56 protein-coding genes (1 of these 56 running past the window's edge) are annotated in these 57671 nt (G+C 31.1%); 11 read left to right on the top strand and 45 right to left on the bottom strand.

Annotated features, from left to right (window positions below):
- A protein-coding gene (locus WNY78_RS06480; protein ID WP_342872382.1) for a hypothetical protein crosses the window boundary here: on the bottom strand, nt 1-556 show its 5' end (the start). It extends 3611 nt beyond the left edge of the window; 556 of the gene's 4167 nt are visible here — the first part of the coding sequence; it begins with the start codon at nt 554-556; the stop codon falls past the left edge of the window.
- Nucleotides 557-913: 357 nt separating this feature from the next.
- Here WNY78_RS06480 and WNY78_RS06475 point away from each other — a divergent pair, with 357 nt between their 5' ends.
- The 4 genes from WNY78_RS06475 (at nt 914) to WNY78_RS06460 (ending at nt 4026) form a co-directional block, all read left to right on the top strand.
- Nucleotides 914-1282 carry a hypothetical protein gene (locus WNY78_RS06475; protein WP_342872381.1) on the top strand — a complete coding sequence of 123 codons (369 nt, stop codon included), beginning with the start codon at nt 914-916 and terminating at the stop codon, nt 1280-1282.
- 2 nt (nt 1283-1284) lie between these two features.
- Nucleotides 1285-1815, top strand: a complete 531-nt coding sequence (locus WNY78_RS06470; RefSeq protein WP_342872380.1) for a helix-turn-helix transcriptional regulator — start codon at nt 1285-1287, stop codon at nt 1813-1815.
- A gap of 3 nt (nt 1816-1818) precedes the next feature.
- A complete protein-coding gene (locus WNY78_RS06465) occupies nt 1819-3462 on the top strand; it encodes an AAA family ATPase (RefSeq protein ID WP_342872379.1) in 1644 nt (547 codons plus the stop codon).
- A gap of 372 nt (nt 3463-3834) precedes the next feature.
- Complete coding sequence (locus tag WNY78_RS06460) at nt 3835-4026, top strand: hypothetical protein (RefSeq protein WP_342872378.1); 192 nt, start codon at nt 3835-3837, stop codon at nt 4024-4026.
- A gap of 397 nt (nt 4027-4423) precedes the next feature.
- On the opposite strand, the gene WNY78_RS06455 is transcribed toward WNY78_RS06460, so the two are convergent.
- From WNY78_RS06455 to WNY78_RS06435, 5 genes are all read right to left on the bottom strand, one after another.
- A complete protein-coding gene (locus WNY78_RS06455; protein WP_342872377.1) occupies nt 4424-5032 on the bottom strand; it encodes a hypothetical protein in 609 nt (202 codons plus the stop codon).
- Nucleotides 5033-5159: 127 nt separating this feature from the next.
- The gene (locus tag WNY78_RS06450; RefSeq protein WP_342872376.1) at nt 5160-6350 is read right to left on the bottom strand and encodes an acyl-CoA dehydrogenase family protein; all 1191 of its coding nucleotides are present in this window, start codon (nt 6348-6350) and stop codon (nt 5160-5162) included.
- A gap of 233 nt (nt 6351-6583) precedes the next feature.
- On the bottom strand, nt 6584-6784 hold the full coding sequence (locus tag WNY78_RS06445; protein WP_342872375.1) for a CsbD family protein: 201 nt from the start codon (nt 6782-6784) through the stop codon (nt 6584-6586).
- Between the two features lie 371 nt (nt 6785-7155).
- On the bottom strand, nt 7156-7911 hold the full coding sequence (locus tag WNY78_RS06440) for a DUF5995 family protein (RefSeq protein ID WP_342872374.1): 756 nt from the start codon (nt 7909-7911) through the stop codon (nt 7156-7158).
- An 81-nt stretch (nt 7912-7992) separates the two neighbouring features.
- Nucleotides 7993-9129 carry an endonuclease/exonuclease/phosphatase family protein gene (locus tag WNY78_RS06435; RefSeq protein WP_342872373.1) on the bottom strand — a complete coding sequence of 379 codons (1137 nt, stop codon included), beginning with the start codon at nt 9127-9129 and terminating at the stop codon, nt 7993-7995.
- A 313-nt stretch (nt 9130-9442) separates the two neighbouring features.
- On the opposite strand from WNY78_RS06435, the gene WNY78_RS06430 reads away from it, so the two are divergent.
- A complete protein-coding gene (locus tag WNY78_RS06430) occupies nt 9443-10084 on the top strand; it encodes a thiamine phosphate synthase (protein WP_342872372.1) in 642 nt (213 codons plus the stop codon).
- A 269-nt stretch (nt 10085-10353) separates the two neighbouring features.
- Here the strand turns inward: WNY78_RS06430 and WNY78_RS06425 are convergent, their stop codons facing one another.
- From WNY78_RS06425 to WNY78_RS06355, 15 genes are all read right to left on the bottom strand, one after another.
- Nucleotides 10354-11208 (bottom strand): SDR family oxidoreductase, encoded by an 855-nt coding sequence (locus tag WNY78_RS06425; RefSeq protein ID WP_342872371.1) that lies wholly within the window; start codon nt 11206-11208, stop codon nt 10354-10356.
- An 11-nt stretch (nt 11209-11219) separates the two neighbouring features.
- On the bottom strand, nt 11220-11849 hold the full coding sequence (locus tag WNY78_RS06420; RefSeq protein WP_342872370.1) for a ferric reductase-like transmembrane domain-containing protein: 630 nt from the start codon (nt 11847-11849) through the stop codon (nt 11220-11222).
- 1 nt (nt 11850) lies between these two features.
- On the bottom strand, nt 11851-12048 hold the full coding sequence (locus tag WNY78_RS06415) for a hypothetical protein (RefSeq protein ID WP_342872369.1): 198 nt from the start codon (nt 12046-12048) through the stop codon (nt 11851-11853).
- A 4-nt stretch (nt 12049-12052) separates the two neighbouring features.
- Nucleotides 12053-12682, bottom strand: a complete 630-nt coding sequence (locus WNY78_RS06410; RefSeq protein WP_342872368.1) for a class I SAM-dependent methyltransferase — start codon at nt 12680-12682, stop codon at nt 12053-12055.
- A gap of 96 nt (nt 12683-12778) precedes the next feature.
- Nucleotides 12779-13741 carry an MBL fold metallo-hydrolase gene (locus WNY78_RS06405; RefSeq protein WP_342872367.1) on the bottom strand — a complete coding sequence of 321 codons (963 nt, stop codon included), beginning with the start codon at nt 13739-13741 and terminating at the stop codon, nt 12779-12781.
- Between the two features lie 104 nt (nt 13742-13845).
- Complete coding sequence (locus WNY78_RS06400) at nt 13846-14730, bottom strand: AraC family transcriptional regulator (RefSeq protein WP_342872366.1); 885 nt, start codon at nt 14728-14730, stop codon at nt 13846-13848.
- A 7-nt stretch (nt 14731-14737) separates the two neighbouring features.
- Nucleotides 14738-16627 (bottom strand): monovalent cation:proton antiporter-2 (CPA2) family protein, encoded by a 1890-nt coding sequence (locus WNY78_RS06395; RefSeq protein ID WP_342872365.1) that lies wholly within the window; start codon nt 16625-16627, stop codon nt 14738-14740.
- A gap of 3 nt (nt 16628-16630) precedes the next feature.
- The gene (locus WNY78_RS06390; protein ID WP_342872364.1) at nt 16631-17227 is read right to left on the bottom strand and encodes an NAD(P)H-dependent oxidoreductase; all 597 of its coding nucleotides are present in this window, start codon (nt 17225-17227) and stop codon (nt 16631-16633) included.
- An 85-nt stretch (nt 17228-17312) separates the two neighbouring features.
- Nucleotides 17313-17933 carry a MarC family protein gene (locus WNY78_RS06385; protein WP_342872363.1) on the bottom strand — a complete coding sequence of 207 codons (621 nt, stop codon included), beginning with the start codon at nt 17931-17933 and terminating at the stop codon, nt 17313-17315.
- Nucleotides 17934-18098: 165 nt separating this feature from the next.
- On the bottom strand, nt 18099-18911 hold the full coding sequence (locus WNY78_RS06380) for an SDR family NAD(P)-dependent oxidoreductase (RefSeq protein ID WP_342872362.1): 813 nt from the start codon (nt 18909-18911) through the stop codon (nt 18099-18101).
- A gap of 86 nt (nt 18912-18997) precedes the next feature.
- A complete protein-coding gene (locus WNY78_RS06375; protein ID WP_342872361.1) occupies nt 18998-19966 on the bottom strand; it encodes an LLM class oxidoreductase in 969 nt (322 codons plus the stop codon).
- Nucleotides 19967-20056: 90 nt separating this feature from the next.
- On the bottom strand, nt 20057-21163 hold the full coding sequence (locus WNY78_RS06370; protein ID WP_342872360.1) for an L-dopachrome tautomerase-related protein: 1107 nt from the start codon (nt 21161-21163) through the stop codon (nt 20057-20059).
- A 1-nt stretch (nt 21164) separates the two neighbouring features.
- Nucleotides 21165-21638 (bottom strand): cupin domain-containing protein, encoded by a 474-nt coding sequence (locus tag WNY78_RS06365; protein ID WP_342872359.1) that lies wholly within the window; start codon nt 21636-21638, stop codon nt 21165-21167.
- A 10-nt stretch (nt 21639-21648) separates the two neighbouring features.
- Nucleotides 21649-22656, bottom strand: coding sequence for a zinc-binding alcohol dehydrogenase family protein (locus WNY78_RS06360; RefSeq protein WP_342872358.1), 1008 nt, complete (start codon nt 22654-22656; stop codon nt 21649-21651).
- 150 nt (nt 22657-22806) lie between these two features.
- Nucleotides 22807-23481, bottom strand: coding sequence for an NAD(P)H-dependent oxidoreductase (locus tag WNY78_RS06355; RefSeq protein WP_342872357.1), 675 nt, complete (start codon nt 23479-23481; stop codon nt 22807-22809).
- A 243-nt stretch (nt 23482-23724) separates the two neighbouring features.
- Between WNY78_RS06355 and WNY78_RS06350 the strand changes: the two genes are divergently transcribed.
- Nucleotides 23725-24069, top strand: coding sequence for a helix-turn-helix domain-containing protein (locus tag WNY78_RS06350; RefSeq protein ID WP_342872831.1), 345 nt, complete (start codon nt 23725-23727; stop codon nt 24067-24069).
- Nucleotides 24070-24119: 50 nt separating this feature from the next.
- Here WNY78_RS06350 and WNY78_RS06345 read toward each other — a convergent pair whose 3' ends face one another.
- From WNY78_RS06345 to WNY78_RS06310, 8 genes are all read right to left on the bottom strand, one after another.
- Nucleotides 24120-24572 (bottom strand): hypothetical protein, encoded by a 453-nt coding sequence (locus tag WNY78_RS06345; RefSeq protein ID WP_342872356.1) that lies wholly within the window; start codon nt 24570-24572, stop codon nt 24120-24122.
- Between the two features lie 60 nt (nt 24573-24632).
- The gene (locus WNY78_RS06340; RefSeq protein ID WP_342872355.1) at nt 24633-25193 is read right to left on the bottom strand and encodes a hypothetical protein; all 561 of its coding nucleotides are present in this window, start codon (nt 25191-25193) and stop codon (nt 24633-24635) included.
- A 34-nt stretch (nt 25194-25227) separates the two neighbouring features.
- On the bottom strand, nt 25228-25569 hold the full coding sequence (locus WNY78_RS06335; RefSeq protein ID WP_342872354.1) for a hypothetical protein: 342 nt from the start codon (nt 25567-25569) through the stop codon (nt 25228-25230).
- A 71-nt stretch (nt 25570-25640) separates the two neighbouring features.
- The gene (locus WNY78_RS06330; protein WP_342872353.1) at nt 25641-26048 is read right to left on the bottom strand and encodes a GNAT family N-acetyltransferase; all 408 of its coding nucleotides are present in this window, start codon (nt 26046-26048) and stop codon (nt 25641-25643) included.
- 129 nt (nt 26049-26177) lie between these two features.
- Entirely contained in the window at nt 26178-26819 is a 642-nt protein-coding gene (locus tag WNY78_RS06325; RefSeq protein ID WP_342872352.1) for a hypothetical protein, read from the bottom strand.
- Nucleotides 26820-26869: 50 nt separating this feature from the next.
- Nucleotides 26870-27256, bottom strand: a complete 387-nt coding sequence (locus WNY78_RS06320) for a hypothetical protein (RefSeq protein WP_342872351.1) — start codon at nt 27254-27256, stop codon at nt 26870-26872.
- Between the two features lie 95 nt (nt 27257-27351).
- Nucleotides 27352-29880, bottom strand: coding sequence for a tail fiber domain-containing protein (locus WNY78_RS06315; protein ID WP_342872350.1), 2529 nt, complete (start codon nt 29878-29880; stop codon nt 27352-27354).
- Between the two features lie 140 nt (nt 29881-30020).
- On the bottom strand, nt 30021-31508 hold the full coding sequence (locus WNY78_RS06310; protein WP_342872349.1) for a leucine-rich repeat domain-containing protein: 1488 nt from the start codon (nt 31506-31508) through the stop codon (nt 30021-30023).
- Between the two features lie 326 nt (nt 31509-31834).
- Here WNY78_RS06310 and WNY78_RS06305 point away from each other — a divergent pair, with 326 nt between their 5' ends.
- A complete protein-coding gene (locus WNY78_RS06305) occupies nt 31835-34333 on the top strand; it encodes a LytTR family transcriptional regulator DNA-binding domain-containing protein (RefSeq protein ID WP_342872348.1) in 2499 nt (832 codons plus the stop codon).
- 35 nt (nt 34334-34368) lie between these two features.
- Here the strand turns inward: WNY78_RS06305 and WNY78_RS06300 are convergent, their stop codons facing one another.
- The 9 genes from WNY78_RS06300 to WNY78_RS06260 all read right to left on the bottom strand — a co-directional run bounded on the left by WNY78_RS06300 (nt 34369) and on the right by WNY78_RS06260 (nt 45896).
- A complete protein-coding gene (locus WNY78_RS06300; protein WP_342872347.1) occupies nt 34369-34938 on the bottom strand; it encodes a hypothetical protein in 570 nt (189 codons plus the stop codon).
- A gap of 28 nt (nt 34939-34966) precedes the next feature.
- The gene (locus WNY78_RS06295) at nt 34967-35182 is read right to left on the bottom strand and encodes a hypothetical protein (protein ID WP_342872346.1); all 216 of its coding nucleotides are present in this window, start codon (nt 35180-35182) and stop codon (nt 34967-34969) included.
- Nucleotides 35183-35346: 164 nt separating this feature from the next.
- Nucleotides 35347-36084: a LytTR family DNA-binding domain-containing protein gene (locus WNY78_RS06290; RefSeq protein WP_342872345.1), complete on the bottom strand. Its 738-nt coding sequence runs from the start codon at nt 36082-36084 to the stop codon at nt 35347-35349.
- Entirely contained in the window at nt 36084-38300 is a 2217-nt protein-coding gene (locus WNY78_RS06285; RefSeq protein ID WP_342872344.1) for a tetratricopeptide repeat protein, read from the bottom strand. The genes WNY78_RS06290 and WNY78_RS06285 overlap by 1 nt, the downstream gene beginning before the upstream one ends.
- A 116-nt stretch (nt 38301-38416) precedes the next feature.
- Complete coding sequence (locus WNY78_RS06280) at nt 38417-40192, bottom strand: leucine-rich repeat domain-containing protein (protein WP_342872343.1); 1776 nt, start codon at nt 40190-40192, stop codon at nt 38417-38419.
- 214 nt (nt 40193-40406) lie between these two features.
- Nucleotides 40407-40856 (bottom strand): KTSC domain-containing protein, encoded by a 450-nt coding sequence (locus WNY78_RS06275; protein ID WP_321226310.1) that lies wholly within the window; start codon nt 40854-40856, stop codon nt 40407-40409.
- A gap of 82 nt (nt 40857-40938) precedes the next feature.
- On the bottom strand, nt 40939-42474 hold the full coding sequence (locus WNY78_RS06270) for an SDR family oxidoreductase (RefSeq protein WP_342872342.1): 1536 nt from the start codon (nt 42472-42474) through the stop codon (nt 40939-40941).
- 182 nt (nt 42475-42656) lie between these two features.
- Nucleotides 42657-45152: an FtsX-like permease family protein gene (locus WNY78_RS06265; protein ID WP_342872830.1), complete on the bottom strand. Its 2496-nt coding sequence runs from the start codon at nt 45150-45152 to the stop codon at nt 42657-42659.
- A 48-nt stretch (nt 45153-45200) separates the two neighbouring features.
- Nucleotides 45201-45896: an ABC transporter ATP-binding protein gene (locus WNY78_RS06260; protein WP_342872341.1), complete on the bottom strand. Its 696-nt coding sequence runs from the start codon at nt 45894-45896 to the stop codon at nt 45201-45203.
- 20 nt (nt 45897-45916) lie between these two features.
- Here WNY78_RS06260 and WNY78_RS06255 point away from each other — a divergent pair, with 20 nt between their 5' ends.
- Nucleotides 45917-46690: an arylesterase gene (locus WNY78_RS06255; protein WP_342872340.1), complete on the top strand. Its 774-nt coding sequence runs from the start codon at nt 45917-45919 to the stop codon at nt 46688-46690.
- A gap of 32 nt (nt 46691-46722) precedes the next feature.
- Here the strand turns inward: WNY78_RS06255 and WNY78_RS06250 are convergent, their stop codons facing one another.
- The 3 genes from WNY78_RS06250 to WNY78_RS06240 form a co-directional block, all read right to left on the bottom strand.
- Nucleotides 46723-48036 carry a DEAD/DEAH box helicase gene (locus tag WNY78_RS06250; protein ID WP_342872339.1) on the bottom strand — a complete coding sequence of 438 codons (1314 nt, stop codon included), beginning with the start codon at nt 48034-48036 and terminating at the stop codon, nt 46723-46725.
- 3 nt (nt 48037-48039) lie between these two features.
- On the bottom strand, nt 48040-49380 hold the full coding sequence (locus WNY78_RS06245; protein ID WP_342872338.1) for a DEAD/DEAH box helicase: 1341 nt from the start codon (nt 49378-49380) through the stop codon (nt 48040-48042).
- Nucleotides 49381-49610: 230 nt separating this feature from the next.
- Nucleotides 49611-49868 (bottom strand): cold shock domain-containing protein, encoded by a 258-nt coding sequence (locus tag WNY78_RS06240; RefSeq protein WP_342872337.1) that lies wholly within the window; start codon nt 49866-49868, stop codon nt 49611-49613.
- A 290-nt stretch (nt 49869-50158) separates the two neighbouring features.
- Between WNY78_RS06240 and WNY78_RS06235 the strand changes: the two genes are divergently transcribed.
- Nucleotides 50159-51517 (top strand): exonuclease domain-containing protein, encoded by a 1359-nt coding sequence (locus WNY78_RS06235; RefSeq protein WP_342872336.1) that lies wholly within the window; start codon nt 50159-50161, stop codon nt 51515-51517.
- Between the two features lie 436 nt (nt 51518-51953).
- Here the strand turns inward: WNY78_RS06235 and WNY78_RS06230 are convergent, their stop codons facing one another.
- Nucleotides 51954-53717, bottom strand: a complete 1764-nt coding sequence (locus WNY78_RS06230) for a tetratricopeptide repeat protein (RefSeq protein WP_342872335.1) — start codon at nt 53715-53717, stop codon at nt 51954-51956.
- A gap of 167 nt (nt 53718-53884) precedes the next feature.
- Between WNY78_RS06230 and WNY78_RS06225 the strand changes: the two genes are divergently transcribed.
- Nucleotides 53885-54454: a Crp/Fnr family transcriptional regulator gene (locus tag WNY78_RS06225; RefSeq protein WP_342872334.1), complete on the top strand. Its 570-nt coding sequence runs from the start codon at nt 53885-53887 to the stop codon at nt 54452-54454.
- Nucleotides 54455-54510: 56 nt separating this feature from the next.
- Complete coding sequence (locus tag WNY78_RS06220; RefSeq protein ID WP_342872333.1) at nt 54511-55251, top strand: acyl-CoA desaturase; 741 nt, start codon at nt 54511-54513, stop codon at nt 55249-55251.
- Between the two features lie 155 nt (nt 55252-55406).
- Here WNY78_RS06220 and WNY78_RS06215 read toward each other — a convergent pair whose 3' ends face one another.
- The 3 genes from WNY78_RS06215 to WNY78_RS06205 form a co-directional block, all read right to left on the bottom strand.
- Nucleotides 55407-56006, bottom strand: a complete 600-nt coding sequence (locus WNY78_RS06215; protein ID WP_342872332.1) for a fasciclin domain-containing protein — start codon at nt 56004-56006, stop codon at nt 55407-55409.
- Between the two features lie 221 nt (nt 56007-56227).
- Nucleotides 56228-56734 carry a peroxiredoxin-like family protein gene (locus WNY78_RS06210; protein ID WP_342872331.1) on the bottom strand — a complete coding sequence of 169 codons (507 nt, stop codon included), beginning with the start codon at nt 56732-56734 and terminating at the stop codon, nt 56228-56230.
- Between the two features lie 45 nt (nt 56735-56779).
- Nucleotides 56780-57409 carry an SDR family oxidoreductase gene (locus tag WNY78_RS06205; protein WP_342872330.1) on the bottom strand — a complete coding sequence of 210 codons (630 nt, stop codon included), beginning with the start codon at nt 57407-57409 and terminating at the stop codon, nt 56780-56782.
- Nucleotides 57410-57671: the final 262 nt, after the last annotated feature.

The raw sequence follows: 57671 nt of genomic DNA, 5'->3' as shown, positions 1-57671 counted from the left end.
CTCTATCTATTTCTTTTAATACGACTTTCTTAAATGGTGCATTTGAAAAGATTATATTTTTAAATTTTTCAATAATTTTTTCTTCATCTATTTCAATTTTGGGCTCTTCTCCATATAATTCTTTATAAAAATGATTGTTTAATGCAAACAATTCTTTTATACCATTTGATATATCTAGTAATTGACACTCAAAATCAAATTTTGTATTTAGAGTTTGTCTAGTTTTCTCAGGATTATCTTTGTTTTTGAAGATTGATTTTGAATTAATAGCTATGAACAAGTCATTCGAATTATTCAAAGGATAATTTGTTTCAAGTTCTATGGCTTTTTGAAATATGTGACCCATAGCAATACCACTAGAATAATTTTTACATTCTATAAAGATATTATGCAATATGAAATTTTTTGATATCTGAATTTGAACATCAAATCCATCTTGTGTTCCAGAAGTTTGTATCCTATCCTTAGTTATTTTTAGGTCAATTTTATTAAATAACCATAAAAAGAAATCTTTAGTTAATATTTCGAAATGTGTACCTAATTTTTGACTATCCAATTCTAATTGTTTTAAACATAAATATATGTAAATTTATTATTATAAAATGAAAGTGAAAAACCGTATGAAATTTGAGAAAAGCATAAATGAATGCACAAATTCTGTATTTTTTTTCTTCTCTTTATGTTTCTCTACTCAGTTAATTGGACATTCTTTTTACGAAGCGACGATCGGAACGAAGTGGAATGTTGGCGGAATGAGATAATTTGTTTGAAAATTATAATAAAACAAGGATTTATTTGTTTATGTTATAACACATCTATATATTTGTGTTATGCATAACACAACTAAATAATTGTTTTGATCCCTGACTTTAATACAGACGGACTATTACCTAAAGGCATTCATTGGTCTACAATGACTGAAATAAAATCTACTTTTGGGTTTAGTGAAAAAAGAAAAGCCTTAATTAATGGTCTTTTAGAAGCTCTCAAGAGTTTTAAAAACGCAGGATGCAAGACAATTTATATAGACGGAAGTTTTGTTACATCAAAATTAGAGCCAGGTGATATCGATGCATGCTGGGATATAAAAGGCGTTGATCCTACAAAACTTGATCCAGTTTTATTGATTTTCTCAAACCAAAGACGACAACAAAAGCTGAAATATGGGTGTGAATTTTTTCCAAGTAATGAGATAGCGGAACCACCTAATGTGATTTTTTTGGATTTCTTCCAAAAAAATAGAAATAATCTACCAAAAGGAATAATAGGAATCAGACTATAAAGATGATAAAAAACGAAAAACAGTACAGAATAAGCAAGGGAAAGTTAAAGAAGTTTAATGAAGCTCTTGATTTGATTAAAAAAGCTGATAACAATGGAATTCATCCACTTTTAATTAAGGCTCAAATTGATTCAATTGATAGTCAAATTGAAGAATTTAAGCATGACATTTCTGAATATGAAAATTTAAAAACAGGAAAAGTAACACGGTTTATTACTAGTATAGGTGATTTAAGTAAAGGCATCATTAATAGTAGAATAGCAAGAGGTTATAATCATGAAGAATTAGGACGTAAACTGGGAGTAAGTGCACAACAAATACAAAAATATGAAGCTGAGAATTACCTTAACACTAGTCTTAAAAAATTGATTGAAGTAATTTCTATACTTGATGTTGATGCTGAAACTGAATTTAACTTAGAAGAGAAGAGCATACATCCTGAAGTTCATTTTTTAATACCTGATGGTTATAATGCTGAATTAATTCAAAATAAAATTACAAATAGAGGTACAACAGTTGAAATTTGTATATAAGTTATGAAAACAATAACATTCTATTCTTATAAAGGAGGAGTTGGAAGATCTTTGACTTTAGCAAATATAGCAATGAGACTTGCTGATTTAGGTAAAAAAGTATGCCTAATTGATTTTGATTTGGAAGCTCCTGGGTTACATTTAAAGTTTAAGGATTATCTGAATTCTAAAAACATAAAAAAAGGCTTGGTTGAATATATCTCAGAATTTCAAAAAAATGGATTTCTTCCTGATGATTTTAAAGATTATTTGGTTGATATTAATTATGATGGACGTCTTGACGGGCTTATAAAGTTTTTTCCAGCTGGTAATGTGAATAACGATAATTATTGGAAAGACTTATCTTCTATTAATTGGAAAGATCTATTTTATAACAATAAAAGTCATGGTGTAGAATTGCTTTTAAATTTAAAAGAAGTAATAAATAGAGATGAAAAGCCTGATTTTTTATTAATTGATTCTAGAACTGGTATTACTGATATTTCAGGTATTGCAATGACTTTACTAGCAGATACAGTTGTTACTTTAGCAGCCAATAATAGCGAAAATATTAATGGAATATCTAAAATTATTAAAAGTTTAAAGAATGAAAAAAATAATTTGACAGGTGTTTTACCAGAGGTTCATTTCGTGTTAACAAGAATCCCTTATTATACTAATCCAGAGGACAAGCATAAAGAAGCGATAATTATAAAAAAAACATTGAATATTATAAATAGAGATGAGGAATTAATAAGTAAAGTTTTTGTTATTCATTCAGACCGGGAATTGGAAGAGGAAGAAAAATTTAAAATAAATAATATATCAGGTAAAAGTAAAAGAAACGATATTGTACCAATAGAAGAAGATTATCTAACTCTTTTTGAAGAATTAACAAAAAATAGTTTGGATGGAAATGAAGTATCTAAGTTTAATGATTTACGAGAGTGTGAGTTACTAATAGAACAAGCTTTAAGCGTAAGAGATAAAGCGATAAAAATAAATTTACTTAAAAAAGCAATTAAATTAAATAAAAAAGCTGATGAAGCTTATTCATTATTGGCATCAATTTATGATGATTTGGAAGAATATAAAACTGCTCTTTTCAATATAAATAAAGCATTAACGATAGATAAGACAAATCTACATAGTAAATACATAAAGGCCTATATTTTAGATAATATGGATGATAGGGATGATGAAGTATTAATGTTATTAAATGAAATAATAGATAAAGATAGTGAGCATTGGCAAGCAATATTTTTAAAAGGTAATATTTATTATAGAAAAAACCATTTTAAAAAAGCGCTCAAATATAAGCTTCAATTAGTTGATTTAGACCCTAATTATCATGTAGGATATAATGAAGTTGCTAATGTTTATAGAGTAATGGGTGAGTATGATAAAGCGTTTGAATATGTTTACAAAAATCTAGAATTAAATCCAAAAAGCAAATATGGAACTGGAACTTTAGGTGAAATTTATGCTGAACTTGGAAATGATAGAGAGTTTTATAAGAACTTGCAACTTTCTTTTGTTTTTGGAATGAAACCTAAAGCTTTTCAAAGAATAATTTCTACAGAAAAGATTTACAGAAAATATTTTAATGACAAAAAATTTCTTGAATTATTAAATAGTTATAGAATTAAAGTTGAATTTCCTAAATAATAGTTTTTGACCTCATAAAATTTTGGATAAAACAATAGGAGAGAGGAACGTTCATATTTTAGGCTATACAAATGCAATTATCCTTTTGGATACATCACTTAAAAAAATAATTAGCTTTTAAGTGTATTTAACTAAAAATGTCTACTAGACATTTTCTTAACGTCAAATAGTCTAAAATATAGTGTAACGAAACGTAATTGTTTCCAAAATTATATACTATTAGAGATATTGATTGAGTATCAATATTGAGAATACCTAACTTGATTTTTTTGTTTAGCTCACGCGTTAATATTTTTTTAAGTGTTCGTGAATCTTCGATGTCTTTTTTTATCAAGAAAAAAAGATATCTTTAGCATAAATAAACAAAGATGCATGAAATACAAAAGCATATATGATAAAGCTGAAGATTCTAGTTGGATAGTTGCAGAACCAGGAGGTTATAGAAGACTATATATTAATCCAAGTCAAATTTCTATTGTGAAAAACTGGAGTTTAGAAGATTCTATTAAATTAATTCCAAATAAAAACCCAAAACCATTTCATGTTGAAATAAAGTTCCAATAATAACGAGATTAGAATAAGTGCTATCTAAACGTAAAATAGCTGTTACATAATTACTCATGCATTTCTATTTTATATATAAGTATTCGTGAATCTCATAAATTCGATTTGCCTATCGATATGAACCTAAAGGCGTCATATCTGCAACTATGTAAAATAGAACGAAAATGTTCTATTCGCTATTTTACTCAAAACAATACATTTGTACTATAATTTATATTATGTAAAATAGAATTATTTGAGTTGAAACCAGCATTCCCTCTTTAGTAATAATTATGATGTTTTATTGAATTGAATATTCTGGACAATCATGCGTGAATTTTCAAATACGCGATTTATAGTCATTAGGTTTTAATCTATAAAATGAATTAAAACACAAACAAATTATATTGTCAGTATACTAATCCGTTACTTTTTGGATGACACCAAAAAATACAGTTTCTTTTTCTTTAATAGTTGCTCTGTATAAATAACTATCACCATCTAGTAGTTCAATAATTTCGACTTCCATCAAATCACCAATTCTGTCTTTGTCTTTTTCTAGAGTCACTTTTAAAGTTTCTAATGTATATATATGATCGTCTAACCATTGTATGGCATATACTTGATGATTCTTAACAAGCAGACTTTTCTCAATTTGTTTGTTTTTGCGCCTAACAATCTTAAAATCATAATGAACAGAATCTATATACCGATACTCACCTGTATGAAAAATGGTGCACTTTTCCCGATCTTCTTCTGGCAGTGAATATGTTTTATATTTAGAATTCACAAAATAATAGACTATTTGCCAACAGCGATCCAGCATTTTCATTGACTGCGGTAATTCTGCATCCTTAAAATGCGTGATACAAGCCTCTTGCCAATCTTTTTTTAAATACGTGGTCTTGTCTTCATTTATGGTAATATTATAACGGTTACCACTAGAATCAATACAATAATCAATAACTACAAAAGCTACACGATCAACATCATCTACAAATGTTTGACCTTCGGAACTATAAAACATCAAACAGCTTAGGAAAGAAAACAGAATTTTTTTAATCATACATAAATGTAACAAAAGATTTTTGGAGCGCTTCACTCCTTTTAAAATTAATGTGTAATGATGCTTAAAGTAAAATCACATCTCTCGATTATTTTTTCTTTCGCATTTCAGCAAATAACTCTTTAAACAAACCACGAGCAATCAACACTTTCATAATCTCATTTGTTCCTGCATAAATACGAGCAACTCTATTATCTGCATACATTTTGGCAATTGGATATTCCCAGATATAACCATAACCACCAAATAACTGTAAACATTCATCGACGACTTTTCCATGCATTTCTGTAGCCGAATATTTTGCCATAGACGCACTTTCTGCAGTCAATTTATGATCTGCCAATAATTGTGTGCATCGATCTAAAAACGCTTGATGAATTTGTAATTGCGTCGCACATTCAGCCAATTTAAATTGTGTGTTTTGGAATCCAGCAATAGGTTGATCAAACGCAGTTCGTGTAGACGTATATGCAATCGTTTTTTCTATAGCACCTTCTGCTCCACCAATGGCATTAAGTCCAACGGTTAAGCGCTCTCTAGCTAATTCGGTCATCATAATTTTAAAACCTTGACCTTCTTCTCCTAATAAATTGTCCTTCGGAACCTTGACATTATCAAAAAATAACTCACAGGTATCTTGAGATTTCATACCTATTTTTTTAAACGGAACACCCTTTTCAAAACCTTCATAAGCCGTTTCCATAATTAATAATGAGACACCTTCCTGGTCTGTGCCAACATTTGTTTTTACTGCAACAATAGACATATCACTCATATATCCATTGGTGATGAATGTTTTTTGTCCGTTAACGAGATAGTGATCGCCTTTATCTACAGCATTTGTTTTGATAGCTTTTAAATCACTACCACAGTTAGGCTCAGTCATACCAATAGATGTTATTAGTTTACCAGTTGCCATTTGCGGAAGATATTTGTTCTTTTGAGCATCGGTTCCATATTTTAAAAGATAAGGCGCAACAATATCTGAATGCAATGAAAAACCAACTCCTGTAATACCTTCTCTCCCTAATTCTTCAATAAAAAGTGCACTAAAACTAAAATCTAAACCACTACCTCCAAATGCTTCTGGCATATCAATACAGAGCAAACCTAGTTCTCCTGCACGTTCCCAAATAGCTCTGGAAACCATACCATTTTTTTCCCATTCTTCTAATTGATGCATGATTTCATTAGTGATGAAATCTCTTATCATCTCTTGCATCATTTTATGTTCTTGAGAGGCGTAAATGTCTCGTTGAAGTATTACGTTTTTTAGCATTTTGTTTGGGTTTTGATACTTAGTAAGTTAAGCAGAATTTAATTGTGTTATCTAAGGTATTAAAAAAACTTATGAGTTATTGGTGTTTGGAGGTTAAGATTGGTTCGCTCTATTTCTCTGCAACTCCACTCTCCTACTTTTATAACAACAATTTGCATAAAAAAATCCCGCAATTGCGGGATTTTCACTTTTACTAACTAATCAACTTTACTAACTTATTCAATAGGGAATGACTAATACTTTAAATCATTAAGGAATTCGTTCACACGTTCTTTAGATTCTCCAGTACGCTTTTGAATTCTTCCTAGCATTTCGTCTTCCTTACCTTCTGCATAATCTAGATCATCATCAGTAAGGTTTCCCCATTTTTGTTTTAATTTTCCTTTAGCAATATTCCAATTGCCTTTTGCTTTATCTTGCCATGGTTTAGACATAATTTTTGAGTTTTAATTTGTTGCTGTAAACCACTATTGATTTACTATTGTAAAATTAATACAAGAACAACCGAAACATTATCTCAATCTGTTTTTAAATTAATCCAAATACGCAAAGCGTGTTAAATTAATATTAAATTCATAGTATTGTTATGAATTTATTAACAATTATTGAATTTATTCATTAATATTTTGACATATTGATTTTATTATTTACTTTTATCCTATCATAATTGGGGTGCTTAAGTTAAACAGCTGAGAAATACCCATCGACTTCGAAGGATAATGCTAACGAAAGGAAATATGATACCAAAGGGAATCAAGATTTAAAACATCTTTATTCCCTTTGTTCCTTTAAATACTAAGCTATACTAATCTTCTCTTAGTTTAGAAATAACGCGTCCTACATCTTTATTTTCGAATTTCGCAATGGCTTTTAGTGAAAACCGTATCAACCTCGATTTTGGTGATTTAATAAATTTACTGATTCCTAAAACCACATCATCTAAAGTATCTATAGCTCCAGATTCATGCTCTGAACCAAGACTCCATAATAAATTAGCATAATGCCAAGATTGCTGACGTGCTTTACGCATACTAAAATCAATTACTTTTTCATCTGAGTTTTGCCCAATTAGATCTAATAAAAAAAGTATTGGCGACACACGACTTAATCGATCTTGAACTTCATTAAGAATATTAAACAGAATATCATTTACTTTTTCAAAGTCGGTTTTAACGAGTTCAATATCTTTACCATTCATAATATTACTTGTTGAAATTGCTAAATCTAGATTGATATGGGAATTCATTCCCATCATAATATGCTGTAAAATAGTTAAAGACTCATCTTTATGTGCAAAAGCAAATAACCAAGATTTACGAATAGGCATATTATTTTCATGTAACTCATAAGCTTCCAAATACAGATTAGCAAATGCAACATCCAGTTGTTCTAAAAGCTCATTATTTTCAAAACCTCCTAATTGAATTTCTCTAAGTATCTCTGCTGTGGTTCTTCGATATACATAAGCAAAAAAGCCAAGGCGATTGTTAGTAGCAATAGCATGCTCTATGATGTTATCTAATTGATTAATAACTTCTTGTATGGTAGTTGCGCGACTCATGTGTTGTATAAAAATATAAAATTATCACTGTTGCAAGTAACTTATCTTAGATGTAAACTACTCACTTCTCTCCTATGATCTCTAAAACTTCCCCAATTCCCATCTCAAAAACTCATCACTACTTTCTGTTTGCAGCTCCAACCAAATTGGCAAATGGTCACTCATTTGATTTCGTTTCCAATAGCTGTTATAATAGGATGTAAAAGAAGCGTCATCAATAAGGTTGCTTGGATCATCTTTATGTAACAGCATGAGTTGGTGATACGTTGCTATTTCTGTAGGAGAATTTAAATAGATGTAATCAAAAAGATTGAACACACCACCTTGCTCATTTCCGAAGTCATCTGTAGCAATTTTAAAATATGGATCAACATTAAGAAACAAGCGATCGTAAATTTGGTTGAGACTCGTATTGGTAAATTGTCCTGCGAGTGCATCACTTTCAACAAAATCATGCTGCGTTATGAGGTCAACAATATCGTCATCATTGGCATATAAATTAGTGTCTCCTAGAATAATCATATTGCGGTTATGAAACGCTGCCGAAGCCAATTTTGTATTTAAAACATCCATTAACAGTCGCACTTCTTCCTTTCTAATCGCTTTATTGGCATCAGTTTTTCCAGGTTGCAAATGCACACTTACAATAGAAAAGTTTTGCCAACCACTTTCAAAACCTGTAAATGTTGGTGTGCGTTTGAGCTGTTTAAGTATGGCATCATCTGCCACGCTCTCTGGTGCGATGACGATTTCTCCAGATAAACCAGAGTGTGTGACACGTCTAGAATCGTAAATGAAACCAAAGCGCTCATCATTGCCAGAATTGCCTTCTGTGACATCACTAATTGTATATTTCCAATGGCTACCTAAAACTTTCATTACCTTTTTAAAATCACTTAAATCTCTATTAATCTCTTGTATGGCAACGATGTCAAAGGCGTTTATGATTTCGGCAATGTAGAATAGAGATTCTGCAGTTCGGTCTTTTAGGGTTCCAAAATTTTTGATGTTCCAAGAACAGAGTAAGAGATTAGAATCTACTGTTTTTTTAGGGATGTTTTCAAACAGTCCTTGTCGCAATTTTAGCAGGTTTGAGATGGTGCGTTTTTTGGCGTCATCGTCCAGCATCCTACTGTAATTGTCGTCTCGCTCAAGCATTATTAATGAGTATTTGTCATTAACAAGTTCGCTGTCTGGTCTTAAATCGTTGTACCACATAATTTTCTAATTATAGATTATTATACCATTGAAATTTCTGAAAACGCATAGCAATCAGAACTAAAAATATGTTCGTGGGAATTATTAAAAGGGAAGTTTAGATACTTGATATTTAAGTGTCTACGTAAATGTAGTGAATTATTTTTAGTGTTTTTAAGTTTACTTCGGAAATTTTAGATGATAACAAATTGTGCTTCTAAACACACACTAAATCTAAACTACAAACTAATAACATGAGTCCTGATTACTTTTTTACTCCGGAAATTTTAAGTGCTAATAATAGTCGTATTTTTGTAGCTTATTACGCGAAGCCATGATGATACCCAAATTGCATTATATATCTCAAGATACAACTCCGAAAAAGTGTCTGGAAAACATCCAAAAAGCATGTACATCTGGAGTAGAATTAGTACAATTACGTTTTAAAAATGCTTCAGAAAAAAAGATGTTAAAGCTCGCTAAAGACGTCTTAGAAATCACAACTCATTATCAAACTAGACTCATTATAAATGGTCATTACAAAGTAGCAAAAGCTATAAAAGCAGATGGTGTACATTTAGAATCAACAGACGTCTGCCCTACTATAGTTAGAAAACATTTAGAGTCTTGGCAAATTATTGGTGCCACAGCAAACACGCTACAGGATTGCGAAACGCTAATTTCTAAAGCTGTTGATTATGTGATGTTAAGTCCGTTTAGAGCAACTCCAGACCAAGATGATTTAGGAGAAGTTTTGGGATTAAAAGGTTTTACTGCCATCACAGACGCTTTACAAACCGAAACACCAATTCTTGGTTTTGGTGGCATTACTACAAACGATGTGACAGCGATTTTAAAATCAGGTGTTTCAGGAATTGCAGCAACGAAAGCTATTGACCAAAATTTTGATGCTATAAAGGTGTTTAACCATTTACTTAGTGCATCTTCAACGCAAGAACAACGACATACATTTTAATTTTAACTGTTTAGTTTTTGTTATAGTTATAACAGATTTGCAGTGTGTTTGTAACAAAAAAAAAGGCTGTCTCATAATAAGACAACCCTTTTTCCGCTATTAATCACCAATCATTATTTTTTAACGAGGTAACATGTCATTTTTATGTTACTATATTAGATTAATACAACCAATTGCTTTTTTGATCTCCAATAGATACATATTAGCTGAAAAATGGTGAATTTCGAACCTGAAGACAAAAAATCATAATAAAAGTTATCAAATGATGGTTAATCTTGTGATGTCTTAAAAGCTTCCATCATTTCAGTTGTAGATAAATGAGGTCGTCCAGCTGCTGTTTCAAAATCTGAAGGCACATCATTTGCTCCATTTTTAATGCCTTCATAAATACCTGCAATAACAGTTCCCATAAAATCACCTAATGCAGCAGTTCTTTCAGCTCTATATGCTTCAACAGATACGGAATTAAAGACCAAGTTTGTATTAAAAACTTGGTTTATATCATCTGCAAGTTGACTTTGTGTAATTGCATCACCAACTAGATTATACACTTTTTTGTTGTGTTTATCTTCTGTTAACATTTTGGCGTAAGCATAACCTAATTCTTCTCGACTTGTGTATGTACATTTTCCATCTGCTGCACAATTTCTTATTTCACCCTCTTTCACATAAGTGTCTATGTATTCTAAATCTGGTTCAATATAAATTCCATTTCTTCCAATGACCCATTCTAGACCAGAATCTTGTACATCTTTTTCTGTTTGTCTATTACTTTGTACTATAGGGCTAAAAGCATTATTTTCTTCTGCTCCAACGATACTTGTATAGACTATTTTATCAACACCATTATTTTTTGCTGCTTCTATTACATTTCTGTGTTGTATGATTCTTTGATCTGGCTGATCCATTCCAGAAACCAACAATATTACATTCACTCCTTTTAATGCTTCATTAAAATCTTCACGATTATTATAATCTCCTTTTCTAATTTCAATTCCCAAATGTGTTGCTCTTTCTGGTGTGCGTGCAATTCCAATGACATTATCTTTACCAATTATATTGATTAGGTGTTTAACTATTGAAGTTCCTAATTTTCCGCTTGCTGATGTAACTGCGATTTTCATAATATAATGTATTAAATTAATTTTGTTGTTTTGTTTCTGCGAAATTCAATGATTTTGTTTCTAATAAATGGTATTCTTATAATAAATCCTAAACCAACAATTACTGCATAAATAATCCAAGTTTTATCTAAAATAGCAACATGGATTAAGCTTAGTAAAATTGCAGCATAAGATAAGCGTTGTAGTTTCTTCCATTTATTTTTAAGCAGTTTCATTGCTTTTCTATTGGACGTAAAAAGCAAAGGTATGAGTATTAAAACAGCTATAAAACCTACAACATAGTTGAATTGCGTAAAGGTTTCTAAAAATCCTTCAGCAGCAATAAAAATAATAAAGTGAAGCAAACTCCAAACAGCAGTTGCAATACCCATAGCTTGCCTTACAAAAAGATTATTTATACCGAAAATAATAAAGAATGGTGTACACGTTAACACAGCAGACATCCAACGAATAGCGAATTCTCCAGTAATGTGATATAACATTTCTACGGTTGTTCTTCCTTCTCCAACTGCATTGTCTGCAAAAGAAACGGACAACCCATTAGAAAAATCAAAGTTTATCATTCTTAGAATAACTAACAATGGTAAACATGCTAATATGGTAACAATTAACCAACCGTAGTTTCTTTTTAAAAAATTCATATTATTTTGTTGATTTCAAGTCTTCCAATTCTTTTTCTAAAGCTTCTGCTTTTTCTTTAAACTTTTGCATTGCTTTTTTTAGCTGACCTGCTTTTTTTAAAACTTCATCATCTTGAAGTGCTTGATACGTTGTTTCTCCGTTTACGTCTTTTATTTTTGATTTGCTGCCACATGTTGGGCATATTGCTACTTCACTCATTATTTTACTTATTAATCGTTATTAATACCACTTTGCCATTATATTTTGTTTGTAATTTGTACGTGTTTTTTTTTGCCACTTCTTTTAAAAACACTTGAGATTCTGCCATATCTGCATTATCAACATAAATAATTGTATTGGTATTAAAATTAGGCTCAAGTAATTGAAATAATGGCAAGTACAAATCTTTCCAACCATCTAATAACAACAAATCTATAGGTTCAGTATAATTTTTTAAGGTTTCCATTGCGTCTCCTATTCTTACATCAATAAGGTCGCTCACTCCTGCTCTTTTAAAATTGTCAATTGCTTTTTGAGCTTTCGAGTCAATTAATTCTGTGGTAATTATACGTCCACCTGTTTCCATGACACCTTGCGCTAAAAACAGTGTTGAAATCCCGAATGAAGTTCCAAATTCTACAATATTTTTAAGTTTATTATCTGCGATTAATTTTATTAATCCTTGGCCTTGTTCTTTCGAAATAGACAAATATGCATTTTTAAAATCCAAAGGTTGCATTGGTCTGAACATACTTTTTGCAGCACCTTTTATCATTTTTACTATATCGTATTTAGAATCTTCAAAGAGTTCATTTAACGTTGTGTTTATTTGGATTTGTTCCGAAGTACTCATACTTTTTCTTTTTAACAAGAAGGAATATCAAATTCTTATTGATGTTCCTTCTTGTTATTAATCAAAATTGGTTTTTCTTAAAAATATTTTATTGTATTAAAACCAATCAGCTCCTGGGTCTCCTGGAAAAAAAGCTTCTGGTAATGATAAATAAAGTCCACCGTCTAAATATGTAGGAAACAACACTTCTAGTTCGTCTATGACTTCTTGGTGTGTTGTAGCTGTACCACCACCAATAATGGTTTGAGTGCCTTTTATTAGGCCTTGCGCATTTTGTAAATAATCAATATTTTCATCAATTACTGTGCTTACATCAGAGCGAGAACCATTATGACCGACAAAAAGATGATCATAACTCGCAAAATTTGCTTTCAATACATTTAGACCAGCAATCCAATTATCAATCTCATCATCTCCATTATTTGGAGTGTATTCTCTTAAATAAGGATGCGATAAATTATAGATAAGATCTCCTGAAAAAATAACCTTATGTTCTTCGTTATAAACATAACCGTTTTCTCCTGTTTCAGCGTTAGATACTTTATCAAAAGTAAATGTCAAATCTCCTATTTCTTGAGAACCGGTAACTCCAATTACGTTATTAGGATAGATACTGGTAAAGTCTGCTGTACTGTTTAATTGTGCTGCAACTGTGCTTTCCGCATAAACATCTAAATCTGTAAAATTTGCTGCTCCACCATAATGGTCGCCATGATTATGGGTTATAATAACGGCTCCAGGCTTATTGATAACATCTACATAGGCTTCTAGTTCATTTGCGAAAAAAGGTGCTGGACCTAAATCTACTAAAACAACATTGTTTTCGGTCTCTACAATAGTTACTGTGTAAGGTGCAGTATCAAAATTGATAGTGTGGTATCTTACGGTATTTTCTGTAATTACGTTTACAGAACCCGTAGTTATAATAGAACTTGAAGGTGCAGTTCCAAAATCAATAACTTGTGGTGCATTTGAACTATCATCATCATTACTACAAGAGAAAACTGTAAAAGCCAACATAATAATGGCAATAAATTTTAATTTTAAATACTTCATCATTTTTATTTTTTTGTTAATTATTTATACTGCAAAATTATAGCAGTATGACAGTTAACTAAAGATAAATGTGAGCACAAAAATGGTAAATATCGAACCTAAAAGTCTTATTGAATGGTTTTTTTGAATTGATTTGGGGTAAATCCTGTATGTTTTTTGAAATATTTCACAAAATTAGTTGGTTCTTCAAAACCTAAAGAATACGCTAATTCTGTACTTTTTATTTCTGAATTGATAAGTAAGCGCTTAGCTTCAAGTACTACAAATTCATCAATAAATTGTTTGGCAGTAATTGCAACTGTGTCTTTACAAATTGTATTGAGATGCTTGTATGTGATGTTTAATTTTTCGGCATAAAAATCAGCATTTCTACTTTTAGTATAATGGTTTTCTAAAAGTGATTTAAAATCTAAAAAAGTATTTAATTTATTTGAACGCTTCAAATGAAAAGTTTGATATTGTTTTAAGCGTTCTAATTTTGAAAAAATGATAGAATGTAAAGCATCATAAGTATTACCTTGGTTGTAATCTTCATTTACGTTAGAATATTCTTCATAAAGCAATTGAATATATTTTACTATGCTTGAATCTTCTGGGACTTGAATACTAGGTGAAAATAAATGTGCATTAAACAAACGGATTAATTCATTCTTTGGTAATGCATTAATTTGCTTTTTTAAATAATCTTCGGTAAATAATATAATGTAGCCTTTTAAATCTTTAGTAAACTTAAAGGCATTAACTTGACCTTTAGAGATGTGAATTATTGTATTCTTTTTTACATCATGCCACACAAAATCCACTAAATGCTTGCTCTCTCCTGCTGTATAAAAAACAATCATATTAAAAGCGACTTGATGTGCTTTCTCAGGATTATGATCTACTATTTCGCCTTTACGACGTACAGATAAGCTTTCTATAGTTAATATTTCTATTCCAGAATTATCAGGTTTTTGAGAATTAAAGTCTATATGTGGTATATCTTTTTGCATCTATAACTTATTGGTCATTTGTTTTCTCTAAAGCTTTTCTAATTTGCTCACTATCCCAATGATTATCATAGTCTACAATACCTCTTTTAAAATCTTCGTTTAAGAATTTCTCTTGTTGTTCGAGCTCTTTTTTAGCTTTAAAAATGTAATCGTCCTTTCTTTCTGGCTCTGTGGCTAATCGTCTTAAACTATCTTCATCATATTTGATAAAGTTTTGGACTTGTCTATTTAAAGTATATTTTCTAAAGCCCAGTTTGCTTAACACATCCTTTGCTAAAGTTAATGACGTTTCTAAAGATTCTCTATAGATATTTTGATGTCCAAGATTCAATAATTCATAAGCATCATATCTGTTTTTAGTACGAATCATTAATTCTATATGAGGATATTTTTCTTTCACTATTTTACTAATCGCTTTTGAAACACTAATTTTATTAGTGGCACAAATAACAATTTTAGCTTCCGCAATTCCAGCAGATTCTAATAGATCTAATCTAGTAGCATCTCCATAATAAACTTCAAAGCCCATTTTCCGAAGAAAATCAACACGATTTGAATCATGATCTAAAATCGTCGCTTCAATTCCATGAGAACGTAAAAATCGTCCGATAGTACTTCCAAAATGCCCAAAACCAACGAGTATGATTTTTTGAGATTTCGCGATGTGATCCATAGGTCGTTTTATAGACTCTTTTGTACCAATATTAGGAAGAATACATCGGTCATTAATGATACCCAAAATTGGAGTTAACGACATACTAAGTGCTGTAATTACAAGCATCATATCCATTTCATCTTGTGACAAAATATTAAGTCCGAAAGCAAAAGATAACAAGACAAATGCAAATTCTCCTACTTGTGCTAAACTGAAAGTGAGTAACAACTTTTGATCTAATTTAAGTTTAAATATGTGACCAGTTATAAATAAAACCAAGGCTTTTAAAACGATAATTGCTATTAAAATTCCTCCAATTGTCAACGGACTATTTGCAATAACAATAAAGTTTATTGAAGCTCCTACTGCCATGAAGAATAATCCTAATAGTAGATTTTTGAAGGGTTCTAGAGTACTTTCTAATTCGTGTTTAAATTCGCTATTTGAAAGTACAACTCCTCCTAAAAAGGCTCCTAAAGCAGGACTAATGCCTACAAATTCCATTAATAATGAAATTCCGAAGACAATTAACAAAGCTGCTGCAATAAGCAATTCTCTGACACCAGTTTTTGCAACTTTTCTTAGCATTGGTACTATTAAATAACGTCCTGCAACAATAATTAATACTACTGATAAAATAATGGCTAAAGTTTGAAGACCCATTGGAAGGCTTTCTAATAAATTAGCATGCTCGCTATGATTTCCTGAGGATGTGTTATGCTCTGAATTAGCTAATAACGGAATAAAACCCAACATGAAAATCACGATGATATCTTGAAACAGCAAGATGGAAAATGAAGAGGTTCCAAATGTGGTATTCATCAATCCTTTTTCTTTTATGGTTTGCAATGCAATTGCTGTTGATGAAAGCGCTACAGCCATAGAAATGACTAGGGCAACTTTCCAATCGAAACCTAAAGCAGCGAACATAATATAGGAGAGCAGCATGGTTCCTCCTACTTGAATTCCTCCCATACCAACTATGGTTTTTCTCATGTTCCAGAAATTTTTTGGTTCAATTTCTAGTCCAATTAAAAATAGCATTACAACGACACCAAACTCTGCAAAATGTAAAATATCTTCTCCTTCTTCACCTATAAAACCTAAAACATAAGGTCCAATTAAAACACCTGCTAGTAAATAACCAATTACAGAACTTAAGCCCAATCGTTTTGCTATTGAGACACATATAATTGCTCCTGCTAAAAAAACTATGGCTTCAAAAAGTATACTTCCAGTCATAGTTTATAAAGTTTTAAGTTGCGGAATATCATTCAAAAAAGAGGTGCTTTCATTGCTATTAATCTTAAGATCTGCTTGTAGTAAATCTATAACATTTCCGTAGTTAATTTTATAATCATGTAATGCGTCATCAGAAAGATTATGTGTTCCCATTACAGCAAACGGTGGATAATAATTCATACCACACAAAATTGCTGTTTGTTCAAAAGGTCTCAAAAACTGTCTGATTGTAAAACTGTTATAACCTTCTGAACAGTAGACTTCTTTAGAGCCACCTGTTGTAATCACATTTAAGCAAACCTTGTTTTGTAAAGCCTTGCCTTCAGGACCATAGGCCCAATTAAATTCAAGAACCATGTCAAGCCATTGTTTCATTAATGGCGGACAACTATACCAATAAAAAGGGTGATGCCAAATGATAATATCATGCTCATTTAGTAATTTTTTTTCGGCATTGACATCTATATTAAAATCTGGATATTGTTCATAAAGATCATGAACAGTTACGTGTTTTTTATCTTTAATATGATTAATTAAAGAAAGATTTACTCTAGATTTTTCAAATCTAGGGTGTGAAAATAAAACTAGTGTTTTTTTCATATTTACGAGTCCAAATGAAAATAAATGAGCGTGTTGAGTATTTACTAGTTAGATTAATTTTCACATTAATTTAGCAGATAAGACATTAAGATATTAAATTAAAAGAAATCTTAATCCCTTGTATAATCATACCTGTACCAATAATGGCTATTATTAATCCCATGATTTTTCCAATTACAGAAATCACGTTATGTCCAACTATTTTAACAATTAGATCACTTAATCTAAAAGTGAAATACGTTAATAAACTCATTAAACCAAATATAAGAATTACCAAAATGATATGAATAGTTTCAACATTAGAAACAAAATTCATTGCAGTAACAATAGTACCTGGTCCTGCTAAAATAGGTATTGCTAAAGGTGAAACCGCTATATTTTCATCAATATGAACGTTATCTAGAGTTTTTACATTAGACTGTTTAGACTGAAGCATATCAAATCCAATAAAAAAGATTAAAATTCCACCTGTAATTTTAAAGGCTGGAATACTAATATTAAATAATTCGAAAATATATTTTCCTAAGAGCACAAAAACGGTAACTATAATAAACGCAATAAGATTAGAACGTTTATTTATATCATGCTTAGTTTTCTTATCTGCACCTTGTGTTAAAGATAAAAATACAGTCATGTTTGATATAGGGTTAGTTATAGCAAAAAAGGCCGTAAATACTGTGATTGAGAATGTAATTAGGTTATCCATTTATTCTGAAATTTTCAATTTAAAAAAAACGCAAAACTACTTCTTTATCTCCAAAGTAATTTTATTTTTTGTATAAATTTTCGACTAAAAAAAGGTTTCTTTTTATGACATTTTATAAGATACTAAATATGAAGAATTATTTAAATAAATGTTGAGATATAATGTTTAGTGGTTTAATAAATCATTGGTCATACTCACTAGATTTTTGATTTTTAAATCATCATAAGCATCTGGATGAGCTTGTGAAAAATAACCTTTTGGATCACCTTTATCGTTGTCAAAATACTTTCCAGAATCGTTTTTATAGTCTTCAGACAATGCTAAATCCACTAATACGTCTACTCCTTTTTCTGCTGGAGACCAATGCTGTCCATAAGCTTCATTAGCCATTTTTGTATTTAATAACGAACCAGGATTTACAGCAATAACCGTAATTTTTGGTTCTTGTTTAGCTAAATTAAAACTCCACATCGTTAGCGCTAACTTACTTTGTGCATATGTACTATTTGCTGAATCTTGCTCCTTCCCTATTAAAATAGCTTCTATAACTGGTGCTTGTGCTGCAGAACTCAAGTTGATAATTCTTGGTGCTACGGAAATTTTAATATTTGGAAGAATAGCAGTTGTCAATACATAAGGTGCTAAATAATTCACCACCATCCTGATGTCTAATCCGTTTTTATTTTGAATGTCTTTCGTTTTGAAAATTCCTGCGTTATTAATTAGTATATCAATTTTAGGAATGTCATTTTTTATTTGCTCTGCTAATTTTGAAACGGCTTCTAAATCTGAAAAATCTGCTACTAAGCCTTTTATGTTTTGATTGTTTGACGCTTCTTTGATTTCTGAAACTACTTTAGAAACTTTAGCTTCACTTCTACCATGTATATAAATTGTATGTCCTTGTTTAGCTAATTTTAAAGCGGTTAGTTTCCCTATGCCGTCTGTACTTCCTGTGATTATTATTGTTTTAGTCATGATTTATTTATTTGTTTTATTCTAATGTCACCTTGAGCGCAGTCGAAAGGTCTTTTGTTCTCGACTATGCACGAACTTACATTTTCTTATTTATTTTGTGTCTTTAAATGAAATTCTGGTAATACCTTTTCTGCTATTCGCTCTAATGTAGCATCTATGTTTCTTGTATTGAATCTTAAATTTAATGCTAAATGATTAACTCCAATGCTTCTTAACTTTTCAGTATAATCGATTAAATAATTAATTCCTAATCTAAATCCTAAATGAATAGGTTCTGGTTTAAAATTATCATTCTCGTGCAAATCGATATACATAGGTTGCATGAATGGTTTATCAAATTCTTGAGTTGCTGCTATTAATTCTCTATACTGTCTAATCGTGTTATTTTGGGAATATAAATCTCTTGGATAATTCATCCAACCATCAGCATTGGTAGCATTCCATTTTAAAGATTGTCTGCTACTTCCTGTCATCAACAATGGGATTTTATGTGCTGTTGGTTTTGGTAACATATCTATGTTTCCTTGTAAATTTCCGTAGTTATTCGTTTTAAAAGTCGGAAAATTAGATTGCACTTTTCTTATATATTCAAAAGCTTCTCTAAACAATTCGCCTCTATTATCATAATCGATTCCCATAGCTGGATATTCATCATAGCGATCACCAGAAGCCACACCTAACAACAATCTTCCACCGGATAATTGATCGATTGTTGTTGCCGATTTTACCACGTTTAGCGGATGATGTAACGGTAATGCAATACTAGAAATACCTAAAGCTATTTCCGTAGTTTGACCAGCAAGAAATCCTAAATAAGTAAAGGGATCGAAAGTTTGACCAGCATCACCAAAATTTGGTACATGAAACGGAATATCTCTAATCCAAATCGATTTAAAACCTAATGCTTCCACTTGTTTTACACGTTTTAAATGATCTTGCATGGTTGGAATGCTACTATTCGAATAATTTTCGATAGGCACTACCACTCCAATACTTAGTTCGTTTTGTATAAAAACACTGTTATATGCTTTGTTTATGTTTTCGAAATTTTTCATTTTACTCATTTTAAATAGAAAAAGCCACTTTAAATTAGTGGCTTCTTCCTGCTATTAATCAATAATTAGGGTTATTAATCAACACTTAAATTATCTAAAAGAAACGCCTTCTACAATAGGTTTAAACCTGAAAATATAAAATGGTTTTGTAGATAAATCTTTGCCATCATTAAAAACAGCACCTTTGTTTACTTGTGCTGCGGAAACGTACATATAACCATCTACATGATTATAACTTACGCCATCTGGCCAAACCATATTAGCATCTTTCACCATGGTTTTTACACTTCTATCTTTTGCTAAAACTACAGCGACACTATTGGTTTCTAAAGCGGTTAGATAAATATTACCAGCTGTATCGATACTCATCCCTCCATTGTTTGGCTTTTCGGAATAGGTTTCGATTTTACGATCAAATGCTTCTTCTGTTAATGCTTCATTTACTAAATCTAACGTTTTAATTCTGTAGATTTTAGTTCCGTTTAACGGACCATAATAAATGTATTCAAAATTAGCATCAGCAGTAATTCCATCATTTCCGACTAATAAATCCGTGCCATTTACTGCTAAATGTTTTTCGTTTATAACCGTTGGTGTGTTTTCTGGTAATGTTGTATGCGTGCCTTCTAATAATCGACGTGTTTTACCTGTTTTCATATCTACAATAATAAACGCAGCATTGGTACCATCGCCTCCATTTCCAATACCTTCATCTGCAATTATAAAATAACCATTTTTAGTATCCACTACCATATCATTAGGTTGTGCATGCTTTGGCACTGAAGATTTAGGTAAATAATAAATACGTTCTAGCTGATTGGTTTTTGTGTTCCAACCCACTATTTTAGGCGTTACATTATCGCGTTGTGCCATATCTAGCATCCAAACAATTCCGTTTTTATCGTTTCTAATACCTAAAACATTACTTAGATAATTATCGTCGGTAGCTCTTGGTGTATTCCACGCTTTATTGGGAAATGGTTTACTTTCTTTGGTTTGAGCATCCATAATCATAACTCTGTTTTCTGGAGAGAAAAATGGATGATGACTGTATACTAAATCTCCAGAATTAGTAAATGTAATATTACCAACAGCTTGATTTGTAGTTGTAAAAACTTCTACTTCAGTTATTGTGGTTTGTGCTTGTATGGACATCACTGATGTGATTAAAATTAATAAGAAATACTTGTTTTTCATTTTACTTGCCTTTTTTTAAATACTCTGGAAGTTCTTTAGATAACCAATCTTGACGAACAGGAACATGCACATCTAAATCTACTGTGTCTTCTAGAGTCCAAAATTCATGAGGTACATTTTCTGGAAACACAATAACTTCTCCTGCTCCAACAATTACAATAGTTTCTTTACCATCAATAATAGTTTTGATTTTTACTTTACCAGACATGATATAGGTAATTTGTTCGTTTGGATGCTGGTGCCAAGGAATATGTGCTTCTTTTTCTAAATTGAAAATGGTCATTTGTCCTTTTTCACCATGAAACCATTTACGTTTGATGCCTTCACCTATAGTTTCTGATTCCATTTTATCAAAATCAAAATGTTGCACTTTTGAAGTTGCTACAGAATCTATGGTCGTTACTTGTGCATTTACTGTATGACTAACAAATAATATTGTTATACTTAATGCTGCAATAATCGATTTAAATTTCATATTTTTCATATTAAAATCCTTCTAAAACTATTTTACCTTTTGCTTTTCCTGTTTCTAAGAATGCATGTGCTTTGCGAAGGTTTTCAGCATTAATATTTCCGAAGTTCTCACCTAAAGTAGTTTTAATCGTTTCGTTGTCTATTAAAGTAGAGACTTCGTTCAAAATGTTGTGTTGTTCAATCATATCTTCCGTTTGAAACATAGAACGTGTAAACATAAACTCGATATGTGTTGATACTGCTTTTGCTTTAAATGGCATCACGTTAAACGATTTTGGATCGTCAATAAACCCAAATTTACCTTGTGGCTTTATGAGTTTAGCAATTTCATCTGCATGTTGCTCTGTTCCGTTTAAACTGACTACGTAATCTGGTGCAGCAAGATTGTATTTCTCTAATTCTTCACTTAATTTATGTCTGTGGTTAATAACCGAATCTGCACCCAAATCTTTTAACCATTTTGTAGTTTCTTCGCGAGAAGCCGTACCAATAATATTTAGTTTTGTTAGCTTTTTAGCTAATTGTACCAATATAGAACCTACACCTCCAGCAGCACCAATAACTAAAATGGATTTGCTAGCATCATTTTTAGCAACTTGTAATCTATCAAACAATAGTTCATAAGCTGTAAGCGATGTTAATGGCAATGCAGCAGCTTCAGCAAAAGATAAACTTGATGGTTTTTTACCAACAATACGTTCGTCTACAACTTGGTATTGTGCATAACTTCCTTGACGTGTAAAATCTCCAGCATACCAAACTTCGTCACCAATTTTAAATAAAGAGACATCCTCTCCAACTTCTTTTACTATTCCGGTAGCATCCCAACCAATAACTTTCCAATCGTCACCTTCTACTGGCATTCCTGCACGTACTTTATAATCTGCTGGGTTTACAGAAATGGCTTTAATTTCTACTAGAATATCTTTCTCAGTAGCTTTTGGTGTGCTTAATTCTATGTCTTGTAATGAATTAACATCTTCAATTGGAAGGTTTTCTTTATATCCTATTGCTTTCATTTTTTATGTTTTTGAGATTGAATGTTCTTAATTTTGTCATTCTGAGAGATCGAGAAATCTCTTAACTTAAAAGATTCTTCACTTCGTTCTGAATGACAAAGATTATTGCTATTCATGATTTCAGTTGGCTCGAATTTTAATTATTTCGAATTACTTCCAAGTTACTATATCCTCAAAATTACGTCTTGATTTTCCGAATTCTGGATCTGCTTTTCTATGTCCGAAAGCCACCATAAATGATAAACCATACTTATCTGTATCAACTCCAAATTTCTCTCTTAATAACGCTTCTGCTTTTTCTTGATGAAAGCCTTCTATCGGACAACTATCTATTCCTGTTAATGCAGCAGCTGTCATCATATTACCTAAGGCGATATAGGTTTGTTTTGAAGACCAATCAAATAATTTTTTGTCTGTATCTAAATTAAAATCACGTTCTTGAAACTCTCTGTAAAATTTAGAAAACATCTCAATCACGTCTGCTGGTAATTGTTTAACATCTTTGAGCATGGTTGATATATAATCTGAATCCCACTTTACCATTGGAGCTTTCATACTTAAACCTAATACAAAATGACTAGCAGTATCTAATTTTAATGGTGCTCCCCAAGCTACTGGTTTTAATAACTCACGTAATTCTTTGTCTTGTACTACTATAAAATGCCAAGGTTCAAACCCAAATGAACTTGGTGATAGGTTTGCTGTTTTTAAGATGAAATTAATCTCTTCATCAGAAAGTGTTTTAGTGGCATCAAATTCTTTTGTTGCATGTCTAAAATTGAATGCGTTTAATATGTCTTCTTTGGCAATGTTTGGTGTATTCATTATTATATTATTTTATGTTGTATTTATTATACTATCATTTTTATAGTGACAAAAGTATGTATAGTAATTAACTCTCACAATAACGGTCAAAAAGGATAGTATAAAAAAATTATATAAAATACTGATAAACAGTTGAATAAATTTATATTAATTTACTATAAAAAATATAGTTGTATAATTTAGTATAGTATTATATCTTTGCATTCACAGAAGCTATGAATACTATAATTTTTTAACTGTATGATGTATCAATATAAAGGAAAAGAATACCCATGTTGCGCAAGTTTAACTATGGGAATCATTGGAGGGAAATGGAAGACGGTCATATTATATCATTTAATAGATGGCACACTTCGATACAATGAATTGAGAAAAGAAATGCCTACCGTTACAGAGCGTACCTTAAGCTTACAATTAAAAACTCTGGAAGAAGATGGCATCGTTAAAAGAAAAGTATATACTTCTAAGCCACCTTTAAAAGTAGAATATTCGTTAACCGATTTGGGAAAAACGTTAATTCCGCTAATTAAATCTATTGCAGATTGGGGCGTTTTTGTTGTTGAGAAAAAAGGAGAAGTTATAGAATAGCCTTTTTTTTGTTTGAATAATAAAACTTTTATGTCAACATTACTTTAATACTAATATGTATTAAAATCTACACGCAACACGTTTATGAGTTTGGTTTGACCTTTCATGTAAGTCCCTTTTGGACCATAAGCTGTTGCTTTAATGACATCTTCTAATTCTGAAAGTTCCTGAGTGTTATAATTTTTATAGTGTATTTCATCTAGGTATTGCTTGATACCTTTATTGGCTCTAGATGTAATTGTATCGGTTTTGTTTGATTGTACAAATAATTTATATTCAGTAGCTTTAATAAATAAAGTATCTGTAAACTTTGTGCTTGTAATGTAACCATTAACTATACCATCATCATCTAGATCATGACCATGAAGAATGAATCCAGATGCTTTTAGGTTAACAGTAAGATTTGATGCTTCTGCGCTGTAAATTGCATTAGTTTCATAATTAAAACCGTCACTACATCCAGTAATGATTAGAATAATTACTACGATTAGATATTTTCTCATCTTTAATATTGACTACTATTTTAATTGTTTGCAAAAATTAAATATGATAAAAATTTATAGTTAACAATCATTCTTATTATACAATAAATCATCAAAAAGAATCTCGTTTAAGTTTTCAATAATTGTATGATCTTTTGCAAACTTAATGTCTAATAATTGATCTTCTAATATGATTTTAAATTGTTTTTTGGTACTTGGACTTATCCAAAAGCCGTTAAACTGATTATCATTGTACTCTAAAAACAAAGCTCCTGAAAAATTATCTTCAACCATGCAATAGTTCTTTTTTTGTCTGTCTGTAGTGACATCCAATAATATCCATTTGTCTTGTTTATCATATTTGTACATGCTATAAAAAAATGTTGAACCTCCACATGCACTTTCCTGTTCTTTTAAATACAATGATATTTTAGTTGTTCCATTTAAAGTGCCTTTGAATAAAGCTGATTTTAGTTTATCAGTATTCATTTTGAATTCCATACGACTAATTTCACAATTGTCATTTTCTATGTGCTTTTCAATTTCTGAGTTAAAGATTGAAACAGCTTCTTTTTTAGGTGTAGTCTCTTTATTTGTATAGGATAAAGATGCTAGTACGAAAATTATAAGTAGGTTCTTCATTTTGTTTGTTGGTTTAATTTTTCAAATTGTATCATTAAATAACATCAATGACTTTTTCTAATATATAATGTATTAATCCTGTAACAATAGTTATAGCTAAAATTACTAATAGGCGAATTCGCCATGCATTTGCTTTATGTTCTAGTTTTTTATGCAAGTAGAACACATCTATTAAGATAAAGGTTAATGCTATAAAACTTCCTATAATTGATCCAATATGAATAAATGCATACATATATAATGCATCAATAAAAATTTGAAAAACACTTTCAATTTCTGGTTTTCCTCCTAAAATAATTAGCATATAGCCAATGGCAAAAAGGAATGCAATTAGTGTCCAAATTAAATAGTTTAGAATTCGTTTTAATATACGCATTATTTCAGTGTTAAATTAACGCTCAAGGACCTATAGTTAGCGAATTTCCGAAGAGCCAATCTACAAATGTATTAGACTAAATCGTTTAACTCTCTTAATAAAAAGCAAACATCAATTTTAGTCATACCAATATGCGGATAATAAGCTTCTGCTTTGGGAGCAGCTAATAAAATAAGCGTAGCTTTTGGTGTTTCTTTTTTTGTTAATCTAATGAGTTCTTTACCTATTCCTCTTTTTTGGTACACTTCATCTACGGCTAAATCTGAAAGATATGTGCAGTAGACAACATCTGTTACAGATCTTGAAACACCAACAAGTTTATGACCATCTCTTGCTGTAATAATTAAGTTAGCGTTTTCTACCATGGCTTTGATTCTGTCAGAATCATCTACTGGTCGTCGTTCTCCAAGTGTAGATTTTATAAGTAAATCTTTAAACTCTATTGGAGACAAATCATGTTCTATTTGATACGTTATCATTGTGGCTATTTTTTTGACTCTGTAATTTATGGAACTTAAATTAATTATTAAAAACCAAATTGAATCTGGAACAATTCTTAAGATTCAATTTGGTACTTAAATGATATTTAAAGACTTAAACCGTCAATATTACTGAATTGTATATGCTTCTAGACGTTTTTCTGCGAAATGTGCACTCTGTGACGCATATGATAGTGTGCTCAAAATTTCTCCTTTTCCATCTTCTCTATAAATATGATCTATAGAATTTAGTTGATTACCATTGACATCACGTATAAAATAATGATTGTCTAAACAATAAAAATCACCTAAATTTTCTAATGTAACTACATCTTCATCATTTGATAATTTTAAATTATATGAATTAAAACTAATGTCATCAATATGACTTACAAAATGCTCATCATAATTATTATTCGAATAATTAATTTTACCCATCTGATCTATTAAATAACCTAAAGAGTCTCTTAACATAAAGTTATGTTCACCATTTTGAGGTAACACTGTAATACCATCGTTACCTGCTACGATATGCTTAAAGTTATAGTAAATATTTCCTTCTATCTCAGCAGTATGGGTAATATTAACCGTTTCTGTTACAGTCGTCGCTTCGAAAATATTTGTTGTGTTGTCCTTGACATAATATTTATATTCCCAAAAATTCCCTTCTGTTAAGGCATAAAAATTGTCACTTTCTGTGGTTTCGTTATCATTTGAGCTACATGAGCAAACCATGAATAACATCATTAAAATACTAGCAATTTTTCTCATAATTTTCTTTTTTTTTGAATTATTTTACTTTAATTATTACTTCGTTTTTATTAAGCCGAAATTTTATAAAACACACGTTCCATCTCTTCGAAAGCTTTATTTTGAGCTGGTTTTAGTAGTGCGTCTTTTATTTTATTGGTTACTATTTCTAATATATTTTGATATCTTTTTTGGCTTTTACCTAAATAGGCATTCATCATTTTGTTTGGAATAATGTAAGTCATTTTTAAAGTGTTTTTGTTTTCAAAATGAACTTTCATGCCATGAAGCGCATTTTTTTTAATGACAACGCATTGTTCCATTTGACCATCAGCATTTGTTCTAACGTCCCAACTATCATATTCTTTAGAACACTCAAAAGAAGCAGCTCTTTTTAAATAGGTATTGAGTAAATCTAAAGAATTGTACTCGCTTTTAATTGTGATTAATTTTTCCATTGGTATATATGTTTTGGTTTTTAATATTTTAGTTTGCTGGCAAATTTCCTAGGTACTCCAACCGACATCAAAAATCAAATCTAGCTTTTGAAATTTTAAGACTTTTTTAAAAGCTCTTTAATAGCTTCAATTTCCATTTGTTGCTTTTTAAGTTGTGTTTCTAATAGTTTAATTTTTGTGTTTTGGGTTTCTATGTTAGGATTCTGCCTATTTATTTCATCCTGTTGTTTAGTAATAAGTGCTTGTAGTTCTTGAATTGCTTTGATTAAAACAGGTACTAATTCTATATAAGCCATGGCTTTTAAATCTGACTTTTTACGAATTATTTTCCCTGTTACTGTATTAAAATCAACATCTTCTGTAATGACAACTTCTGGTATTACCTTTTCTACATCTTGTGCAATTAAACCTATTCTTGTTCTATCATTTGGACTTATTTCTTTGTTGTATTGATAGGTAACAGGTTTGAGATTCATAATCTGAGAAAGACCATATTGAAGTGATTTAATATTATTTTTTATGCTTCTATCTGAAAAAGTTATAAGACTATTTCCAACAATATCATCCCAATGTTCTGTGGCATTATTATTCCCTAAATCAAAACCTGAAGCAGATCCTGAAAATGGGATTACATTTCCGTTTATACCTAAATTATCACTTCCTAAATTTGCAATTTCTAAATGATTTGAATTCCCTACAATACCAACCTCTATTGTTCCATTAAATCTAATGATGTCATTATCAAATTCACCGTAGATTAAAGCACTGTCAGCATTATTCCATGTGTTTTCTATATATAATTTATTATCTCCTACTTCATTAGAACCTGCTTGATAACCAATTGCCACATTATTACTACCTACTGTATTGTATTGTAAAGATTGAGAACCAATAGCTATATTATTACTTCCTGTGGTATTCCTGATTAAGGATGAAAGCCCATATGCTATATTGTTAGTACCAGTGGTATTTGCATGTAAAGTTTTAAACCCTATTGCTATATTACTCCAACCTGAGATATTATTAAACAAAGGTTCAAAGCCATGCGCAATATTATAACTACCACTTACATTAGAGTATAAAGGTTGAGAGCCAGTTGCTATATTATAATTGCCTGTGGAATTTGTACGTAAAGATCTATCTCCATTTGCTATATTATTACTACCTGTTGTATTAGAATATAATGATTGATAGCCATTTGCAATATTATGAGAACCTGTTGAATTAGCGCGTAAAGCGTTATCACCATTTCCTATATTATTACTACCTGTGGAGTTAAATCGCAAGGCTTGATTTCCGTTTGCAATATTATTACTACCCGTAGAATTTCCGAATAAAGAGAAAAAACCATTGGCTATATTATTTTCACCTGTTGTATTAGTTTGCAAAGATTGATTTCCATTAGCAATATTATTAGAGCCTGTGGTGTTAGATCGAAGAGAGAAATAACCCGATGCTATGTTATTAGTTCCTGTTGTATTATTTCGCAAAGATTGATAACCTTCTGCTTTATTGTTATCACCTGTTGTATTATTATATAAAGAATGATAACCATTAGCTATATTATTATCACCAGTTGTATTATTATGTAAAGAAGATTGACCCACTGCTATATTGTAATTACCAGTTGTGTTGTTATGTAAAGAAGCAGATCCTGTTGCTATATTATAAATACCAGTTGTATTATCTCTTAAAGAATTAACGCCAATTGCTATATTACCTTCACCTGTAGTATTAGACCATAAAGAACGATGTCCTATTGCTAAATTATGAAACCCAGTTGTGTTTGATGATAATGATTCTGAACCGTTAGCAATATTAGCATTACCTGTAGTATTAGCGTTTAAAGATAAAAAGCCAGTTGCTATATTAAGATCACCTGTAGTGTTGTGTTGTAAAGCAGCATAACCCATTGCTAGATTACCACCTCCTATTGTATTTGAGAGTAAAGAAAAACTACCAACAGCTATATTATGAGAACCAGTGGTACTAGATGCTAAAGTGCGATGACCAATTGCCAAATTATAATTACCTATTACGTTAGAATGTAATGATTGATATCCGTTAGCCACATTAGCAATACCTGTAGTATTAGCAAATAAAGATTGATAACCCAATGCAACATTATACTCTCCTGTTGTGTTTGATGATAAAGCTTCAAAACCAAGACCAACATTTCTATTATTGGATTCGTCATCATTAGCACCTGCATTTATACCTAAAAATACAGACGAACCATTATCTGAACCATCAAAATCACTTTTTCCATCAAACAGATCATCTATACGATTGATATTTCCACCTGCCTCAAGTGGAATCCATGAAGTTGTGCTGTTTTTCCAATAGTAAAAAGTATTATCAGCTGTTACAAAAACCAGCATTCCGTTTTGAGCTGCTGTTGGATTAACACTAGGAAAATTATCAATTTTTGGGATTAAAAGTCCGTCATTTTGTGCAGGTAACACTTGATTTGAAGATCTAACATCTAATGTAGCATTGGGATTCGTGGTGTTGATACCTACTTGAGCGTAGGACGAAAAACAAAATCCCATTAGCAAAATAACTATAGTAAAAGTGTTATTAATTCTTATATGAAGTACTGTTTTAAAATGTGAGATTTTCATGATATTATTAGTTATCTATAAATAACACTAACTATTCAAAAACTAAAGTAACTTTAAAAAACCCTTCAAAAAATAGGGAATCATTTTTTGAAGGGTTTTAGAAGATAAGTGCTAGGATTGATTTTATATTCGTTTGTGATTTATTTTACAAACCTTTTGATAAATGTACCTTTATCAAAATTTAGCTTTAAAACATAGATGCCATTAGCCAAAAACGATGTAGAAATTTCACTTTCAGCACCTGTAGCGACTTTTGCTCCTGTAATACTATAAATGGCATAATTTTCTAATCTAACACTATCAGATGAGATTACTTTTAATGCATTTGGATTAGAAACTACAATTATGTCATTTGCAAATTCGAAATTTGAAGTACTTAAAGTAGCATCAAGTGTGACTGGGTTGAAACCTGTCCAATCAGCACCAGGATTTGGATTTGTAACATATACATCCAAAGTACCTGGTGGTATGTGTAAATGAATATTACTACGATTAGCGAAACTAGTAAAAGTATCATCTGTAATGGTTGGAGGTGTTGTATTTTCAGAATATACATCTGTTAATAATGGATTATCACTAAAAGCATTAGTACCAATATTTGTTACACTATTTGGTATAGTGATAATTGTCAAAGGAGCATAACGAAAAGCAGCAGCTTCTATATTTGTAACATTGTTGCCTAATACTACACTATTTAGATAGTTAATGCCTGCAAAAGCACCAATACCAATAGTAAGAACACTGTCAGGAATTGTAACAGTCTGTAAATTAGTAGACACAAAAGCAGTATCACCTATGGCAAGCACACTATTAGGGATTGTTACACTTGTAATCCCACTATTAAAAAAAGCACTATTACCAATACTTACAACACTATATTCAGTACAAGCACTAGTAACAGTTGGAGGTATATCAACATCAGTTCCTCCAGCTGTGTTATAATTCGTTATTGTAACTTCGCTATTTGGAGTAGCATTAATTTGATACGTTATATTATCAACTTCAAAAACACCTGTGAGTCCTGCAGCAACACTATTAAAACCTGTCCATTGTGCAGTAGCGTATGCACTTGTTGTACCTGTTGGTATGGATAAATCAATATTGGTATGGTTTCCAAAAGAATCATCAGGAATAATAATTGGTGGTGTCGTTGCTTCAGAAACTATACAGGTTAATTGATTATTGTTGTTAAAAGCAAAATGTCCAATATTAGTAACGGTACTAGGAATAATTAAATTTGTTAAATCACAATCACTAAAAGCATTATTTCCAATACTCACGATTCCATTTTGCAATGTCACACTTGTTAAATTCAAATTACCGAAAAAAGCGGCAGATTCAATACTAGTAACACTATTAGAAATTTCAACACTAGTCAATCCTTTTTGAAGAAAAGCAGCAATGCCAATATTAGTAACATCAAACGCTACAGTACTATAAGAAACTGAAGCTGGTACATTAACCACTGAACCTCCAGCAATATTGTAGTCTATAGCTTCAACAGTATCAGGTGCTATAGAAGTAACTTGATAGGTTATAAAATTGTCAACAAAGGTATCTCCAATGGTTTGCGAATACCCTATTATAGTAATTAATAGAGTCATTAAAATAAGTAGTTGTTTTTTCATAATTAAATTTGGATTTAAATTCGTAATATTTTTTAATTAGTTCCGAATCTATTAATTAGAGTATAAATAAACATCGCTTTAAAACACCTTTGTGATGAACACCACACAAAAAAGTGACAAAAAATTTATTACTATTTATTAATTCTAAAATCAATTTCGATACGCTTAAAATGACTGATATACTTGCAATTGTGACGAATACACCTAAAATAGTGACAAACACAATACACAGTATGTAAAGCCTATTTTAAATAATATTACATTTGTTTAAAACAACCGAATTGATATTTCGCTATTCCATTTTTATTTTATTTTTAAGTTTTCAAATGAGCTTTTCCCAAGCACCTATTTACAAACATTTTGGTGTTGATGATGGTTTGCCAAGCTCTGAAGTCTATGATATTTACCAAGACAAAGAAGGTTATATTTGGTTTGCTACAGATAAAGGATTGTCAAGATTTAATGGTTATGAATTTGAAAACTTCACTACAAAAGATGGTTTGTTAGACAATACGATATTAGATTTTTATCCTCAAGAAAACGGACAGGTTTGGGCTTATGGTTATCACAGCCAAAGTCTTTTTTATTTTGATGATGTGTTTGACGGATTTAAAACATATGAACATAATGATATCTTGAAACAACAACTAAATCCAAGTACTATTTTAAAAAGTATTGTTGTTGATGAAAAACAGACATTATTTATTGGTGGTTATGGGTTATGTGGTTTAATTGAAATCACTAAAGAAGGCCAACTTATAAGACAATATGATCTGAACTTAATTTCAGACACACCAACAGGAAATAAAGATGTAAATCTAGGTATTCAAACTAAAAATGGTGTGTTATTTTCAATATGTAGTGACTATAAATCAACAGAAGATGTCTTATTTATTAATCCTGAATACATTATAGATTCTAGGCTTGAGCTTGCCATACTAAACGATAATGAATCCATTTTTATTGACAAAGAATTGGGTGTTTTATCAAAAAATGGAGAAACACGTTATTATAATGCACACAAGAGTCCTGTTGGTATAAAACGAATTAATGATCATTTATTCTTTGTTGGTTATTATAACAATGGTGCAGAAATTAGAGATGTATCGGGAGAAATCATTGAACGGTTTCTACCAAAAAAAACGGTAACTAATTTCTTAATAGATACTGAGGGAAGCTATTGGTTTAGCACTTTAGATGATGATGTGTTTTACGTAAAAAATCCAAATTTGAAAGTGTACACAGAACAACATGTAACTTCTATAGTTAAAAATGACAACAACGTTCTATATGCAGGCTTTTATAACGGTAATATTATACGTATTACACAAAAGAGAAGAGACACACTGTATAAAGCACAAAACACAAGTCATGCTTTAGTTGAATTTGACAACGTTCATAATGTTTTGTATGGATATAGTGAAGACAAACTTATGAAGTTTGCAAAACAAAAACACACATTATATACTTATGTTAGAAAGTTTCCTGAGCACATTGGTAAGCCATTATTAAGGTCAATTACCCACGGATTTAGTACAATTGAAAATGACAGTATTACGCTGTTTTCTCTAAATCAAAAAGTACAGGATGTTTGTATGTATAAAAACGATGTTTTAATTGGAACTTCATCTGGATTATTCATACAAAAAGATAGTATTATTAAACCTTATCAACCCGTAGATATTCTAAAATCAAGAATAGACGATCTTGATGTTAATCACAATACAAATACTGTTTATATAGCAACTCAAGGTTCTGGAGTTGTTGTGTATGGAGATTCTATTTATAGCATAAATAAGGAAAAAGGACTCACTAACGATATTGTAAGTGAGGTACATATTGAAAACGATTCTATTGTTTGGGCTTGTACAAATTCAGGGTTAAATAGAATTGCTTTTAAAACTAATAACACCTATAGCATTACAACTATTACTAAAGCAGATGGCTTACTAAGTAACGATATTGATGATGTTGAAATTATTAACGATACTGTTTGGGTGGCCACAAAGAAAGGTTTGTGTTATTTTAAAAAGGAGGTAATATTAGAAAAGGAGGCTTCAAAAATCTTATCATTAACATTAAAAGACGTATCTGTAAACAATGTATTCATAGATAAAGATAATATCAAGTTAAAATATAATCAAAATAATATAGACTTTACGCTTCAAGCAATATCACATAAAAACACAAATAATATAAATTACTTGTATCGTTTAAAAGAAATAGATAGTCATTGGACGAGTACAAGAAATAGAAAAATTAGTTTTCCGTCTTTGTCACCTGGTAATTACACTTTTGAAGCTAAAGCATCATTGATACATAGCCTAAGTGATAATCAAATTAATTACAATTTTAAAATCCGACCACCTTTTTGGAAAAGCTGGTGGTTTTATAGCCTTTGTACTCTATTATTTGCAGGATTAGTATATCTGTTTTTTAAAATACGTGTGCTAACATACAATAAGGATATTATTAGAGAACTAATTAGATTAACTATTAAACGTTTGAAACGAAAAGAACAATTTTATAATTTTAGATCTAATGGTGAAGATTTTAAAATCCCAAGTCATGATATTCTACATATAAAATCTCAAGGCAATTATTTAGATATTTCTACTACCAAAAAAACGTATACTATTCGTTGTAAAATTGGCGATTTTATAGCCACTACTCCTGATGCCTTAGAATATTTAAGAGTTCATCGGTCTTATATAATTAGAATAGATCAAGTCTCTAGTAAAGGAAAAAATTGGGTCGTAATTAACGGTGAAAAAATCCCAGTTGGAGAAACTTACTTAAGTCAATTAGAAAAAATTCAATTTTAGCTTAAAAAAGATTATTTATTATAGTAGGTTAAAAATTAATAATCCATGTTTATAAGTTCACCATTGAGATTATATCGAAATGTAAATGTAGTGCCACCATGTTCTGGTTTTAATAGTACTGTATATTCGGTTTTTGAAACATCTCCATTTTTTGGAAATTTCACGAAAGCCATATTTAAGGTTGGGTTTTCAATGTCTTTATCGGCTGTTAATTGAACACTAGATTTTTCGGTAAGCTCTCCCAATTTTATTAGACTAATTTTATTGTTTAACTGATACATAAAATCTTCTGCTTTTGAACCTTCAGGTACTTCAATAGAAATGTCTTGGTTTTGTTGCCAAACACCTTGTGTTTGATTCCACTGTCCCATTTTTAAAGAACTAGGATCTTGAGTTACAGTAACACCAACAATATTGCCAATAGATTGATTATAAACGATACTGATATCTGTGAAATAAGCATCGTCACCAAATTCACTTAGTATTTGGCTTTGAATTTCTGAAAAACCATCTGCTGTTGCTGGTTGTTTTGCTGAATTGCCTCCACAAGAAAATAATATTATTGCGGTAATTACTAGTACTGATATAAGTTTTAATGTTTTCATTTTAATCTGGTTTTAGTTGATATTATAATTATGCTTCATCATCTTCATTTCCGAAGAGAAAAAATAGAGCTCCTCCTCCAACGATTAAGAGAATTCTAATAATCCATCCCATAGCATTTCCCCATATGTCTATCCATGAAAGCAATCTAATGTTGTAATTAAACAGTGAGAGGGCAATTGACATAATGCCTAAAGCTGCAAGAAACAAACCTCCTTTACCTAATTTTGATTTAATAGTGTCCATATAATGATTTTATCGATTAGAGAGATAAATGTATATGGTATATTTGAAGAAAGAAATAGGAAATCTATTTCAGAGCATTAAGAATCAATAAGTGCGATACTTGATGCATTATCCGTAAAAGTAAATATTAGAGTTAATTACAGAAAAATAAAAACTACAGAATTTTAGCTTTTATTCCAGTTTAAAAATGTGGATAAAAAAGTGTCTTTTTTCCTTGAAGATACTGGGATTTTCTTTCCGTTTTTTAAATGAATCTGTCCAGACTTATCATATTTATCTATAAACTTTAAGTTCACCATAAACGATTGATGTGGACGCGTAAAATTAGCATTAGAAAGCTGCTCTTCAAATTCCTTTAAGGTTTTTGATACCATATATTTTTTGCCGTCACTACAGTAAAATGTAGTATAACCTTTATCTGTTTCACAAAATAGTAACTCATTTAAATCTATCACTTGAAAACTATCATGAAGCGATAATATCAATTGAGTCCCTTCATTTTTCCAGACCTGTTTGACGGTATTAATTTGTTTTTTTTGTTCGGAAATAGGCAATGCATAAACTTTCTTTAATGCTGTTTGAAGCTCTTCTACATCTACAGGCTTTAATAAATAATCAACTGCACCAATTTTTAAAGCTTGTAGAGCGAATTCCTCATAAGCCGTTATAAAAATAACCTTGAAGCTTAGGTGTTCGGTCTGGTCTAAAAAATCAAAACCTGTACCATCTGTAAGATTTATATCAAGAAAAATCAACTCTGGTTTACAAGCATTGGCAATAATTACAGCTTCTTTTACAGATTCACATTCTCCAATGATTTGTGTATCTGTGTCTATTAACTGTAATAAATTGAGTAAACCTTTCCTAATGTATGCTTTGTCTTCTACAATTAATGCCTTCATTATGCAATATGTTTTTTATAAGGAATTACTAAAGTAACGATGGTACCTTGCTCATTGAATTTTTGTCTGTTTTCAATGGTTACAGAACCATTGGTTTTAAATTCATTTGATACTATTTTTAATCGTTCATTAGTAATTGTCGTAGCTAATGATCTTTTATGTTTCTTTTTTTGCGTCTTTTGAAAGTTAATACCAATACCATTATCTTTAATCGTACAAATTAAATCTTTATTAGAATATTTAAGTTGGATATCAATTTTTCTATCTTCTTTTTGATTTTGAAACCCGTGTTCTATGGCATTTTCAATAAAGGGTTGAATGAGCATTGGAGGAATTTCAAATGCAGTAGTATCTATATTTTCATCTACTAAAATTGTATATTGATACGTTTGGCTTACTTCTAAATTCTGAAGTTCTAAATAGTTATTTACTGCTGTTAATTCTTCATGAAGAGGCACCACTTTATCTCTAGAATTTTCCAAAGTAATCCGTAATAATTTTGAAAATTTAGAAAGGTATAAAACAGATTTTTTATCTTCTTTATTTAAAATCATTCCTTGTAATACAGATAATGAATTAAAAATAAAATGTGGCGTCATTTGAGATCGCAATAACTTTTGTTCTATTTCTATATTTTGAGCTTTTGATTTTACATTTGTATATTTTTGATAAAAAATAACGCCTCCTAGTAGTATTGAAACCATTAGAAATCCGATAATTGCCCATAAGTAACTCTGTTTAGATTTTTCTAAATCGCTGTTGGTTGCTGTTAGTGTTTTGGTTAATTTTAATTCCCTAATACTTGCTGAGTCTAGCGCTTGTTTGTATTTATATTCGTATTCTAATTGTGTGATTTTTTCAATATTTTCATTATTAAAAAGACTGTCGTTTAATTTTTTAAATAGTTGATGACTTTCAAAAGCTTTTTTATAATTACCTGTTTTATCATAAACGCTTGCTAGTACTCCTGATGCTAATTTTTGCTGTGCTAAAAGTTCTAAATCATCTGCTAATTGTTTTCCTTTTAGAGCATGATCTAGAGCTTTAGAATAATTTTCAAGTGCAACATATGTCTGTGCTAAACCAATATGTGCATGGCACGTATAAATCTTGTCTTCACTAGATACACTTAATTCTAAACAGGTTTTGTAATTTTCTAACGCCATTATAGGCTCACCCATTGAAAGGCGTAAATCTCCTAGTTGAAAATTACCAGCACTCAATTCTGATTTATCATTAATTTCTTTACTTATGTACAAAGACGCTGTCATGTAGTCTAATGCTTTATCAAATTCTTTCAAATCGGCGTATACAGCTCCAATATTAATTAAGCAACTGGCTATCATACTCCTATTCTCTATTTCTTTACTAAGCTCTAATGATTCTTCTAGATACCTAAGTGTCTTATCATACTGCTTCCATTCATAATAAACTGCACTCATATTAATAGTCGCTAATGCAATTCCATCCTTGTTATTGTCTTCTCTATGAATAGATAAACACTTATTAAAATATTTTAAAGCTTCTGTGTATTTACCTTGATTGAGGCAAATAGCACCTATATTATTCAAAGAACCTAAGCCTAATTTTTTATTTCCTAATTGTTCCCTAATAACATATGATTGTTTAAAGAAATTGACAGCATCGTCCAAATTCCCTTTTGAATGAGAGATGACTCCTATATTATTTAACATAGAAGCTTGCTGCTCTAAATCACCATTTTGTTTACTGTAATTCAAAACTTTTTCAAAATATTCTAAAGCCTTATCTAGATCATTTTTATTAAGTGCTAAAATACCTAAGCTAATGTATGTCGCGTTAACACCATCTTGATCGTTTATCTCTTCATATAAATTAAGTGCACTTATGGCATCCTCTTCAGCCTCATCCAATTCTGATTTTTTTCGATGATTTATACTTAACCTTATAAAACTTCTTGCCTCACCTTTTTTGTAATTTAGTTGCTTTGCTAAACTATTTGCTTCTTGAGCTTTTTCTTCGGATTTTTTGGAGTCAAAACTAGAATAATTTGAAGAAAGTGCGTTTAATAAATTAACCTTGGTAGTATCATTCTCTTTATGGTTTAATAAAACATTTTTTAAACTATCTATAACTTTCTCCTGTGAAAAACTTAGTGATGGAAAAGACAATAAGAGAATTAAAAAAACAAGAGTTGTTTTGATGACTTTCATATAAATTGAATGATTATTTTTCAATATTTCTATTTTTCAGAAATACTATCGAAATATATAGTAATTATTATAAATTAAACTAACCGCAAACACTTTAATTAAAAAGCATTGCGGTTAATTAAAAAATGAAACAGACTGTTTTACTTCACAAACTTTTTTGTGAGTTTACCTGTGTCAAAAGTCAGTTCTAAAATATAAATCCCTTTAGATAGAACATCAATTGCTATAGTATTTTCCGTGCCTGATTTAACTTTAGCACCAGTTATACTGTATATCGTATAATTTTTTAATGTTGCATAATTGGATGTGATTATTTTAAGCTCTTCTGCAGTTGTAATAATTTTTATACTATTCGTTAATTCAAATTCTGGTGTGTTTAATGCTGCATCTTCAGTTACTGGGTTAAAACCTGTCCAATCAGCACTAGGGTTTGGATTTGTAACGTATATGTCTAATGTACCAGATGGTATGTGTAAATGAATAGTACCACGTTCCGCAACTCCGAAAGTATCTGTAGAACCTCCTGTAGTTATAGTTGGAGGCGTTGTGCCAAGAGAATAAACATCTGTTAAGTTATTATCAGCAAAGACATAAGTACCAATACTGACGATACTACTAGGTATAGTTACGGTTTCTAAAAGGTTATTCCAAAAAGTAAAATTACCCAAGCTTGTAACACTATTAGGAATAGATACACTAATTAATTCATTAACGCTAAAAGCACTATTACCAATACTTACAACACTATTAGGAATAGTAACATTACTCAAATTGTTATTATTAAATGCACTATTACCAATACTTACAACACTATTAGGCATATTTAAAATTGACAATTGGTTACTTTTAAATGCATTTTGACCAATACTTGTAACATTACTTGGAATAGTAAAAGTAACACTAGTTAAACTATTACTTAAAAAAGCACCAACACCAATATCTGTAACACTAAATTCGATACAACCACTAACAACAGTAGCAGGTATATCTACAACAGTACCACCTGCTGTATTATAATCTGTAATAGTGACTTCATTATTTGGAGTCGCATTAATTTGATAGGTTATATGATCTACCACAAAAGTGTCAGTAAGACCTTCTGCAACACTATTAAAACCTGTCCATTGAGCAGCTCCATATGCACTTGCTGTGCCAGATGGTATAGATAAATCAATATTACTACGATCTCCACTAATATGAAACGTATCATTAGTACCCGTAGTTATTGCTGGAGCTGTTGTAGATTCAGATATAACACAAGTTAATGGGTTATACCGGAATACAGAATCGCCTATGCTTGTAACAGCGTTTGGAATAGTAATATTTGTTAGTTGATTAGAGGTAAAAGCATTATCTCCAATACTTGTAACAGCGTTTGGAATAGTAATACTTTGCAATTGATTATTAGAAAAAAGAAAAGCAGAAATACTTGTGATACTGCTGGGAAGTGTAACACTTATTAATTGATTAAGTTGAAACGCACCAGCTCCAAGAGTAGTAACACTATCTGGAATTGTTATAGTTGTAAGTAGATTTGAATAAAAAGCATAAAACCCAATACTTGTAACACTGTTAGGAATCGTTATACTTGTCAAATTATTTATAAAAAAAGCATATAAACCAATATTTGTAACACTGTTAGGAATCATTACACTCGTTAATTGATTTTCTCTAAAAGCATTTACACCAATACTAGTAACAGTATATGTTGTAGTAACAGTACTAACGGTATTGTCAACCGTAGATGGTATATCAATATCAGTACCTCCAGTTATATAGTCCTTTACTTCAACAGTAGTAGCTGAAGTTATATTGTACTCTAAAGTATTGTTATTATTATCAAGAGCTGTAAAGGTCTGCGAATACCCAATTACAACAGTAAATAAGGTTATTAAAATAAGTAGTGTTTTTTTCATAATAAATGGGTTTTAAAAGTTAATTTAAAGCCAAAGTAGTTTGATAAAACACACTAAGAAATAGGGAATCTTTTTTTGAGTAGTTTGAAACAATAAGCGTTTAGATTGATTATATATTCGTTTTTATACTATTTCATTTTAATGATAAAACACAAAAAAGCCACAAATAACAAGTAGTTGTGGCTTTTTATATTTTAATTTAATAGGAGTTCTATTATGCTTCCTCAAGCGTACGTTTAGATTTTCTATACGTGTATTTTGGGAAAATAGCACGTTTAGCAAAACGATTGATTTTACCACTATTGACCATCTTGATATAAACTTGTTTAGTAACACCAAAGTATTCATAAGTTGATCCATCAAGAAAAGTAATTTCTAGTAACATCCCTTTATGTTGATAATCATCAATACCTACATTTGTAATTGTTTCTGTATAAGCCTCTAAATTTGCTGCTTTCGTTTCTGGAGCCATACTCACTAAAAAGTGGTAGCCATCAATAATACTTCTACTTTGAATCTCAGCTTCTTCCTGTAATTCGTGACCATCTTGAAATTTATCAGGATGCCATTCCTTTACTAAATTACGATACGATTTTTTAAGAATTTTTAAATCGATTTCGTTTTCTATTCCAAAAAGTTTCTTGTATTGTTTTATGCGTTTCATTTCAACTATTGTTTGAGCGCGCGAAAGTACGTCCTATTTTTAAATGAATTGCAATACTTTGAGCTTTAATATTTAATAAATCTTACCAATCAATAGGAAAATAATCCTTTAAAAACTTCCCACACCAATGTTTTCCTGTGTTTATCCCATCAATTAAAGGATCCATAACACGAGCTGCTCCGTCAACAATATCTAAAGGTGGCTGGAAATCATGCACTTCAATTTTCTTTTTAGATAACTCAGCTGGATCTTCATCGGTTACCCAACCTGTATCCACAGCATTCATGTAAATCCCAGATTTAGCAAAGGTGGCTGCAGATGTATGTGTCAACATATTTAAAGCAGCTTTTGCCATATTGGTATGTGGATGACGGTCTTCCTTTTTAAATCTATGGAACTTCCCTTCCATTGCAGACACATTAATAATATGTTTTTTACCCGTGTTTTCTTTCTTCATCAAATTAGATAAACGGTTACACAATACAAAAGGTGCAACTGCATTTACTAATTGAACTTCAACCATTTCAGTCGTTTCAATTTCACCTAAGGTTAAACGCCAACTGTTTGTTTTTCTTAAATCTACTTGTTGTAAATCTGCATCTAATTCACCTTCAGGAAATACTTCTTTAGCTTGTAAAGCGTTATCAAAACTGTATGGGATTTGAGACAATTCCGCAGATGAACGCAAACCAATTCCTGGTTCTGGACCATGCCATGTCACTGGCAACATATCGTTTTTAGCAGTTTTTGAAGTTGGTATGCTCAAATCTGTCAATTCTTGCAAGCAACTGATATGACTTTTCAATAAGTCTTGAGCTCTATGTGGTAATTCTGAAATTGGCCTTTTCTCATTTTCCATCAAGTGGAAATAAAATCCGGAAGGTCGCCTAACCGTCTGTGCAGCATTATTTATCAAAATATCTAATCGAGAATACTGCTGTTCTATATAATTACAAAAAATCTCTACACTTGGGATATGTCGTAAATCCAACCCATGAATATGCAAACGATCACTCCATTTGCTATAATCATCTTCTTTAGAAAACCTAATTGCAGAATCTGCAGGAAATCGTGTCGTTGCAATAACTGTTGCTCCAGATCGTAACAACATCAACGTAATATGATAACCAATTTTTAATCGCGAACCTGTAATCACAGCAACCTGATCAGTCAAATCTGTGGTTTGAAAACGTTTGGCATAATTCAAATCACCACAATCTGTACACATCGTATCATAAAAATGATGCAATTTGGTATATACTGTTTTACAAACGTAACAGTTTCTTGGCGATTCTAATTCTGGAGTGTCTTTTAGAGTTTGAGCTGGTGCCAATAATTTTGGAGCAGTAAAAACACTAGCTTCTCGAGCAGAACGAATACCAGTTTCTTTTCGTGCATGCTTATCACGAGCAATCATCTTGCGTTTTATGGCTTTTTTCGCGTCTTTTTTCCGACGTTTATGTTCCTCACGACTTGGTCTAGACAATTGACCAGCGACTTTAATAAGCGCTACTCTCTGGTCTTCTGGGAGTTCATAAAGCTGATTAGAATCCTCTAATATCTTCTGTAAAGTTGCAATACAGAACTCTATGTCATCATTTAAATTAGTCTCACTCATGTCAATTAAATACTCATTTTTATGTCGTGCGCAAGATACATAAGCAGTTTCAAATTGTATCCCTTTTTTTCTTCGGAAATTTTAAACCTTCAAAAAATATCTGCAAAATTATAATTGTAGCTAACGGATTTCAATTCTGGCACATTTCAGAAATAAACCCTAAAAAAATATAACTTGAACTCCTAGCCTTCTCGTCTCAAAACCTCCAAAGGAGAACTTCGCAATACCGTTTGGATGTTGCTCAACCCAATGATAACAACCAACAAACTAATGCCTGGCATAAACACCAAAAACGGAATTATTGATGGCACAAAAGGTTCATTAAACATCAATAACGCCAAACACAAACTGCCAACTAAAGCCAATAAAATGCCTACCAAACTACCAAGAACACCTAAAAAGAGATATTCTAAAGCAGATATTTTTAAAATTTGTTTGTTTTGAGCACCAAGCGTTCTTAATAGCACACTTTCCTTAATGCGTTGATATTTACTTGTTCTAACAGAGCCAATCAAAACAATAATTCCTGTGAGGATACTAAAAAATGCCATAAAATTGATAATCCACGATACTTTATCCAAAATATCTTCAACAACAGTATAGACTTGTCGTAAGTCAATCACAGAAACATTAGGAAAATTAGAAACCAGCTCTCGTTGCAATGTTGCCGATTTATCTTCATTTGGAACTGCAGTTGTAATCACATTAAATTGTGGTGCTTGTTCTAAAACACCTTTCGGGAAAAGAATCGTAAAGTTAGGTTTTAATTGTGCCCAATCTACTTTTCTAATGCTACCAACTTTAGTATTCATGAGTACACCTTGCACATTAAATACAATGTCGTCACCAACTTTTACTTTAGCATCAGAAGCTAAATTATCTGACAATGAAATAAGAATTGGAGCATCTGCTTGTATTTCTGGAGTCCATTCACCTTCTATAATCTCTTCAGAAGTGGTAAGCGAATCTCGATAGGTTGCTCTAAATTCATGACTCAAAATCCAACCTCTAACTTGGCGAGTAGAGTCTAAACGTAATGTATTTACCAATTGATCTTTGATGCTATGCATTCGCATGGTTACAATAGGAATATTATCTAGAATAGGTAATTCTAAACTTTGAATGCGCTTCTCTACAGCCTCTTTTTGCTTTGTCTGCACATCTAGAATTATAATGTTGGCAGCATCTACAGTTTCTGCAAGTTCTGTTTTAGACAATAAAATATCCTTGGTAAAATATAAGGTACTTATTAAAAATGTTCCTAAACCAATAGCAACAACTAACACTACAGTTTGATTGTTAGGTCTAAATAAATTCAATAAACTTTGTCGTGCTGCAAAACCAAAACGCTTTGGAAAAAATGTTCTAATACCTTTCATGCTCAACAAAGCAATTCCTGCTAAAATAGCAAAGGTTAAGAGTGTTCCTAATACAAATCCAAGTGCATAAAAAATATTGCCCAATAAGATGCAAGAGAATAAAAGTAAGAATAAGGCAATAGCACTACCAACAATGAGTTGTGCTCTTTTTGAACTTTTTGACGGACTTTCACCAACTCTTAAAACTTCTAATGGAGATACATACCAAGTGTTAATGAGTGGCAATAAAGCAAATAAGACAGACATGAATAATCCTAAAAGCACACCTATTAAAACAGGTAGGAATGAAATGCTAATTTCAACTGTAAAAGGTAAAAATGATTTTAATAAATACGGAAATAACTCTTGTAGCGCAATTCCAAATAAAGAACCTATTAATCCTCCAATAATCCCAATACCAGCAATTTGAATGAGGAAAATCAAGAAACTTTGTCGTCTCGTTGCTCCCATACATTTTAAAACAGCAATCGACTTTAATTTTTCCTTGATATAAATATGCACAGAACTCGCAATCCCAATACAACCTAACAATAAGGCAATAAAAGCAGCTAAATTTAAAAACTTACCTACATTATCATACCGATTTCCTAAACGTTTACTTGTACTTGTATGTGTGTCTAAATCTGCATTTTCGAAATCCAACATTGGATCAATTTTATCTTCAAATGCGTCGAGATCAAAATTATTTGTGGTTTTATAAAAGAACTGATATTCTTTTCTGCTCCCAAATTGTAATAACTCTGTGTCTTCTATAAAACGATTTGGAATCACAATAGGTGGCGCAACAGAACTTGAAATGGCATTACTTCCAGGTATGGATTTTAAAGCACCAACGATTGGCAATGTGAGTTCTCCAATTTTAATAGAATCACCAACTTGAATATTAAATTGCAATAATAAAGTCGCATCTACCAAAGCACCACCTACATCTTGATAATTAGTTGCTGCTGTTTTAGGTTCGGTATTCATTTGTCCATAAAATGGAAAAGCGCCTTCAATACCTCTCACTTTAACCAGTTTTGCACCTCCATTTTTAGGAAACGCAATCATAGACACAAAGTTGACCTCATGAGCATCAGGCTTTAGTGAATCTATAATAGCTTGCGCTCGCTCAGTAGGTTCTTGTCTAGTATCAATGGTATAATCTGCACCCATCAAAACTTTAGATTGACGCTGAATATTATCCTTTAAATTGGTGCTAAACAATTGAATAGACACCACAGCAGCAATCCCTAAAACAATAGAACTCATAAATAATAATAGCCTGACTTTACTTGCTTTGGCATCTCGCCATGCCATTTTAAAGAGCCATTTTGTACTTGGATTCATAATCTATGGAGCTCTAAATTAGTGTACAGATGTACGTTGGTTAGTTAAAATTTGTCCGCCTTTTAAACGTAAGATTTGTTGCGTTCGGTTAGCGAGATCCAAATCGTGGGAAATGATAACCAATGTTGTACCTGCTTCTTTGTTTAGATCAAATAAGAGTTTAATCACTTTTTCTCCAGTATCTTCATCTAAATTACCTGTGGGTTCATCTGCAAATAAAATAGAAGGTTGGTTTGCAAAAGCTCGTGCTAATGCAACACGTTGTTGCTCACCTCCTGAGAGTTGTGACGGATAATGATGCACACGATTTGCTAATCCTACTTTTTCTAAAAGTACCAAACTACGTTCTTTAGCATCTTTTGCACCTTGTAACTCTAAAGGTACACTAACATTTTCTAATGCTGTAAGCGTTGGTAGTAATTGGAAATTTTGGAATATAAACCCAACTTCTTTATTTCGTAATTGTGCACGTTGATCTTCATTTAAAGTACTTAAATCTTGTCCGCACAATACAACGCTACCTGCATTTGGTTCGTCTAAACCAGCACATAAACCAAGTAAAGTTGTTTTTCCGCTTCCTGATGGTCCTACGATTGAAAATGTTTGTCCGCGATCTACATCAAAAGAGATGTCGTGCAAAACCGTTAATTCTTTGTTACCGCTAGAATATGTCTTTTCTAACCCAGTAATCTTTAATATCTTTGGTGTATTCATTCTAATATAATTGACAATGTATGTCTATGGCTCAAAATAATAATTTGATTGCAAAGTTACCCACTTCAGTGGTACATAAATACTTAAAGTTTTGTTATTTTATATTAGGGTTTTTAATGTTTTCCTGCGGAAATGGGGCAACTGAAAAAACAGATACTAAAAATCAAGATTCAGAAGACACCAACACAAAACAGCCAACAGAAGTTGCTACCAACAAAACCAAAACCATTTTATGTTTTGGAGATAGTATTACTGCAGGCTATGGTTTAGACGATACCAATGACGCTTTTCCTGCATTACTTCAGCAAAAAATCGATTCTTTAGGAGCAAATTATACGGTCGTTAATTCTGGATTAAGTGGCGAAACAACAGCAGGTGGTAAAAGTAGAATTGATTGGATTTTAAAACAAGACATCTCTATTTTTATATTAGAACTTGGTGCTAATGATGGATTGCGTGGAGTTCCTTTATCTGAAACGCGTTCTAATCTACAATCCATTATTGATGTTGTAAAGCAAAAAAGTGAAGACACGACAATTATTCTTGCTGGTATGGAATTACCGCCAAATATGGGACAAGATTATACTCAGGAATTCAGAAAAATGTATGCAGATTTGGCGCAACAAAATCAATTAGAGTTTATTCCTTTTATTTTGAAAGACGTTGGTGGTATTCCAGAACTCAACCAAAATGATGGTATTCATCCAACAGTTAAAGGGCATCAAATTGTTGCTAATACGGTTTGGGATGTTTTAGAACCTTTGGTCCTTATCGACTACTATAATTTAAAGTAAGAATATTTCCGAAAAAAAAATAATCCAAATGTTTAAAGAATCGTAATCCTAACTTTCTTCTTTTTTAATCGACTATTATTCAAAGTACCAACCAATTGATCTGCCAGAGCCACAGGAACAGCAACAAACGCACAATCTGGTTTGAGCTCAATGGTACCCAATTGGTCTTTTTTCAATCCACCTTGTTTAAAAAACAAACCAGCGATATCCCCTTTTGAGATTTTATCTTTTCGTCCTCCGGAAATGAACAAGGTTTCCCAATATTGCTTTTTATGAGGCGCTTTGCTCGAAATATCTATTGGATCTTTTGCTTTAATGAAGTTGGGCAATAATTGATCTTTCCATTTCAGAATATAAGACGTCCCTTTTGCATCAACTCTAGCAGTTCTACCATTTCTATGAATGAATTCTTCTTCATGGATTGGTAATTCATAATGAATAATAAATTTCATTTCAGGAATATCAATACCTCTAGCAGCCAAATCTGTAGCGACTAATAATTGACATGTTCTATTTCTGAATTTTATGAGTGCTCGCTCTCTGTCTTTTTGCTCCATGCCTCCAGAAAAACAAGCATGAGCAATATGATTTTTATCTAAAACTGCACTGACCTTATCTATGCTTTCTCTAAAATTACAGAAGATAATTCCAGGTTCATTACCAATATGTTTTACTAACTCCAACAAAGTTGATAGCTTATTTTTATCTGGAGAAAGAACCAATTTAAGAGCTAACCTAGATTCGTCTTTTCCACTTAAATAATCAATTATAAATGGCTTTTCTAATTCAACAAATTTTGGAACGTCAACTGCCTGAGTAGCAGATGTTAAAATGCGTTTATTTAAATTAGGCAAATAATAGAGAATCGCTTTCATTTCTTCCTCAAAACCATTCTCTAAAGACTTATCAAACTCATCTAATATGAGAGTATTAATATGAGCTTTAGAAAAACGGTCATTATCAAAATGATCTAGAATTCTACCTGGAGTTCCTACTAAAATTGCAGGATTATGTTTGAGTTCAATTTTATCTTTAGACATTGGTCTGCCTCCATAAACAGCATTAACTTTATAACCAGAACCCATAGAACGAATGACTTGTTCAATTTGAATGGCTAATTCTCTAGAAGGTACTATAATTAAGGCTTGGATTTCTGAAGATTCAGGATCTAAGAGATCCAATAGTGGTAATGCAAAAGCTAATGTTTTTCCTGTTCCTGTTGGAGATAAGATTATAGTATTTGGACATGTTTCAATTATAGTAACAGCTTCCATTTGCATAGGATTCAAAGCCTCAATATTCAATTTTGATAAAATATCTTGCTGATTTTTTATATCATTCGCCATATCTTATTTCTTTTTAGCTTTTTTAGGTGTTTCCAGTTTTGAATTATCAGTACTGTTTTGTGCCAAATAATTCGCTAGGATTTTATCTACCAATTCCTCTTTTGTTAAATGATGAAAAATGGTTTTAATTTGAGATTTAAAATCTTCGGAAACGTCACGATTAGGCTTCGTTTTAAAAATTTTTCTAGCCCATAACAAACCATTGTTTTCTTCGATGCTTTGAGCATCTGCTTTTTTAAATTCAGTAAACACCAAACCTAATTCGGCTTCAAATTCTGGAATTTCTTCTACTTCCTCTTTCTGAATCACACTTAATGACAAGCCCTTTGCTCCTGCTCTAGCTGTTCGTCCGCTTCTATGAACATAAGCATCATAAGTATCTGGTAAATGATAATTAACTACGTAGGCAACATCTTTGACATCAATCCCACGTGCTGCTAAATCTGTAGCAACTAAAATATCAATATGACCTTCTCTAAATTGTCCCATGATACGGTCACGAATCCCTTGTGATAAACTTCCATGAATTGCACCAGAAGAGAATTTATTGATGGCTAATTTTTTGGCTAGTTTATTGACTGCAGCTTTAGTTTTACAAAATATAATGCCACGTTCTCCTTCTTTAGAATTTAAAAAATGAAGTAATACTTCTAATTTTTCGATAGGTTCTACAACTACATATTGATGCTCAATACCTTGATGACCAAGAGTTGCCATATCTGCTTCCAATTGTATCACATGTTTTGACATGTAATTTTGAACCAGTTGTTTTATAGCTCCAGACATCGTTGCTGTAAACAATAATGTACGTCGCTTTTTTGGGATGCCTTTTATAATCGTATCCACTTCATCTTTTAAAGCGGTAATCATTTCATCAGCTTCATCAAGCACTAAATACTTTAAGCTTTTAATATCAATAGCACCTCGTTCTACCAAATCAACTAAACGTCCAGGTGTTGCTACAACAATATGTGTTGTCGTTTTTAAACGTTCTATTTGTGGTTTTATAGGAATTCCTCCACATACAGATGCTATAGAAATATTAGGACTTTCAGCAGAAAAATCTACTAAATTAGCATAAATCTGTTGTCCTAATTCTCGTGTAGGCGCTAATATAAGTGCTTGTACACTATTGTTTTCTAAATCAACTAATTGTAGTAATGGTAGGCCAAAAGCTACTGTTTTTCCTGTACCGGTTTTTGCCAGAACGACAAGATCTTCAGTTTGGTTTAGAACCACAGGAATTGCCTTTTCTTGAATATCTGTAGGAACAGAAATCTGTAAATTGGATAAACTTTGTTGTAGGTGTTCGTTGATTCCTAAGTTAGAAAAGGATTTTGACATGATATATTTTTAAGCAAAGGTAAGAATACTGTTCGTGAGAAATAACTAAATAGTTGTCATTCCTGCACAAGCAAGAATCTATTTTTATAAGAGGTAGATTCCTGCCTGCGCAGGAATGACATAATAATTAAAAACTTTACTATAAAATAATCTAATAACAATGATTGAACTTGTAGTTTAAAACAAAAAAAACCATCAATTAAGATGGTTCTTTTTGGTATTGAGATGTTCTATTTTTTAATAACCCTTACGTTTGTAGCAATAGGTCCTTTGTCGCTTTGTTCTATATTAAAAGAAACTTTGTTTTTATCTTTAATCTTGTCTATGAGGTTAGATTTATGAACAAAAATCTCTTCGTCAGAATCTCCAAGAGTTATGAATCCGAACCCTTTTCTAAAATTAAAAAATTTCACAGTTCCTTCTTGTGTTCCTTTACTTGAAACAGTGCTTTCACTAGAACCAAATAGTTTTTTTAACCAATTAATCATTATTACTTATATTTTGTGTTTGTACTATCTAGTTACTTTTGTAACGTATTAATGTTGCAAAAATAACAAGTTAATCTCATTTATTTTTCAGCAAAGATAAACGTCTTTTATTGCTATACGAGTAGAATTACAAGAATTACAGTTTTTTGTGTAAAATAATATGGATAAAAACTGTTTTTTTAAAAGATATATTACAAATTTTGCATCAAAATAATTATCTTACTGATTCGAGTAAAATCTGCCAAAACACACAATAACTAGAGCTAATAGCGAGTAACATATTTAGATAAATGATCTACACCATTATTGATGTTGAAACCACAGGACGTGGAAATCGTATGACTGAAATTTCTATTTTTAAATACGATGGAAATCATGTAATTGATGAATTCACAACACTTATCAATCCAGAAAGTGACATTCCCTTTCATATCACTGCATTAACTGGAATTGATAATCAACTAGTTGCAGATGCTCCAGTTTTTGCAGATGTAGCACAAGACATTCTCAATATCACTGAAGATGCCATTTTTGTAGCGCATAATGTGAATTTCGACTTTAATGTCATTGGAGGCGAGTTTAAACGTTTGGGTATCGATTTCCGAAGAAAAAAATTATGCACAGTAAGGCTTTCTAGAAAATTAATTCCAGGATATAAATCCTATAGTCTAGGTAAAATATGTAAGGATTTAAATATTAATTTGGTGGACAGACATAGAGCACGAGGTGATGCAGAAGCCACTGTAATTTTATTTGAATTGTTATTGAAGCAACCTAAAGCTCAAGAAGTATTTAGTAATTTTCTAAATAAAAACTCTAGAGAAGCAACTTTACCACCAAACTTACCAAAAGCCACTTTTGAAGCCTTACCAAATTCACCAGGTATCTATTATTTTAAGGATAAAAAGGGAAAAATCATTTATATAGGTAAAGCAAAAGACATCAAAAAAAGAGTGTTGAGTCATTTTTATAGTAAGACAAAAAAATCGCTTGACATGGTTAGAGAAACTAGAGATATTGATTTTGAATTATCTGGTAGCGAGCTCATTGCTTTATTAATGGAAGATGCTGCAATAAAACATAATTTTCCTGTGTATAATAAAGTGGCAAAAAGAACCATTCAATCCTACTCTATTTTCTCTTATGAGGATAGAAATGGAGTTATTCATCTCGCAATGAATAAAGGTCGCTTAGTACCTAATCCTATCATCACATTTTTTAATGTAAGAGATGTAAGGCTATTTATGGAAAACATATGTTCTCAATATAATCTTTGCCCTAAATATTGTCACTTGCAAGAATCTGTTTGGGAATGTTCACATTATAATATTACAGATTGTAAAGGGATTTGTAGAGATGAAGAGTCTAGCGAAGACTATAATGAAAGAGTACTACAAGCGATTCAGGATGTTTCCGAAGATAAAAAAGAAATCGTTTTAAAAGAAAAAGGCAGAACTACTGATGAAGAAGCTTTTATCATGATTAAAAATGGTGAGTATTTAGGATATGGTTTTATTGACAAACAGGAATCTATAAACCATATTGATGAATTAGATAATTTTCTCATCAAGCAGAAAAATAATCAGGATATTCAAAAGATCTTAAGAACACGACTTTTGAAGGTTAAGTCGTTACAAATAGCTAATTAATGGCTTAGGATTTATTTCAGAAATGAATTCCCAACGAATTCTAATATCCATCTTAAAATAGAAGATAGTGCCATAATTATGTTATATGACACTATCTTCGGCTATTACTAAATTTAATTAGAAGGGATTACTGTAATTGTTATACATTTAGTATGGTTTCCTTTTTTAAGTTTTACTTTATAATTAATGATTACTGCTACTCCTTAAGAATAAGCTATTGTGTATTCACATCATATATAGCATAAACAGAATCAAAAAAGTTTAACATCCTAAAAATGAAATTCAGATGTGATTTTATATTGTAATAAAAGTATTGCAAAACTCAATCAATATGTAATTTTAGAACTAGACAAATAATAGACAAGGCGCAGATATTTAATAGACTACAATTGTGTTTTAGAAATCAATACACTGAATTACAACACTTTACATTGATTTACAAAAACTGAATAAACTCGTCTAAATTATCACCTTCGGCAAGGTTTAATTTTTTTCTAAGACGATAACGACTCGTATTTAAAGATGCCAATGTTATGTTTTGAAGATTTGCAATAGCATGACTATCAATTTTTAATCTAATTAATGAGCATAAACGTATTTCAGTTTTTGTAAGATTAGGGTAATTGGTATGCAAAGCACTATAAAATAAATCACCTAATTTATCTAGTCGGTCATAAAAATTCTCGGTATCCTGATCAAATTTTATTTTGTTTTGTATGTCTTGCTCAAAGTCATCGAGTAATTTTTTACGTTCTCTACCTTTCGTGGTTTTCAACTGTTCTAATTTATCGGCAAGCGCTTTAGCCCATTCTTGATTTTGTGATAAATTTATGGCAAAGTCTGATAAATCTCTTTTTTTAGATTCAATTTCTGCATTGAGTTTTTCATTTTTAAGTGCAGTAAACTCGAGTGATTGTTCAGCCAATTGCTGTTTGTTTTTAGCAATAATAAGGTATTGACGTCTGCGTAGAATAACAGACAATAAAAGAATAATAAATATTGATGAAATTAAAGAGGTAATCCATAATTTAGATCTTTGGCTCTTAATCTTATTTTCTTTGAGATTGTTCTCCACTACAAAATTTTGTTTGACCTGGTCTAAGACAATTTCATTTACAACTGTAAGCCATTTTTGTTCTGAACTCGCTGTTAATGACTTCAAACTATCTTCTAAGGTTTTAACTTCTTTAGAAATTTGATAGGCATCTTTAAACTTATTCTGCTTAAAGTACAATGCTTCTTTTGCTTTTAAAATTTCCAAAAATGAACTAGGTTGTACTTTAGTATTGTGGATTGGGTCATTAATTATAGTTACTAATTCATTAAATATTTTTTCAGCATCATCAACTTGACTTAAAGCGAGACTTGTTGAGACATATTGTGAGCCAGCACTAATTAATCGTGTGATATCCAGAGACTCTAAATCTACATTTATGGTATGTTTATAAAACTCAAAATTATTTTGGTATAATGTGTTGGCTTCATTTAATTTATTTTGTTCTACATAGATATCAGCAATATTATCTCTAATACTCCCTAAAAGATAATGATTTGAAAACTCACTTTGACTCATAATATCAAAGGCTCTATGAAAATGAATTAATGCAGTTTCTAAATCTTTTTTTGTCCAATAAAAAAAAAGGCCATAATTATTTAGTGCAGATGGGAATGAAATAGTATTAAATTGTTGAGCAAATTTTAAATTAAATTTATGTTGAACATCTGCACTGTCTATTTGAGATATTTTGGCATAATTTACAGCTAACATATCATATCCAAAACTTCTCATTTTTAGATAGTCTTTTTTTTCGGCATTTGTTAAATACTGTTCATTTGCATCATAATAGGCAAAGAAATCTTTATACGATTTTATGGATTCTTTAGGCATCCCAATGAGCTTGAACCAATTAGCAGAATGCAGATAAGCATCTAATTTTATAACATGATTATCTTTTATAAATGGAATAAGATCTAATTGCTTAAAATGCTGAGTTAAATAAGTTTTAAGTTGAATTTCTGAAAATGATTCTCTCCTAAACGTTCTCATTTCGTTTTGAGGAAACGATGCTTCAATAGTTTTTTGCACCTCATTAAACTGACTAAGAGCGTCATCACTTGTAAGTTGTGCTTGAGAATAACTATGAATTGAAAATAATAGACTCACAAAAATAAGCAGACTTCGTAATGTCTTTGAATTCATTATGTATATGAATTAATTTAGAGGTAGTTACTCAAATATACAAGAAATTAAATGGTTTTTATAAAAGTGTCGATTAACCGTTTGAGTTTTAGCTCAAATATAAAAGAGCACTTGATTAAGGACACAAATTCCTATCTTTCCACTTTAATTTTATAGAATAATTATAAGTGCAACAAATAAAAGCTCATATAGATCGTATTGCCACTATCTCAAATGCAGATTGGGAGTTTTTTTCATCCAAATTACAACGTCGTGTCATTCCGAAGAAAACCGTTTTTTTAAAACTTAATGACATAGAAAATCATATTTCGTTTATAGAATCTGGTGTGGTACGTTTATTTATTCCGAAGGAAGATTCAGAAAAAGAAATCACTTTCGGATTTAGTTTTAAAGACCAATTTGTTAGTGCTTATGATTCTTTTTTAACACAAACTCCATCTGCATACCAATTGCAAGCATTGACTAACACAACTATTTTGAGTATCACTTACAACGATTTACAAGAGGTTTATAAAACCACTCAAATAGGGAATCTTATTGGGAGATTAACTGCAGAACGTCTCTTTTTATTAAAATCAAGTCGCGAGCAAAACTTACTAAATTTAACTGCAGAAGAACGTTATTTAAAACTTTTTAAAGAGCGTCCAGAACTCCTAAAAGTCATTCCCTTAAAATACATCAGTTCTTATATTGGAGTCACTGCACAAGCATTAAGCAGAATTAGAAAACGTATTTAATTGATTTAGGTTCATTGTTTGGCACGTAACGTGCAAGTATCTTTGTGAAAAAAGTTATGGTTATCGTTATTTTTGTCTTAGTACTTTGGTATGGAGGCTTATTTTTTCAGTCGTTCTTTTTACATCGTTATGCAGCACACCAAGTGTTTACGATGTCTAAAACTATGGAACGCATCACATTTATTCTTACTTGGATATTTCAAGGCTCTAGTTATTTGAGTGCTTATGGCTACGGAATTATGCATCGCATGCACCATGCTTATACAGATACAGAAAAAGATCCGCACTCACCTTCACATGATGCTAATGTATTTGCGATGATGTGGAAAACTAAAACCATCTATCAAGATATCAATACACAACGCATATCAGTAGATGAGCGTTTTACTAAAAATGTTCCGCAATGGAAAACCTTTGATAGTTTCGCTAGCTCTCGTTTTTCACGTTTACTCTGGATGTCACTCTATATTTTATTCTTTGCCTTTTTTGTTACTGCTTGGTGGCAATGGCTACTATTACCTATCACATTTTTAATGGCTCCAATTCATGGTGTTATTATTAATTGGTTTGGTCATATTTATGGCTATGTGAATTATAAAATGAAAAACACGAGTAAAAATCTGTTTCGTTTTGACTTTTTAATGATGGGTGAAGGCTATCATAACAATCATCATAAGCATGCAAGTCGCGCTAATTTTGGCGTAAAATGGTATGAAATTGATGTGACATATGTTATCATAAAAATGTTAGATGCATTTGGAATTATTCAATTAAAACCAATTAAGATCAAGTCTTAAACTTTTCTCTTCGGAAATTTTAAAATTTCAAAATTATCTACAAAATAATTACAAACTCATATTATGAGTGTTACTGCACTAACATCTTGATGTTGTATATAAAATAAAAAAGTCAGCTATATGCTGACTTTTTTGTACAAAGATTTAAGGTGCAATTAGTTTGGCATTACAACGGTATCAATAGCGTGAATCACACCATTTGATGCAACAACATCTGCCATGATTACAGTAGACATACCACCTTTAGCATCAGTTAACATTACTTTATCATCTTTAAGACTTAAAGTAATGGCACCTCCATTTACAGTATCTACTGTAAATTTCCCGTTATTTTTCTTAATGGCATCAACTACTGCTGCTGCTTCAAATTTTCCTGACACAACGTGATACGTTAAAATTCCAGTTAATGTACCTTTATTTTCAGGTTTCAATAATGTTTCAACAGTGCCTTCTGGTAATTTAGAAAACGCATCGTTGGTTGGAGCAAAAACAGTGAATGGTCCTTTTCCATTTAACGTTTCAACTAAATCTGCAGCTTTTACAGCAGCAACTAGTGTAGTGAAATTTTCGTTTCCTGCTGCAACACCTACAATTGTTGGTCTTTCTTTTTCTTCAGACATTGCTACCTCTTTAGAAGCATTGTCATTTACAACTTCTGTCTCTACAGTTTTTTCTTCTGCTTTCTTAGTTTCTCCACATGATGCAAATAATAATACTGCTATTGCAAATACTGAGAATGTTTTTAAAATTTTCATATTTTTTGATTTTAATTGTTAATTAATGTATTCAAAGGTAGAGTATAAATATATTTTGTTTAAACATATTAACAAAACATTAAACAAATTATTCGTTTATGTCAATATTTACTAAAGTAGAGTTATTGAAAAAATTGAAGTCAGACGATTTCCGAAGACATATAAAACAAAAAAAAGCACATCTCATTAGAAATGTGCTCATTATAAAGATTTTTGTTAATCTAAGCTTCTCCTCGAGCAGGATAATTTTTATTAACCACAAAATCAATTGAGTTCAAAATATCTTCAATTGCTGGACGCGCAAAAGGCATGGTCTGAATTGATGAAGCATATAAAGTTTGATCTGGTCTTATGATAAACAAACCAGGCTCAATAAAATGTTTGGGTTCTTTTTTAATTCCTTCCGAAATATAAAGACTCCATGCTCTAGCTTCTTCTATTGGAAAATTATATCCAATTGGCACGTCTGCAATATCCCAATCATCATAAGTTGCTTTTGCTATAGCTTCTGTATCGCTACTTATAGCAATCACATTTACTCCTTTATCAGTAAAATCTTTAATATGTTTTTGAATCGTTTCCAAATACGTTTTACATACAGGACAATGTTTCCCTCTGTAAACTACAAGCATTGTAAAATGCTTTGGATTCTGATCGCTTAATGTCCATTTGGTATCGTTCACTAAATCTATCGTTATATCTGGTGTTTTAGTTCTTGGTTTAATCATATGCTTTTTTAAATTATTTTTTAATTTTTTCGGAAATGTGCTTTTTTAAGACAAGGTATTCATAGCCTCACCAATCAAAGTATCTCCTTTTATAATCTCAAATGTGGTCTTATTTGCTGCATCATCGTGCAATGACCTTACTAAAGTTTGAGCCACATCATCACGAGTAATGTCTCCACGCTCATGTAATGACTTGGCTAATTTGATTTTGCCTTCACCTTTATTATTGGTTAAACTTCCAGGTCTAACAATAGCATAATTGAGATTTGTTGATTTAAGATATTCATCTGCATTATGTTTCGCTTTAAGATACTCTTGAAGTTCTTCAGCTTTTTCAGGTTGGTCTGCTCCCATTGAACTCAACATCACAAATTTTTTGATGTTATTGTTTGCTGATGCCTTAATTAGTTTTTTAGCACCTTCTTGATCTACGGCTTCTAATTTCTTTCCACCAGAACCAGCTGCAAAAATGACCTTGTCAATATTTTTCACGGTACGAGATACATCTTGTTCTAAATCTCCCATGACTGTTTTCACATCATGAGCTAAAAACTTTGCTTGCTGACTCTCATTTCTCACCATTGCAATAGGTTCAAAATATTGTGAAGATTTTAATAAATTAACTATTTTTTGTCCTGTAGTGCCTGTCGCACCTGCTACTAATACGTGTTCCATTTGTTTTTGTTTTCAAGATGCCTCTTATATCACTATACTATTGATTGAAGCCATTAAAATCTTGACTCATTTGAAGTTTTGCTATTTATTTAGTTCTTCGGAAATAGTACAATTAGCATTGTGAAATCAGTAAAACTAATTTCTTTTTTACTTGTGAGATGCTGAAACTAGTTCAGCATGACGTATTATTAAAATTCTTGTGATTTAAAAGTTATCGATTTTACAGTTAGCACATTTCCGAAGAAAAAATATAATATCTCTG

Source organism: Psychroserpens sp. AS72, assembly GCF_038900375.1.
Taxonomy (GTDB): Bacteria; Bacteroidota; Bacteroidia; order Flavobacteriales; family Flavobacteriaceae; genus Psychroserpens.
Note: the sequence above shows the minus strand (reverse complement) of the source record. Positions and strands in the feature narration are given on the sequence as shown.

Bases quoted from the DNA above. Each gene is read 5' to 3' on its own strand.
- WNY78_RS06470 (WP_342872380.1), top strand. From the start codon at position 1,285: ATGATAAAAAACGAAAAACAGTACAGAATAAGCAAGGGAAAGTTAAAG.
- WNY78_RS06210 (WP_342872331.1), bottom strand. From the start codon at position 56,734: ATGATTAAACCAAGAACTAAAACACCAGATATAACGATAGATTTAGTG.
- WNY78_RS06430 (WP_342872372.1), top strand. From the start codon at position 9,443: ATGATGATACCCAAATTGCATTATATATCTCAAGATACAACTCCGAAA.
- WNY78_RS06305 (WP_342872348.1), top strand. From the start codon at position 31,835: ATGAGCTTTTCCCAAGCACCTATTTACAAACATTTTGGTGTTGATGAT.
- WNY78_RS06385 (WP_342872363.1), bottom strand. From the start codon at position 17,933: ATGGATAACCTAATTACATTCTCAATCACAGTATTTACGGCCTTTTTT.
- WNY78_RS06465 (WP_342872379.1), top strand. From the start codon at position 1,819: ATGAAAACAATAACATTCTATTCTTATAAAGGAGGAGTTGGAAGATCT.
- WNY78_RS06295 (WP_342872346.1), bottom strand. From the start codon at position 35,182: ATGGACACTATTAAATCAAAATTAGGTAAAGGAGGTTTGTTTCTTGCA.
- WNY78_RS06205 (WP_342872330.1), bottom strand. From the start codon at position 57,409: ATGGAACACGTATTAGTAGCAGGTGCGACAGGCACTACAGGACAAAAA.
- WNY78_RS06325 (WP_342872352.1), bottom strand. From the start codon at position 26,819: ATGAGAAAAATTGCTAGTATTTTAATGATGTTATTCATGGTTTGCTCA.
- WNY78_RS06360 (WP_342872358.1), bottom strand. From the start codon at position 22,656: ATGAAAGCAATAGGATATAAAGAAAACCTTCCAATTGAAGATGTTAAT.
- WNY78_RS06280 (WP_342872343.1), bottom strand. From the start codon at position 40,192: ATGAAAAAAACACTACTTATTTTAATAACCTTATTTACTGTTGTAATT.
- WNY78_RS06390 (WP_342872364.1), bottom strand. From the start codon at position 17,227: ATGAAAAAAACACTAGTTTTATTTTCACACCCTAGATTTGAAAAATCT.
- WNY78_RS06355 (WP_342872357.1), bottom strand. From the start codon at position 23,481: ATGAATACACCAAACATTGCCAAAGAAGACATATTAAACGCATTCAAT.
- WNY78_RS06405 (WP_342872367.1), bottom strand. From the start codon at position 13,741: ATGATGAAGTATTTAAAATTAAAATTTATTGCCATTATTATGTTGGCT.
- WNY78_RS06380 (WP_342872362.1), bottom strand. From the start codon at position 18,911: ATGACTAAAACAATAATAATCACAGGAAGTACAGACGGCATAGGGAAA.
- WNY78_RS06400 (WP_342872366.1), bottom strand. From the start codon at position 14,730: ATGCAAAAAGATATACCACATATAGACTTTAATTCTCAAAAACCTGAT.
- WNY78_RS06245 (WP_342872338.1), bottom strand. From the start codon at position 49,380: ATGTCAAAATCCTTTTCTAACTTAGGAATCAACGAACACCTACAACAA.
- WNY78_RS06435 (WP_342872373.1), bottom strand. From the start codon at position 9,129: ATGTGGTACAACGATTTAAGACCAGACAGCGAACTTGTTAATGACAAA.
- WNY78_RS06420 (WP_342872370.1), bottom strand. From the start codon at position 11,849: ATGAATTTTTTAAAAAGAAACTACGGTTGGTTAATTGTTACCATATTA.
- WNY78_RS06310 (WP_342872349.1), bottom strand. From the start codon at position 31,508: ATGAAAAAACAACTACTTATTTTAATGACTCTATTAATTACTATAATA.
- WNY78_RS06290 (WP_342872345.1), bottom strand. From the start codon at position 36,084: ATGAAGGCATTAATTGTAGAAGACAAAGCATACATTAGGAAAGGTTTA.
- WNY78_RS06410 (WP_342872368.1), bottom strand. From the start codon at position 12,682: ATGAGTACTTCGGAACAAATCCAAATAAACACAACGTTAAATGAACTC.
- WNY78_RS06335 (WP_342872354.1), bottom strand. From the start codon at position 25,569: ATGCGTATATTAAAACGAATTCTAAACTATTTAATTTGGACACTAATT.
- WNY78_RS06365 (WP_342872359.1), bottom strand. From the start codon at position 21,638: ATGAAATTTAAATCGATTATTGCAGCATTAAGTATAACAATATTATTT.
- WNY78_RS06395 (WP_342872365.1), bottom strand. From the start codon at position 16,627: ATGACTGGAAGTATACTTTTTGAAGCCATAGTTTTTTTAGCAGGAGCA.
- WNY78_RS06265 (WP_342872830.1), bottom strand. From the start codon at position 45,152: ATGGCATGGCGAGATGCCAAAGCAAGTAAAGTCAGGCTATTATTATTT.
- WNY78_RS06370 (WP_342872360.1), bottom strand. From the start codon at position 21,163: ATGAAAAACAAGTATTTCTTATTAATTTTAATCACATCAGTGATGTCC.
- WNY78_RS06445 (WP_342872375.1), bottom strand. From the start codon at position 6,784: ATGTCTAAACCATGGCAAGATAAAGCAAAAGGCAATTGGAATATTGCT.
- WNY78_RS06330 (WP_342872353.1), bottom strand. From the start codon at position 26,048: ATGATAACGTATCAAATAGAACATGATTTGTCTCCAATAGAGTTTAAA.
- WNY78_RS06250 (WP_342872339.1), bottom strand. From the start codon at position 48,036: ATGGCGAATGATATAAAAAATCAGCAAGATATTTTATCAAAATTGAAT.
- WNY78_RS06350 (WP_342872831.1), top strand. From the start codon at position 23,725: ATGTATCAATATAAAGGAAAAGAATACCCATGTTGCGCAAGTTTAACT.
- WNY78_RS06345 (WP_342872356.1), bottom strand. From the start codon at position 24,572: ATGAGAAAATATCTAATCGTAGTAATTATTCTAATCATTACTGGATGT.
- WNY78_RS06215 (WP_342872332.1), bottom strand. From the start codon at position 56,006: ATGAAAATTTTAAAAACATTCTCAGTATTTGCAATAGCAGTATTATTA.
- WNY78_RS06230 (WP_342872335.1), bottom strand. From the start codon at position 53,717: ATGAATTCAAAGACATTACGAAGTCTGCTTATTTTTGTGAGTCTATTA.
- WNY78_RS06340 (WP_342872355.1), bottom strand. From the start codon at position 25,193: ATGAAGAACCTACTTATAATTTTCGTACTAGCATCTTTATCCTATACA.
- WNY78_RS06460 (WP_342872378.1), top strand. From the start codon at position 3,835: ATGAAATACAAAAGCATATATGATAAAGCTGAAGATTCTAGTTGGATA.
- WNY78_RS06455 (WP_342872377.1), bottom strand. From the start codon at position 5,032: ATGTTTTATAGTTCCGAAGGTCAAACATTTGTAGATGATGTTGATCGT.
- WNY78_RS06415 (WP_342872369.1), bottom strand. From the start codon at position 12,048: ATGAGTGAAGTAGCAATATGCCCAACATGTGGCAGCAAATCAAAAATA.
- WNY78_RS06235 (WP_342872336.1), top strand. From the start codon at position 50,159: ATGATCTACACCATTATTGATGTTGAAACCACAGGACGTGGAAATCGT.
- WNY78_RS06220 (WP_342872333.1), top strand. From the start codon at position 54,511: ATGGTTATCGTTATTTTTGTCTTAGTACTTTGGTATGGAGGCTTATTT.
- WNY78_RS06270 (WP_342872342.1), bottom strand. From the start codon at position 42,474: ATGAGTGAGACTAATTTAAATGATGACATAGAGTTCTGTATTGCAACT.
- WNY78_RS06425 (WP_342872371.1), bottom strand. From the start codon at position 11,208: ATGAAAATCGCAGTTACATCAGCAAGCGGAAAATTAGGAACTTCAATA.
- WNY78_RS06440 (WP_342872374.1), bottom strand. From the start codon at position 7,911: ATGAGTCGCGCAACTACCATACAAGAAGTTATTAATCAATTAGATAAC.
- WNY78_RS06260 (WP_342872341.1), bottom strand. From the start codon at position 45,896: ATGAATACACCAAAGATATTAAAGATTACTGGGTTAGAAAAGACATAT.
- WNY78_RS06450 (WP_342872376.1), bottom strand. From the start codon at position 6,350: ATGCTAAAAAACGTAATACTTCAACGAGACATTTACGCCTCTCAAGAA.
- WNY78_RS06375 (WP_342872361.1), bottom strand. From the start codon at position 19,966: ATGAAAAATTTCGAAAACATAAACAAAGCATATAACAGTGTTTTTATA.
- WNY78_RS06320 (WP_342872351.1), bottom strand. From the start codon at position 27,256: ATGGAAAAATTAATCACAATTAAAAGCGAGTACAATTCTTTAGATTTA.
- WNY78_RS06315 (WP_342872350.1), bottom strand. From the start codon at position 29,880: ATGAAAATCTCACATTTTAAAACAGTACTTCATATAAGAATTAATAAC.
- WNY78_RS06300 (WP_342872347.1), bottom strand. From the start codon at position 34,938: ATGAAAACATTAAAACTTATATCAGTACTAGTAATTACCGCAATAATA.
- WNY78_RS06255 (WP_342872340.1), top strand. From the start codon at position 45,917: ATGTCTATGGCTCAAAATAATAATTTGATTGCAAAGTTACCCACTTCA.
- WNY78_RS06275 (WP_321226310.1), bottom strand. From the start codon at position 40,856: ATGAAACGCATAAAACAATACAAGAAACTTTTTGGAATAGAAAACGAA.
- WNY78_RS06475 (WP_342872381.1), top strand. From the start codon at position 914: ATGACTGAAATAAAATCTACTTTTGGGTTTAGTGAAAAAAGAAAAGCC.
- WNY78_RS06240 (WP_342872337.1), bottom strand. From the start codon at position 49,868: ATGATTAATTGGTTAAAAAAACTATTTGGTTCTAGTGAAAGCACTGTT.